This is a genomic window from Spirochaetia bacterium (genome assembly GCA_022482625.1).
Lineage (GTDB): Bacteria > Spirochaetota > Spirochaetia > Sphaerochaetales > Sphaerochaetaceae > Pleomorphochaeta.
Map to the genome: position 1 here is coordinate 1,038,090 of JAKVOU010000001.1, position 57,160 is coordinate 1,095,249.

At 44.5% G+C, this 57,160-nt stretch carries 61 protein-coding genes and 3 tRNA genes (2 of these 64 only partly in view); 27 read left to right on the plus strand and 37 right to left on the minus strand.

Annotation, left to right across the window (positions count from 1 at the left end):
• Window positions 1-59 carry the beginning of an RNA methyltransferase gene (locus tag LKE40_04620; GenBank protein MCH3916741.1) on the minus strand. Its footprint begins 673 nt before the window's first position, so only the first 59 of its 732 coding nucleotides appear in the window; the start codon lies at window positions 57-59; its stop codon lies off the left edge, out of view.
• 56 nt (window positions 60-115) lie between these two features.
• Here LKE40_04620 and LKE40_04625 point away from each other — a divergent pair, with 56 nt between their 5' ends.
• The 3 genes from LKE40_04625 to LKE40_04635 are packed head-to-tail and all read left to right on the plus strand — an operon-like array spanning window position 116 to window position 3,186.
• Window positions 116-1,372, plus strand: a complete 1,257-nt coding sequence (locus LKE40_04625; protein MCH3916742.1) for an AI-2E family transporter — start codon at window positions 116-118, stop codon at window positions 1,370-1,372.
• A complete protein-coding gene (locus LKE40_04630) occupies window positions 1,369-1,836 on the plus strand; it encodes a MarR family transcriptional regulator (protein ID MCH3916743.1) in 468 nt (155 codons plus the stop codon). The genes LKE40_04625 and LKE40_04630 overlap by 4 nt, the downstream gene beginning before the upstream one ends.
• Before the next feature lie 57 nt (window positions 1,837-1,893).
• Window positions 1,894-3,186: an RluA family pseudouridine synthase gene (locus LKE40_04635; protein ID MCH3916744.1), complete on the plus strand. Its 1,293-nt coding sequence runs from the start codon at window positions 1,894-1,896 to the stop codon at window positions 3,184-3,186.
• Here the strand turns inward: LKE40_04635 and LKE40_04640 are convergent.
• From LKE40_04640 to LKE40_04650, 3 genes are read right to left on the minus strand one after another with little or no spacing between them, the layout of a single operon-like run.
• Window positions 3,183-4,010, minus strand: a complete 828-nt coding sequence (locus LKE40_04640) for a histidinol-phosphatase (GenBank protein MCH3916745.1) — start codon at window positions 4,008-4,010, stop codon at window positions 3,183-3,185. The genes LKE40_04635 and LKE40_04640 overlap by 4 nt on opposite strands.
• Entirely contained in the window at window positions 4,007-5,707 is a 1,701-nt protein-coding gene (gene mltG, locus LKE40_04645) for an endolytic transglycosylase MltG (protein MCH3916746.1), read from the minus strand. Before mltG ends, LKE40_04640 begins: the two co-directional genes overlap by 4 nt.
• On the minus strand, window positions 5,697-6,821 hold the full coding sequence (locus LKE40_04650) for a hypothetical protein (protein ID MCH3916747.1): 1,125 nt from the start codon (window positions 6,819-6,821) through the stop codon (window positions 5,697-5,699). Before LKE40_04650 ends, mltG begins: the two co-directional genes overlap by 11 nt.
• Before the next feature lie 245 nt (window positions 6,822-7,066).
• On the opposite strand from LKE40_04650, the gene LKE40_04655 reads away from it, so the two are divergent.
• The 3 genes from LKE40_04655 to LKE40_04665 are packed head-to-tail and all read left to right on the plus strand — an operon-like array spanning window position 7,067 to window position 9,211.
• The gene (locus tag LKE40_04655) at window positions 7,067-7,681 is read left to right on the plus strand and encodes a DbpA RNA binding domain-containing protein (protein ID MCH3916748.1); all 615 of its coding nucleotides are present in this window, start codon (window positions 7,067-7,069) and stop codon (window positions 7,679-7,681) included.
• A gap of 3 nt (window positions 7,682-7,684) precedes the next feature.
• Entirely contained in the window at window positions 7,685-8,347 is a 663-nt protein-coding gene (locus LKE40_04660; protein ID MCH3916749.1) for an MBL fold metallo-hydrolase, read from the plus strand.
• Between the two features lie 39 nt (window positions 8,348-8,386).
• Complete coding sequence (locus LKE40_04665) at window positions 8,387-9,211, plus strand: Cof-type HAD-IIB family hydrolase (protein MCH3916750.1); 825 nt, start codon at window positions 8,387-8,389, stop codon at window positions 9,209-9,211.
• Between the two features lie 44 nt (window positions 9,212-9,255).
• Here LKE40_04665 and LKE40_04670 read toward each other — a convergent pair whose 3' ends face one another.
• The 5 genes from LKE40_04670 to mnmA form a co-directional block, all read right to left on the minus strand.
• Window positions 9,256-9,627 (minus strand): TraR/DksA family transcriptional regulator, encoded by a 372-nt coding sequence (locus LKE40_04670; protein MCH3916751.1) that lies wholly within the window; start codon window positions 9,625-9,627, stop codon window positions 9,256-9,258.
• Window positions 9,628-9,799: 172 nt separating this feature from the next.
• A complete protein-coding gene (locus LKE40_04675) occupies window positions 9,800-10,018 on the minus strand; it encodes a hypothetical protein (GenBank protein ID MCH3916752.1) in 219 nt (72 codons plus the stop codon).
• Complete coding sequence (gene thrH / locus LKE40_04680) at window positions 10,015-10,620, minus strand: bifunctional phosphoserine phosphatase/homoserine phosphotransferase ThrH (GenBank protein MCH3916753.1); 606 nt, start codon at window positions 10,618-10,620, stop codon at window positions 10,015-10,017. The genes LKE40_04675 and thrH overlap by 4 nt, the downstream gene beginning before the upstream one ends.
• Window positions 10,621-10,643: 23 nt before the next feature.
• Window positions 10,644-11,453, minus strand: a complete 810-nt coding sequence (locus LKE40_04685) for a glucosamine-6-phosphate deaminase (protein ID MCH3916754.1) — start codon at window positions 11,451-11,453, stop codon at window positions 10,644-10,646.
• 71 nt (window positions 11,454-11,524) lie between these two features.
• The gene (gene mnmA, locus LKE40_04690) at window positions 11,525-12,586 is read right to left on the minus strand and encodes a tRNA 2-thiouridine(34) synthase MnmA (GenBank protein ID MCH3916755.1); all 1,062 of its coding nucleotides are present in this window, start codon (window positions 12,584-12,586) and stop codon (window positions 11,525-11,527) included.
• A gap of 196 nt (window positions 12,587-12,782) precedes the next feature.
• Between mnmA and trpS the strand changes: the two genes are divergently transcribed.
• Complete coding sequence (gene trpS / locus LKE40_04695) at window positions 12,783-13,841, plus strand: tryptophan--tRNA ligase (GenBank protein ID MCH3916756.1); 1,059 nt, start codon at window positions 12,783-12,785, stop codon at window positions 13,839-13,841.
• 88 nt (window positions 13,842-13,929) lie between these two features.
• Here trpS and LKE40_04700 read toward each other — a convergent pair.
• The 4 genes from LKE40_04700 to LKE40_04715 all read right to left on the minus strand — a co-directional run bounded on the left by LKE40_04700 (window position 13,930) and on the right by LKE40_04715 (window position 18,220).
• Window positions 13,930-14,003: transfer RNA gene (locus LKE40_04700), tRNA-Asp, on the minus strand.
• Window positions 14,004-14,117: 114 nt separating this feature from the next.
• Window positions 14,118-15,404 (minus strand): L-serine ammonia-lyase, iron-sulfur-dependent, subunit alpha, encoded by a 1,287-nt coding sequence (locus tag LKE40_04705; GenBank protein MCH3916757.1) that lies wholly within the window; start codon window positions 15,402-15,404, stop codon window positions 14,118-14,120.
• 153 nt (window positions 15,405-15,557) lie between these two features.
• Window positions 15,558-16,769 carry a mannose-6-phosphate isomerase, class I gene (gene manA, locus LKE40_04710; protein MCH3916758.1) on the minus strand — a complete coding sequence of 404 codons (1,212 nt, stop codon included), beginning with the start codon at window positions 16,767-16,769 and terminating at the stop codon, window positions 15,558-15,560.
• Between the two features lie 146 nt (window positions 16,770-16,915).
• Entirely contained in the window at window positions 16,916-18,220 is a 1,305-nt protein-coding gene (locus LKE40_04715; GenBank protein ID MCH3916759.1) for a hypothetical protein, read from the minus strand.
• 822 nt (window positions 18,221-19,042) lie between these two features.
• On the opposite strand from LKE40_04715, the gene LKE40_04720 reads away from it, so the two are divergent.
• Complete coding sequence (locus LKE40_04720; GenBank protein ID MCH3916760.1) at window positions 19,043-19,336, plus strand: XRE family transcriptional regulator; 294 nt, start codon at window positions 19,043-19,045, stop codon at window positions 19,334-19,336.
• A 272-nt stretch (window positions 19,337-19,608) separates the two neighbouring features.
• Here LKE40_04720 and LKE40_04725 read toward each other — a convergent pair.
• Window positions 19,609-19,680 (minus strand) — tRNA-Gly (locus LKE40_04725).
• A gap of 171 nt (window positions 19,681-19,851) precedes the next feature.
• Here LKE40_04725 and LKE40_04730 point away from each other — a divergent pair.
• Window positions 19,852-19,937, plus strand: a tRNA-Leu gene (locus tag LKE40_04730).
• Between the two features lie 386 nt (window positions 19,938-20,323).
• Here LKE40_04730 and LKE40_04735 read toward each other — a convergent pair.
• The 5 genes from LKE40_04735 to LKE40_04755 form a co-directional block, all read right to left on the minus strand.
• On the minus strand, window positions 20,324-20,842 hold the full coding sequence (locus LKE40_04735) for a hypothetical protein (GenBank protein ID MCH3916761.1): 519 nt from the start codon (window positions 20,840-20,842) through the stop codon (window positions 20,324-20,326).
• Window positions 20,843-21,097: 255 nt separating this feature from the next.
• Entirely contained in the window at window positions 21,098-21,526 is a 429-nt protein-coding gene (locus tag LKE40_04740) for a PBECR4 domain-containing protein (GenBank protein MCH3916762.1), read from the minus strand.
• Window positions 21,527-21,889: 363 nt separating this feature from the next.
• A complete protein-coding gene (locus LKE40_04745) occupies window positions 21,890-22,138 on the minus strand; it encodes a hypothetical protein (protein ID MCH3916763.1) in 249 nt (82 codons plus the stop codon).
• Window positions 22,139-22,286: 148 nt separating this feature from the next.
• Complete coding sequence (locus LKE40_04750; protein MCH3916764.1) at window positions 22,287-22,727, minus strand: caspase family protein; 441 nt, start codon at window positions 22,725-22,727, stop codon at window positions 22,287-22,289.
• A complete protein-coding gene (locus tag LKE40_04755; GenBank protein MCH3916765.1) occupies window positions 22,724-23,095 on the minus strand; it encodes a hypothetical protein in 372 nt (123 codons plus the stop codon). Before LKE40_04755 ends, LKE40_04750 begins: the two co-directional genes overlap by 4 nt.
• Here LKE40_04755 and LKE40_04760 point away from each other — a divergent pair.
• From LKE40_04760 to LKE40_04775, 4 genes are read left to right on the plus strand one after another with little or no spacing between them, the layout of a single operon-like run.
• Entirely contained in the window at window positions 23,027-23,248 is a 222-nt protein-coding gene (locus LKE40_04760; GenBank protein ID MCH3916766.1) for a transposase, read from the plus strand. The genes LKE40_04755 and LKE40_04760 overlap by 69 nt on opposite strands.
• A gap of 17 nt (window positions 23,249-23,265) precedes the next feature.
• On the plus strand, window positions 23,266-24,447 hold the full coding sequence (locus LKE40_04765; GenBank protein ID MCH3916767.1) for an IS3 family transposase: 1,182 nt from the start codon (window positions 23,266-23,268) through the stop codon (window positions 24,445-24,447).
• Window positions 24,448-24,452: 5 nt separating this feature from the next.
• Window positions 24,453-24,854, plus strand: coding sequence for a transposase (locus LKE40_04770; protein MCH3916768.1), 402 nt, complete (start codon window positions 24,453-24,455; stop codon window positions 24,852-24,854).
• The gene (locus tag LKE40_04775; protein ID MCH3916769.1) at window positions 24,841-25,056 is read left to right on the plus strand and encodes a hypothetical protein; all 216 of its coding nucleotides are present in this window, start codon (window positions 24,841-24,843) and stop codon (window positions 25,054-25,056) included. The genes LKE40_04770 and LKE40_04775 overlap by 14 nt, the downstream gene beginning before the upstream one ends.
• 22 nt (window positions 25,057-25,078) lie before the next feature.
• Here LKE40_04775 and LKE40_04780 read toward each other — a convergent pair whose 3' ends face one another.
• Complete coding sequence (locus LKE40_04780; protein MCH3916770.1) at window positions 25,079-25,972, minus strand: glycine/betaine ABC transporter substrate-binding protein; 894 nt, start codon at window positions 25,970-25,972, stop codon at window positions 25,079-25,081.
• A 1,204-nt stretch (window positions 25,973-27,176) separates the two neighbouring features.
• Between LKE40_04780 and LKE40_04785 the strand changes: the two genes are divergently transcribed.
• From LKE40_04785 to LKE40_04795, 3 genes are all read left to right on the plus strand, one after another.
• Window positions 27,177-27,944 (plus strand): SDR family oxidoreductase, encoded by a 768-nt coding sequence (locus tag LKE40_04785; protein MCH3916771.1) that lies wholly within the window; start codon window positions 27,177-27,179, stop codon window positions 27,942-27,944.
• A 218-nt stretch (window positions 27,945-28,162) separates the two neighbouring features.
• A complete protein-coding gene (locus tag LKE40_04790) occupies window positions 28,163-29,311 on the plus strand; it encodes a hypothetical protein (GenBank protein ID MCH3916772.1) in 1,149 nt (382 codons plus the stop codon).
• Between the two features lie 19 nt (window positions 29,312-29,330).
• A complete protein-coding gene (locus LKE40_04795) occupies window positions 29,331-30,050 on the plus strand; it encodes an alkaline phosphatase family protein (GenBank protein ID MCH3916773.1) in 720 nt (239 codons plus the stop codon).
• Window positions 30,051-30,199: 149 nt separating this feature from the next.
• Here LKE40_04795 and LKE40_04800 read toward each other — a convergent pair whose 3' ends face one another.
• From LKE40_04800 to LKE40_04850, 11 genes are all read right to left on the minus strand, one after another.
• Window positions 30,200-30,772: a hypothetical protein gene (locus tag LKE40_04800; protein ID MCH3916774.1), complete on the minus strand. Its 573-nt coding sequence runs from the start codon at window positions 30,770-30,772 to the stop codon at window positions 30,200-30,202.
• A 160-nt stretch (window positions 30,773-30,932) separates the two neighbouring features.
• Window positions 30,933-31,178 carry a hypothetical protein gene (locus LKE40_04805; GenBank protein ID MCH3916775.1) on the minus strand — a complete coding sequence of 82 codons (246 nt, stop codon included), beginning with the start codon at window positions 31,176-31,178 and terminating at the stop codon, window positions 30,933-30,935.
• A gap of 21 nt (window positions 31,179-31,199) precedes the next feature.
• Window positions 31,200-31,559, minus strand: a complete 360-nt coding sequence (locus tag LKE40_04810) for a hypothetical protein (protein ID MCH3916776.1) — start codon at window positions 31,557-31,559, stop codon at window positions 31,200-31,202.
• On the minus strand, window positions 31,525-31,731 hold the full coding sequence (locus LKE40_04815) for a hypothetical protein (GenBank protein ID MCH3916777.1): 207 nt from the start codon (window positions 31,729-31,731) through the stop codon (window positions 31,525-31,527). Before LKE40_04815 ends, LKE40_04810 begins: the two co-directional genes overlap by 35 nt.
• Window positions 31,732-31,742: 11 nt before the next feature.
• Window positions 31,743-32,246: an HTH domain-containing protein gene (locus tag LKE40_04820; protein MCH3916778.1), complete on the minus strand. Its 504-nt coding sequence runs from the start codon at window positions 32,244-32,246 to the stop codon at window positions 31,743-31,745.
• A 126-nt stretch (window positions 32,247-32,372) separates the two neighbouring features.
• Entirely contained in the window at window positions 32,373-33,851 is a 1,479-nt protein-coding gene (locus LKE40_04825; GenBank protein ID MCH3916779.1) for a beta-N-acetylhexosaminidase, read from the minus strand.
• Window positions 33,852-34,043: 192 nt separating this feature from the next.
• Window positions 34,044-34,970 (minus strand): DUF1861 family protein, encoded by a 927-nt coding sequence (locus tag LKE40_04830; protein ID MCH3916780.1) that lies wholly within the window; start codon window positions 34,968-34,970, stop codon window positions 34,044-34,046.
• Window positions 34,971-34,975: 5 nt separating this feature from the next.
• Window positions 34,976-36,052, minus strand: a complete 1,077-nt coding sequence (locus tag LKE40_04835) for a glycoside hydrolase family 130 protein (protein MCH3916781.1) — start codon at window positions 36,050-36,052, stop codon at window positions 34,976-34,978.
• 27 nt (window positions 36,053-36,079) lie between these two features.
• Window positions 36,080-36,904 (minus strand): carbohydrate ABC transporter permease, encoded by an 825-nt coding sequence (locus LKE40_04840; GenBank protein ID MCH3916782.1) that lies wholly within the window; start codon window positions 36,902-36,904, stop codon window positions 36,080-36,082.
• Window positions 36,905-36,918: 14 nt separating this feature from the next.
• Window positions 36,919-37,806 carry a sugar ABC transporter permease gene (locus LKE40_04845; GenBank protein MCH3916783.1) on the minus strand — a complete coding sequence of 296 codons (888 nt, stop codon included), beginning with the start codon at window positions 37,804-37,806 and terminating at the stop codon, window positions 36,919-36,921.
• Window positions 37,807-37,829: 23 nt separating this feature from the next.
• Window positions 37,830-39,215 (minus strand): ABC transporter substrate-binding protein, encoded by a 1,386-nt coding sequence (locus LKE40_04850; protein ID MCH3916784.1) that lies wholly within the window; start codon window positions 39,213-39,215, stop codon window positions 37,830-37,832.
• Between the two features lie 235 nt (window positions 39,216-39,450).
• Here LKE40_04850 and LKE40_04855 point away from each other — a divergent pair, with 235 nt between their 5' ends.
• The 5 genes from LKE40_04855 to LKE40_04875 all read left to right on the plus strand — a co-directional run bounded on the left by LKE40_04855 (window position 39,451) and on the right by LKE40_04875 (window position 44,136).
• Window positions 39,451-40,443, plus strand: coding sequence for a LacI family DNA-binding transcriptional regulator (locus tag LKE40_04855; protein MCH3916785.1), 993 nt, complete (start codon window positions 39,451-39,453; stop codon window positions 40,441-40,443).
• A gap of 275 nt (window positions 40,444-40,718) precedes the next feature.
• Window positions 40,719-42,029, plus strand: a complete 1,311-nt coding sequence (locus LKE40_04860) for an ATP-binding protein (protein ID MCH3916786.1) — start codon at window positions 40,719-40,721, stop codon at window positions 42,027-42,029.
• Complete coding sequence (locus LKE40_04865) at window positions 42,016-42,507, plus strand: RloB family protein (GenBank protein ID MCH3916787.1); 492 nt, start codon at window positions 42,016-42,018, stop codon at window positions 42,505-42,507. Before LKE40_04860 ends, LKE40_04865 begins: the two co-directional genes overlap by 14 nt.
• Window positions 42,500-42,670, plus strand: a complete 171-nt coding sequence (locus tag LKE40_04870) for a hypothetical protein (GenBank protein MCH3916788.1) — start codon at window positions 42,500-42,502, stop codon at window positions 42,668-42,670. The genes LKE40_04865 and LKE40_04870 overlap by 8 nt, the downstream gene beginning before the upstream one ends.
• 323 nt (window positions 42,671-42,993) lie before the next feature.
• Window positions 42,994-44,136, plus strand: coding sequence for a Fic family protein (locus LKE40_04875; GenBank protein MCH3916789.1), 1,143 nt, complete (start codon window positions 42,994-42,996; stop codon window positions 44,134-44,136).
• A gap of 221 nt (window positions 44,137-44,357) precedes the next feature.
• Here the strand turns inward: LKE40_04875 and LKE40_04880 are convergent, their stop codons facing one another.
• The 4 genes from LKE40_04880 to LKE40_04895 all read right to left on the minus strand — a co-directional run bounded on the left by LKE40_04880 (window position 44,358) and on the right by LKE40_04895 (window position 49,612).
• Window positions 44,358-44,777 (minus strand): universal stress protein, encoded by a 420-nt coding sequence (locus LKE40_04880; GenBank protein MCH3916790.1) that lies wholly within the window; start codon window positions 44,775-44,777, stop codon window positions 44,358-44,360.
• A 10-nt stretch (window positions 44,778-44,787) separates the two neighbouring features.
• The gene (locus LKE40_04885; GenBank protein MCH3916791.1) at window positions 44,788-46,005 is read right to left on the minus strand and encodes an Nramp family divalent metal transporter; all 1,218 of its coding nucleotides are present in this window, start codon (window positions 46,003-46,005) and stop codon (window positions 44,788-44,790) included.
• Between the two features lie 313 nt (window positions 46,006-46,318).
• Window positions 46,319-48,022 carry an MBL fold metallo-hydrolase gene (locus tag LKE40_04890; protein ID MCH3916792.1) on the minus strand — a complete coding sequence of 568 codons (1,704 nt, stop codon included), beginning with the start codon at window positions 48,020-48,022 and terminating at the stop codon, window positions 46,319-46,321.
• A 354-nt stretch (window positions 48,023-48,376) separates the two neighbouring features.
• Complete coding sequence (locus tag LKE40_04895) at window positions 48,377-49,612, minus strand: MFS transporter (protein MCH3916793.1); 1,236 nt, start codon at window positions 49,610-49,612, stop codon at window positions 48,377-48,379.
• Window positions 49,613-50,781: 1,169 nt separating this feature from the next.
• On the opposite strand from LKE40_04895, the gene LKE40_04900 reads away from it, so the two are divergent.
• From LKE40_04900 to LKE40_04925, 6 genes are all read left to right on the plus strand, one after another.
• Window positions 50,782-51,612, plus strand: a complete 831-nt coding sequence (locus LKE40_04900; protein ID MCH3916794.1) for an acetyl-CoA hydrolase — start codon at window positions 50,782-50,784, stop codon at window positions 51,610-51,612.
• Between the two features lie 249 nt (window positions 51,613-51,861).
• Complete coding sequence (locus LKE40_04905) at window positions 51,862-52,635, plus strand: hypothetical protein (protein ID MCH3916795.1); 774 nt, start codon at window positions 51,862-51,864, stop codon at window positions 52,633-52,635.
• 96 nt (window positions 52,636-52,731) lie between these two features.
• Window positions 52,732-54,012 carry an MFS transporter gene (locus LKE40_04910; GenBank protein MCH3916796.1) on the plus strand — a complete coding sequence of 427 codons (1,281 nt, stop codon included), beginning with the start codon at window positions 52,732-52,734 and terminating at the stop codon, window positions 54,010-54,012.
• 50 nt (window positions 54,013-54,062) lie between these two features.
• A complete protein-coding gene (locus tag LKE40_04915) occupies window positions 54,063-54,572 on the plus strand; it encodes a VOC family protein (GenBank protein MCH3916797.1) in 510 nt (169 codons plus the stop codon).
• A gap of 343 nt (window positions 54,573-54,915) precedes the next feature.
• Entirely contained in the window at window positions 54,916-55,596 is a 681-nt protein-coding gene (locus tag LKE40_04920; protein MCH3916798.1) for a lactate utilization protein, read from the plus strand.
• A 14-nt stretch (window positions 55,597-55,610) separates the two neighbouring features.
• Window positions 55,611-56,801, plus strand: coding sequence for an iron-containing alcohol dehydrogenase (locus LKE40_04925; protein ID MCH3916799.1), 1,191 nt, complete (start codon window positions 55,611-55,613; stop codon window positions 56,799-56,801).
• A 61-nt stretch (window positions 56,802-56,862) separates the two neighbouring features.
• Here the strand turns inward: LKE40_04925 and LKE40_04930 are convergent, their stop codons facing one another.
• Together LKE40_04930 and LKE40_04935 are read right to left on the minus strand one after the other, a co-directional pair.
• On the minus strand, window positions 56,863-57,060 hold the full coding sequence (locus LKE40_04930; GenBank protein ID MCH3916800.1) for a hypothetical protein: 198 nt from the start codon (window positions 57,058-57,060) through the stop codon (window positions 56,863-56,865).
• Window positions 57,061-57,110: 50 nt separating this feature from the next.
• Window positions 57,111-57,160, minus strand: the end of a protein-coding gene (locus LKE40_04935) for a hypothetical protein (protein ID MCH3916801.1). It continues 235 nt past the right edge of the window; 50 of the gene's 285 nt are visible here — the last part of the coding sequence; the start codon falls outside the window, past its right edge — the gene reads right to left on this strand; it ends in the stop codon at window positions 57,111-57,113.

Sequence of the window (57,160 nt, forward strand, 5' to 3'; positions counted from 1 at the left end):
CCGTCCTGGGTATCGACCAACACGATCTGAATACGATCGAGATTCTTACTTCGTTCCATAGCAACGATGCTAACAGATATTGAAGGTTTTTCCTACCTCCGATATAGTATAAAACATGAAAGGGAAGCATATTTTCTTAGGCGATTCCACCAAGGATGATGTACAGGGATTGTTCAAGCCATTGGCAACAGTCATCATTATCTTTCTGGTTTTCGCAGCCTTGAAGGCAACCAGTGCAGTAGTCGTGCCTATTGTATTTGCGGTTTTTGTCGTACTCATCCTCAATCCGCTTTTAGCAAAACTCGATTCACTGCATTTTCCTCTATGGTGCACAACCTTGCTAGGTATGACACTTTTCATAGCTTTCCTGGCAGCAGCAGGATGGTTGATGTTCATAACCATACAAAAACTGATTGTAGGACTTCCTCCTTATGCCAGCAGAATTTCAATCTTTGACAATATGCTTACGGACAAGCTGAGACCGTTCATCAATATTCCGATAGGCCAGACTATTTTGTCAAAACTGGATGTTGATTGGGTAAATATCCTGCTTACCAGTCTCACCAATATTTCTTCCCAGTTTGCCAATATCATCGCGAATGTACTGTTGGTAGCTGTCTTTACCCTTTTCATCCTGTTGGAAAGGACAACGTTCATTCCCAAGTTGATTGACGCAGCATCAAAAGACCAAAGCAAACGGGTCAAGGTAATTTCTGAACGGATAACCAAGCAGATTTCCCGCTACCTTGTCATCAAGGTAATCATAAGTGCTGCAACAGGACTGTTGTTCTTTATAACCGCAGAAGCAGTAGGACTTGATTTTGCGCTTCTTTGGGGCATCATGGCCTTCGTGCTCAACTTTATTCCGACAATAGGTTCCTTGATTTCTACGATAGCCATCATCCTGATGGCAGTACTTCAGTTTGCACCGAATTGGATCCCAATCTTCTATGTAGCGGTCCTGTCCATTGCAATACAGACCGTACTGGGCAACATCATTGACCCGAGACTACAAGGTATCCAATTGGGACTTTCCCCGCTTATGCTGCTGGTCTCACTCTCCCTGTGGGGCTTTATCTGGGGAATCCCAGGTATGTTCCTTGCTGTTCCTATTACCAGTGGGATACAGGTCGTCTGCATCAACATTCCTTCATTGCGTCCCTTCGCTATCATCCTAGGAAGCGGGAAACCATATAAACGCCGCCAAAAAGAAGAAAGCTGGCTACGTAGATCAGCAAAACGCAGTTATGGAAAAGGACAGAAAACCAGTTCAGAGGACTTGGAGAAACAGGCAGATGAGAAAGCCAAGAATTCCCTCAACCAAGATGACTTCGTCCTCCCTGAAATTTTCCCTGGGAATGAGGACAAGTGAACAATTACAGCCGCGAGGATGACAGGGATATACTCATCGTCTCAATGAGAAAAATGTCTATGCTTGCAAGAAAAGTCGGACAGATGGAAAACAACGGAAGGAACGCAGGACAAGATGCATCTGCCCTATCTGAGCGGCAGACAGAAGTCCTCACATTGATAAGTGAACTTCCGGTACCACCTACGCTCGGGCGTCTATCTTCATTGTTGGGAACCAGTCATCAAAATCTAAGGATCATGCTGAACAACCTTGAGAGCAAAGGATTGATTGCTTTTTCCACAGACAACATGGATAAGCGAAAACTACGCATCAGCCTGACTGGAAAAGGAAACAAGACCATAAAGGAACTACGAATAGCATCACAGTCTATTTTCGATAATCTGCTGAGACAGCTCAGCAGTGACGAAATCGCCAACTTTGCTTTTCTGATGAGAAAAATAGGAAATATCCTTGATCATCAGTAAGCTTTCAGCATGAATGGAAGCCTTGGGTGCCCATACTTCCTGATATCGGGGTAACAGATGAGTTCCAGCAAAAACAGAAGAGATCTGACAATCTATGATCCTGATTACGATGATACACCAGCTTATGGAAGTCTGCTTCCATGGTCGGAAGCTGCACACAAGCTCAACGATTTCTTTGATGACATGGAAAGAACAGGCTTCATAGCCTCGGGTATATCTACAGAATCCCTTTTTTCACAGAAAGGAAGGATGTTCGGCATTCTCATTGCAAAGAGCCAAACCGGCGCAATTCATATTCTCAAGGCCTTCTCTGGATGTATGGACGGCCGATCGATTGTCGAAGGTTTTGCTCCACCTCTCTATGACGCTGTTGCCTTTGATGCAATCAATACAAACCATGCAAAGGCAATCAAAGAAATGAACAAAGAGGAAGGACAGGCCCTGTCTGCCGTCACACTGAAAAAGTTGCAGGATCTCTATATTTTTCCTTGTATTGATGGCGGACAACTGAATTTCAGCCAACTTGGTCTGGAACACCCTCCTACCGGAACCGGTGACTGCTGTGCCCCGAAGCTGCTGGCACAGGCTTTCAGAGAAGGACTGACTCCAGTCAGTCTTGTCGAAGGTTTTTTCGGAAAAGAAAGTGAAGGGAAGAAACATCGTCATTTATATCCACCCTGCAAGGAAAAATGTGCCTTGATATTGCCTGCAATGCTGGGATTGGATATCCTCTACTGCGATGATTTCCTTACTGTCCTGAACAAACCTGCAGGATTACAGACACTGCCAGGCAAACAAGTTGAAGATAATCTCAACAGCAGATTACTAAGGCTTTTTCCCTCTTCCCTGCCTGTCAGTGCCGTACATCGGCTTGATATGGACACATCCGGCATTGTGCTGATGGCAAGAAACAGACAATGCTTCAGTATTCTCTCACGACAATTCCAGCAGAAAAAGATCAACAAAGTCTATGAAGCAATGGTCAGAGGTGTCGTACGAAAAGAAAGCGGAAAGATTACACTACCCTTATGTGCGGACAAAGACCATCGACCTCTGCAGCTTGTCGACCTGGACCAAGGGAAACCGGCAATGACAGTCTTCAAAAGGCTGTCAGTCGAACGGCAACCGGACGGGCAGCTTTGGACCCGTCTGCAACTGATTCCGGCAACAGGACGGACACATCAGCTCCGCGTCCATTGTAAGGAAATGCTGTTCCCTATCGTAGCAGACAGACTTTATGGATATCGATCTGACACAGAACCCCGCATGTTACTCCATGCATCAAAGATCAGCTTTACCCATCCTGTCAATCATCGCAAAGTGACAATTGACTGCCCTGCGCCTTTCTAAGCAGAAGGAACAACCGATAGTTTCTTTGTTTTCTCATCCCATATTACAGAACCAAAAGCAATCCCCATACGTTTGCTCCACTGCCTGCCATTTTCAAGGAAAGAAGAAAAATTCAGGGGATCATGCAAGTCCCCATTGCAGATTATCTTGACCTTGGGAAACTGCTCCTTTGCAAGATTCCAGAACGGGTCAAGCGGATAAGGATACCGAAACCCTTTTGAATCAAGTACCTTTTCCTTCAGTAACCCATTGGCATTTACTTCCAAAGGAATATCATAACTTGCAGCACAGCTCAATATTTCCTTGCTGACGGCAATTGCCTCGGCATCCCATCGAGGATACTGTATGCCAAAAAGATCAGGATGGGCACCAAAAGCAAACAGTCCGCTCTCCAAGGCTCTGACATACTGCTGCCCATATATGGCAAGTTCCTTCTTGCCTATCGGCAGGCAATGAATCGGAAAATCAGCCTGCTGCGGTGTATCAAGATAATGGACTCCGAATAGCAAAAAATCAGTCTGTTCTTTCAATTCTTGGAAATAAGAACGATAGGCAGGATAAAAATCACATTCAAAGCCTGCCAGGACCTTGATATCTTCCACTTGCTGAGCTGCCTTTATGTCCTGCAGATAATCCGGCAAGGAACCGAAAGCCATCCTGCTACTTGCCCAACGGTTTTCCTTCACCGGACAATGTTCACTGAATCCTAGCAGGGAAATACCGTTTTTTCTTGCTTCCCTGACATAATCAATGGGTTCTCCTACGCCATGTCCACAATAGTAGGAATGCGTATGGAGATTGTATGATCCGAATCTATAAGTCATTGCATATCTCTTTCTTTGATATTTTCAAGATGTTCAGCATAAGTCTTTGCCAAGGCAATACTACCATCCTTGCGATGCAGGTAGTAAAGGTAATCACCTTCGCCAGGCGCAAAAGCAGCAGCCAAGGCATTGGGTCCTGGGCAGCAGATACCGCTTGGAACAAGCCCTTTCTTTCGCCTTGTATTGTACGGCGTCTTTTTGTCCAGCACTTCACGACTCAGCTCTCCCGTCCACTGTCCCGTTTCATATCGTGTCGTTGCATCAATGCCCAGCGGCATGTCCTTGGCAAGCCTATTATAGATAACCGATGCAATAGCAACCATTTGGGATGTATCCTGGGTTTCCGCCTGGATAAGAGTAGCAATGATCAGGATATCTTCCAAGCTGTACTGCTGCACCATATTCCCACCAAGTTCTGGTGATACGGCCTCAAGCAGATGCGTAAACATCTGCCTTGCCAAATTTTCAGCAGCCTTGTCACGGTTGACTTTGTAAGTACCTGATTCAAACCAGCCCTCAGTAAAGGATAGCCCATAACGGGAACAAATGGCATTGCAGGCAGCAATGAAATCACCCTTGTTTCCATATCCCCGTCGGACAAGGTTTGCATCGATTGTTGCTATGGTCATACCAGGGAAAACGGTCAATCCCACTTCACTGGGGCTACTTATCAATGAAGCAATCTTTTCAATGCTGGTTCCTTTCAAAATGGTATAATCGCCGCTTACCAATTTTCCGGACAAATCGTTGGAAAGAATATAGGCAAGCAATGCAGCTCCGTCACAGACTCCTTGCTTATCCAGCATATCACAGATAGCTGCAGCTCCTGTCCCCGGAAGTATGGTAACTTGTACGGATTTGCTGTCAGTTTCCAGACTTGCAGGTGAAGCAGCCTTGACAGGCACGACGGAGGCAAGTTCAGCCTGTGGATGCACATACCCTCCCAATGGATTACGGTTATGCAGCAGCCCTATGATCCAGATGACCAAGATACCGATGATTACAAACAGAATACTGAAGATCAGCTTCATATCCAGCGAAGAAACATGCCTGGCATGTTTCTCCCGTTTCTTACCATCCAGGGCGTTATGCTTTGCCCTAGATACGGAAGAAGCTGGCAAAACAGGTATTGCATCCTTATGCAGCGTAGCTGTCTGGTGGGATATACCTTTGTCGCTGTCGGTAGCAAGGCGAGCTTTCTGTTGCTTCAGCTCAGCCTTTTCCGGCCGGCTTTTCTTTTCCACAGACGGATGAGCTGCCATAGCTTTTTTATCATTCTTGCCTTGCTTCTGTGCCTGCTGGCGTTCAATGGCCTCAAACAATGTCAACGTTGCATTTGGATTGCCATGGGAAGCTGCTGTATGCTGCTTCTTTCTCGCCTGAGAACGGTTACCGGCAGCTTGTACTTTTTCTCCATTTTTTTTCTGAGGTAAGGAAGTTTCTTTGCCCTTGGTTGAGAATATGCGTTCAGCCTTTGCCACTGATGGACTGATTTTTTTCTGTGAACCTGTATGCTGACCTTGGCTCTTCGTAACCTTCTTGGCTGCAGAAACTTTCCGATTTTTTTCCACCGAGTTAGAAGATGCCTTTTCTTTCGTTCCTTTTCCGCTTGTTGTCTTTTTTTGCGCAGGATGCTGCCTGGTCCTTTCTTCCCCGAGATACGGATCAGAGCTATCCTTTGTTTTCTTAATTGGCATAGGGTCCACCCAATCTGTCATTATCCTGTTCCAACGTATCGGCCATATTGTATATGCCTTTCGATTTCAGCTGGATTATCTGGCGTCTCTTGTCATCGATGGAACTGTTGATCTTTTCAATCTGAGTCTTGCATGAATTGATCTGTTTCTGCAAAGCTTCGACTTTTTGCCGTTCATAGGTAATCTTGGCAGAAATTTCTCCTATCCTTATTTCATTCTTCAATTTTTCTATATCCCGATCAATTTCTTCACATTGACGGCGATGAAGAGTTATCTGGTCAATTACCGTAATCGCCTCATTTCCCACCTGGGCACCGGTTATGGTATCAGGCAAGGATGCATAAAGTTCTTCTCCGAGTTTTCTTGCAGTATCCTTCAGTGCTGCTTCGGCATCAGCAACCAGACGGACATACTGGTCTATTTCACTGGTCAGATGTTCACGTCCTTCACCTTTCAGCAACTCCTTCATATCATCCAATTCTTTGAGACGGTTTTCCACATCAAGTTTCTGACCATGTAGTTTTTCATAAGCTGCTGACATGTCCTCATAGTTCTGAGAAGGAACCTTTGAAAGCAACTCTTCCTTTTCCAAAAGAAAGCCTGCAGCCATAAAGGCCTTGAATAGCGTTTTTCTCTGGTTCTGCAGATGCCTTTGATGGAATTTGCTGAAAAGTTTCGAACTTTTTCCAGTATCGGATACATCATGTGAAACGGGCATCTTGCCAAAAACAGGCTGGACGACTGCAGCGACTTTACTGTCCAAGGAGCCTGAAACATAGGCTTCAAAGCAACAGGCTCCATATCGCGAAAGCAATTCGTTCAATTTGCCATCTGCAAGCTGTTTTTCCTTTCTGCATGTTGCCCTTCGTTGGTCTTGGTCCGCCAAGGCTTCAAGTTTCGACTGCAACATGTCACGATGATCCGCAAGCGTCTGCAGTTTCTGCTTCTGCTCCAAGTACTCACCCATACGTTTTCGACACCAATCGAAATTGTCAGAATCGCACTGCAAGGCAACACTACGGCCAAGTTCCTCATATAGAAGATCCATATCTTTCAACGTATCATCTCTCTGATGTATCTTTGCGCTTATAGCAACCTGTGCAGTCATAGCCATAATTCCATACTAGCAGAAATACGTTTCCTTGACAAAGGCTTTGACTCTCTTATATTCTCAAAGTATATGTATCCTCATCGATACAATCAGGCGGAGCCTGATATAACATGCCAGTCCCTTTGTCATTCAGTCAGGTAGTGTTTTTCAACACTGAAAAAGAGCAGGATGCTGATGACAAAGGCGCATAGAGACGGTCAGGAACAAACAGAACTACCGTTTCATTTCATGTAAGGAGAGAATTGCACATGGACAACAGCAAAAGCGTACCTACTGATACCGATGTATTTGCATCCAGGATCCAGTTACTCGCAGGAAAGACAAAAGCTGACCCGCACCCGGAAGAACTTGAATCCCTCAAGAAACTTATCAAGAAAAATGTTCCTTTTACTCTTCGGGGCTACTTTCTTGCCTACGTAGTAAGGGAATTGTTGTCACAGGAAAACAGCAAGACCGGCAACCGTAGCAGGCAACACCAGCAACGAAACAATGGCAACAATGGCGCCAAGCCCCGTCTTTCAGCCGCAGCGGGCAATACCACACCAACAAGCCAGGCACAGAACGGAACAGACGCAACAGCAAAGGTTGCAAGGCCTGAACGCAAGGAAAAAGCATTGCCGGAAGGAGCAAAGACACTTTATCTGAACATCGGCAAGATCAGAAAGTTGTATGCCAGGGAAATTTCCCAGATGCTTCAGGAAAATCTGTCCATTACCAGGGACGATATCTATGCCATAAGAGTACATGACAAGTATTCCTTCATCACAATGGACGAAGCAAACTGTGAAAAGGCAATAGCATTGTTCAATGGCAAGGAAATCAAAGGAAGGACCGCACAGGTAACCTACTCGAACAAGGGTTGAGATATGTTCATCGAACAGTTGGTCGTGGGACCATATCAGACAAATTGCTACATACTTGGGGAAGAAAAGACAAAAAGTGCCTGGATCATCGATCCTGGAGCTGAAGCCGAAGCTATCATATCAAAGATAGAGGAAAGGGAAGTACTGCCGGTGGCAGTACTCCTTACCCATGCACATTGGGACCATATCACTGCTCTTCCGGCATTGGTCAAAGAGTATGGCGAACTGGAAATTTTTGTCGGGGAAAATGACAGGAATTACCTTGGCAAAGGCAGCTATGCCTTCATCAAGAAAGCCTGCAATGACAATTCTTTCCTGAATATGTTTGACAAACAGCTTTCCATGCTACCGGACCCCACGACACTCCTCTCAGGTCGTCAGTTTCTTCAGGATTGCCGTCTGCTTGCCATTCCATCACCTGGGCATACCCCCGGAGGATTTTGTTACTACAGCGAAGAGGGTCAGTTTATTTTTACAGGTGACACTCTTTTTGCCGGCAGTATCGGTCGGACGGACCTATACGGGGGTGATTATCAGGCAATGCTGAGAAGCTGTATGACACTGATGGATCTTGAAGATGACGTACAGGTACTGCCAGGCCATGGGCCGCAGACTACCATCGGCAGAGAAAGAAGATACAACCCATATTGTCAGGGCAATGTCTGATGGCAATGTCCCATACCCTGCCACAGAAGGAGCTTTCCTTTGTCTGAGACTTCAATGGATATACAGCTGATTTGTTCAGACATAGACGGAACCTTGCTTGACAGCAAAGGAATGTTGAGCGAAGAAAATATCCTATGGATACGTAAAGCTTGGTATGAAAGACATGTTGCCTTTGCCTTGGTCTCCGGACGTTTCAAGGGTGGCATACAACCGTTGGCAAAGGCTCTCGGTATTCCTTGTTTTCTTTCTTGTTTCAACGGAACATATATTTCCTACGGAACAAAAGTCCTCAATGACACCCCGTTGTCATCAGAAACAATCCTTGGTCTCCTGCCGTTGGTCAAAGACAAAGGCAATACACCTCTTGTTTTCACCCTGAATGACTGGTATATGGAAAGCAATGGCTATTGGGCGGAAGTACAACGAAAGAAATGTGGTTTCAACGGATATTTCCAAGACCTTCCTGTTTTGCTGAGACAGAAATCACCGGCTATAAGGCCATATAAAGCAATCATCAAGAATTTAGACCCAAGACGAATCGACGCTACATGGCAAAAGCTACAGTCAATGCATCTGGAAGACATAGATTGCTTTCCCTCTTCGCCTCAGATACTTGAATTGGTACCGAAAGGCACAGACAAAGGTAACACCGTCAGCATATTGGCCCGTTATCTGGGAATAGGATGCAAAAACATCATGGCCTTCGGCGATTATGTCAATGACCTAGGCATGCTGCGTAAAGCCGCCTATGGCATTGCAATGGCAAATGCCCCCGAAGAAATTAAAAAAACAGCCTTTGCCGTTACGGCATCAAACGATGAGGCTGGGATAGCAAAAGCCATCAAAAAGTATATTTTCCAATAATTGGAAAAGGAGGAATCACAGATTCCTCCTCCTTTTGTGTACCTTTATGCCCTGGATTTCTTCAATCCCGGACGTTCCTCTCCGCTTTTGCATTCTACACAAAGAACTGCATATGGAATTGCACGAAGCCGATCCTCAGGTATCTTCTTGCCACATTTAAGACAACGGCCATACACATTGTTGTGGATCCGAGCCAATGCATTGTCAATGGCTTGTAGCCTATTCGCTTCCTTTGTTGCATTCATCTGCATCTTCTTGAAGGCAATCTCATCGGTTGCGGAATCAATGCTGTCCTTAATTGTCTTTTCCGAGAGCAAGGATCTGAAATCCTCATCTTCCTTTGCCAATCGTTCCAACAACTCCCTTTTCTGCTGAAGCAATGCCTGCTCCATTTCCTTGATGAATTCCTGGCTCATTCGCTTCTCCTAGCATCGCTCTGTCACAGCGAATTTTCTTTTTCTGAAAAGATGCTGAAAAGGTACGGGCAAGTCAAGAGGATACCCCCTCGAATTTCTTCAATTAACAGGAAAAAAACAAATATTGATACTTACTGGGCAAAAATGTTTGCCTGTTCAGTCAAGAACAGACTCACTCATCATCAGAATCGGAGAACTCCTTGTCAAATTTATAGATAAGATAACAGAGCATGATAATGACGGCGGCAACAATTATTCCGACTACCAGCTTGATGACAAAACTGCCATGCCACACGAGGCCAAGGGCAATGAAACCGACAAGCAAACTGATTACGACAATGGCCATCGCCATCTCAATCTTGAAAGGAGAAAACCCGTCGTCGTCACTCATGGTTGCAAGAACTCCTTGATAATGGCAAGAAATTGGGAATATGTAGTAGCAATCTTAAGCTGTGGTTCTTCTTCCAATATTTTCTGCGGTGCCCTGAACAGGCATCCCCCATCGGCATGGCGGATCATGGTAAGGTCATTGTAGGAATCGCCAGCAGCAAAAGTCCTGAAATTCAAGCTTTTCAAAGCCTCGATAGCCTTGTATTTGCCATCATGCTGCCGCATGGTATAACCTGTGATCATACCGTTATCTCCGACTTCAAGCTCATTGCAGAATAAAGTCGGATAACCCAGCTGTTTCATCAACGGTGCAGCAAACTGTGTAAAAGTATCAGAAAGGATAATGACCTGGGTCAGGGATCTCAGATCATCAAGGAACTGTCTTGCACCTTCCAAAGGTGCGATCTTTGCAATAGTACCTTGGATATCAGCAAGGCCCAGGCCTCTTTTACCAAGGATATCCAGACGATAGCGCATCAGCTTGTCATAATCAGGTTCATCCCTCGTGGTAAGCTTCAACTCTTCTATACCTGTTTCCTGTGAAAAAGCAATCCAGATTTCAGGAACCAGTACTCCTTCCAAATCCAAGCAAACGATATCCATCATATCCTCCCTGACAGCATAAACTACCTGATCGACTCAGCATCCAGATTGGCAGCCTCGATATCCTTGAAATATCGGTAGGTACCGACCTTCAGTTCATCACAGGCACTCTCGTCACAGACTACCAAAGCATGGGGATGCATCTGCAGGGCACTTGCCGTACAGTACTGCGTCACAGGACCTTCAACACATCCCTGCAAAGCTTTCGCCTTGGCATGCCCGTTGACCAACAGGACTACCGTCCTGGCATTGCAGACTGTCTGTACGCCGACAGTCAGGGCCTGTGAAGGCACCTTGCTTACATCATTGCCGAAGAAACGGCTGTTCATTACTTTCGTGTCATAGGTAAGGTCCTTTACCCGTGTATGGGAAGATAAGCTTGAAAAAGGTTCATTGAAGGCAATATGCCCATCGGCTCCGATACCACCAAGGAACAAGTCGATACCACCATAAGATGCAATTTCATCTTCATAGTTCCGGCATTCCTGTTCCAAGTCCTCAGCCATGCCATTGAGAATATGGATGTTTTCTTCCCGGATATCTATCTGTGAAAAAAAGTTATTCTTCATAAAAGAGTGATAGCTTTCCGGATGTGCAGCAGGCAACCCTACATATTCATCCATATTGAACGTAACTACATCACTGAATGATACACTCCCAGCCTTATGCAACTTGATCAGTTCCTGGTATGTTCCCAGAGGTGTGGAACCTGTCGGCAATCCCAATACATATGGTTTTTTACCGTCTTCCATTGCATGCCTGATCTGACTGGCAATGTATTTCGCTGCCCACATGGACATCAGATGATAATCTTCTTCTATCAATACTCTCACTTGATATATACCTCCGTATCACTTGAAACAAGGACAACAGTACAATACAACTTGTACAATAGCAAGTGTTCCTAGCCGACCGAGCTGATTATCCCGCCGGCTACAACCGTATCACCCTGGTAAATAACCAAAGACTGCCCAGGAGTCGCGGCCTTGACAGGAGCAGTAAACGTAGCACGTATCTGATCATCTGAAATCTTCTCAGCCGAAACATTGACAGGTTTTCCTGTCGACCTGATCTTTGCCTGCAGACCTTCCGTAGAAAAATCCAGCTGACTTCCCCAGACTACATGGTCCGCCATGACTGCAGTGCTGTAAGTTGATGCCTCATTGCCTACGATTACCTGATTATGTGCAGGGTCAAGTGCAATGACATACAGAGGCTCCTTGGAAGAGATTCCTAGTCCTCTCCGTTGTCCCAGCGTATAGTGAAAGATACCATGATGGGTTCCAAGCTTATGCCCATCTTCGTCAACAATGTCACCCTGCTGGTCACCGACTCCCAGCAGATCAGCATAATCACCATCATAGAAATCCTGGCTTTCTTGCTGTGCTTCAGGATGAAAACCTTGGGCAACATCGATTTTCCTTACGTCATCCTTATGCATACCTCCCAGGGGAAATAAAATCTTGGAAAGTTGACGCTGTCCAAGCCGATAGAGAAAATAGCTCTGATCCTTCAGATCATCTATTCCCCTTTTCAGGCAATAGCGTCCATTCTCATATTCGATACGGGCATAATGCCCGGTTGCAAAGGCGTCAAATGTAATTCCCTGTGACTCAAGTTCATCCCACATAGCACCGAATTTGATGGTAGGATTACACCAGACACAAGGATTCGGAGTCCTGCCATCCAGATATTCGTCCTTGAAATTCCTAAGTACGACATCTTCAAAATTCCTTGAAAGATTCAGTACATGGTGTTCAATTCCGATCATACTGCACAGCTGTTGTATCCTATCAATATCCTGCGACTTATCAGCAGAAAAACAAAAGTTCCCTTTGGAAGCCTTACCTGTAAGATTGGACCGCTGTGACCATAGCAACATCGTTACCCCGATGACATCATATCCTTTTTGCTTCAGCAGATAGGCAACTACGGTCGAGTCAATCCCGCCGCTCATTCCGACCACTACCTTCAATGTAATGCTCCTTGTAAAAACTCAACTCTTATTAAAGGAAACAGATAGGAATCCTATCCGTCCATAATCAGTATAGGTGCACTATAGCAATTACAGGCCAAACGGACAACAGGCAATCAGCACTTGAGAAGTTACCTCCTTTTTGATAAAGTTGTCGGGAAACTTGGAAAGAAAAGGAAGTCAGACCATGGATACCTATCTTGCAGCAGTGGAAAGAAGCAAAAAGATTGAAGAAGACATTCAGCACAACCCGGAAAAGCACAGGGTGCTTACCGGTGACCGTCCCACAGGAAGGCTGCACATCGGACACTATTTCGGCTCATTGCAGAACCGGGTCAGGCTGTCAAGGCTAGGGGTTCCCACTTGTATCCTCATTGCAGACTATCAGGTATTGACAGATCACGACGCCTATCAGGAAATAGCCCAGAATACCAAACAACTGACCATCGATTATCTTGCTGCAGGAATTGAACCGGGAAAGAATGTAATCATCTTCCCCCACAGCTATGTACCGGAAGCAAACCAACTGATGATCCCTTTCCTGACCTTGGTCACCAATGCAGAACTGAGCCGCAACCCTACCGTAAAAGAAGAAATTCAGGTTGCAGGCCTCAAGAAAGTCAATGCAGGTATGTATACCTATCCGGTACATCAGGCTTGTGATATCCTCTTCTGCAAAGGAGATATTGTCCCTGTCGGTAAAGATCAGCTGCCGCACATAGAAATGACCAGATTGATTGCAAGCAGATTCAATAACAAATTCGGCAATGGTAAACAAATCTTCCCCGAACCGGAAGCGCTGCTGAGCAAAACACCGAACATCTTAGGTTTGGACGGAAGCCAAAAGATGAGCAAGAGCCGTGGCAATGCTATCTTCCTCAGTGCCAGCGAAGATGAAACAGCAAAGCTGATTAAAAAAGCCAAGACAGATTCGCAGCGGTTGATCACCTATGATCCTGAAAACAGACCGGAAATAGCAAACTTGCTCCAGCTGATTTCCCTATGTACAGGAGAAAATCCTTCAGCAATTGCAGAACACATCGGTGAAGGTGGAGCTGGCCTGCTCAAGAAGCAGCTTACCGAAGCACTCAACGAAGAACTGCGACCTTTGAGAGCAAGAAGAGCCCAGTTGGAAAAAGATCCGCAGTATATCCGCAATGTCCTGCTTGACGGTGCCCAGAAAGCCAGGGAAATGGCTATCAGCACGCTTTCAGAAGTTCGGAAAGCAATGAATATGGTCATCTAACCATATGCCGTAGATAGCCATTATTGTCATATACAGATTACAGAGAGTAAAAAAAGGTCCCTTCGTTTTCGAAGGAACCTTTTTTAAACGAGAGCGACGGGTATCGAACCCGCGATCTTCGGCGTGACAGGCCGACGCGATAACCAGCTTCGCTACGCCCTCATGACAGAAGGAACTTACATAATTTTTCTCTTCTTGTCAATGGATATCAATTCCATTTGTCTTCAAATGCAAAAAATGATGGATTATAGCTGAACATTTCAGATAAAAACCCTCTTATTTCCTACCATCTTTCTGCTTTTCCAGCATAATCGAAAGGATAGTCCTGTCCGTCTGTTCCATTCCCTCATGGCTGATTCGTGAGAGGTAATCAAAGCTCTGTATACTGTCCATACCGACAATTCCGCTTTCCTCATCGGGAGCATGTCCACTGAAAGCGAGTTTACAGGCAAGTATTGCACTTTGTACACAAGAGTATATCTTAAGGGCACAGGTCATCTTCGCTCCGTCACAGATAATTCCAGTCAAATCTCCTACCATGACATTGACAGCACGGTCCATGCAGGCACGGTCCCCTCCCAAAAGGTATACCAGACCACAGGCAGTCCCTATCGAGGCAGTAAAGGCACCGCAGAGCGCTGACAGACGATCTTTCCTTGCTGTCAGGGACAGGCCGACCAGCTCACTGATACATAAGGCTTTTGCCAACTCATCATCATCCTTTCCAAGATATCGGGCTACTACAGCGATAGGTACCGTAATGGTTATACCCTGGTTTCCGCTTCCGCTGTTGATTACCACAGGAAGAGGACAACCAGCCATCCTGGCATCACTCGCAGCTGCAGCCAAGCTAGCTGCCAAACAAAATGCATCATCAAGCGAACGGGGTGGTTCCTTCTGGCCTGCATACGTCACTTTCCCCACCGACAGGCCATACTCGCCTTTCAATGCATGACGGGCAAGGCTGAGATTAGTCTTTGCAGCCTGAAGCAATAACGAAGAAGTGCGCTCCGGCATGGTACATGCAAAACCAATGATATCTGCCAACACGACACTCGCCATGAATGCAGTGTCACCGGTAGGACTGCAGGTATTGCCAAGAGGCTCATCCAACAATACTTTTCCATCCTGTTCCAAATAAGAAAAATGTGAATGTGACCCACTTATCACGGCAACCGCATCATGTCGGCAATCCTTGAGGCTGACCTTGACGAAAAGAGATGGCAATTCCTCTGAAATGTGCAGATTGACCGTATAAGAAGCTGCAAGTGCCCGCTGCATTTCGTTGACATCAGACAGGATTTCCAAACCTTTGGAATCATCTCCCAGGGCAACTCCCAAGGCAACGGCAGCCTGGACTCCTTTCATCTTGCAGTTGGGAATACCGACACCCATGGCATTCTTGACCATATCACGGCTGGTCAGCACATCAATCATAGAAGCGGTACCATCAAAAAGACTTTTTGCCTTGGCTCCAGCCAAGGCACAGGCAGCTGGTTCGGTACATCCCATGGCAATGACCAATTCCTGATTCAACAGTTCTACGAATTTTTCTTTTTCCATGGTACCAATACTACCACAACACATTGGCAGATGCCAATATTCTCATTGCCATAATTTTACATATCATAATTTATTATAGTAAAAAATCACGTAAAGATAATAATACATATCAATTACTTATATTTTCACAAATATATACATACTACACATTTATCAATATGACTTAATTGTTGCACAAAAGACCCTGCCCGTCAGCTCAATGGCATATTGTGTTCCGGAAGCAATCAGCAAACAGTCCCCCTGATGCAGTTCATGCACAGATTCATTGGCTCGCAGGCTTCCTGAACCTTGTTCAACGAACAGGATTTCAAAGGCAGGACAAAAAACTTCATACTTCCCCGCAGGCATGACGACAAGTGAAAATTCTTCTGCAGGACTCTCCACTACAGTACGACCAAAGGAATCGTAATGTTCTCCAGCTTTGGATGGTATCTCACTCTTCACAGAAAGGACTTTCAGCAATTCAGGCACATCCATCTTCTTATGCGTCAACCCTCCCCTGAGCACATTGTCTGAAGCACTCATGAGTTCCATTCCATTACCATACACATATGCATGCAATGTCCGCGGTGCAAGATATAGGGCTTCTCCAGGACAAAGATGTACAATATTGAGCAACACAGGGCAAAAGAGCCCTGGGTCCTCAGGATACTCTTTATGACAGGAAATGATGATATCACGGCTCTCAAGGAATACTGCATCTTTGGATGCAGCAGGCAACAGCGAGGGATTGCTGGAAAGCCTTGAGATCATTTCCCCGATCAAATTTCTCAGCTGTACTTTTTCCATCGTATACAACTGCTCAAATACCTTGGCAAGCAAGGCATCTCCCTCGTAATGAGCCATGAGCGGTAAGAAAAAGGTTTCATAGCCTTGTGGGATAAGATTCTGGAGCAAAGGCAGACTTTCCTGCACCGGTCTGAATCCGCACATAGCAGTAATCGGAGTCAATGCATAGATTATTTCAGCTTTCCGATTAGGATCCTTATAGTTCCATTGACTTCTAGGGACAGTCTTACGATATGCAGTTTCCTTTGCCCATCCTTCCCTTGCAAGTTCTGTTGAGGGATGGCATTGGATGGACAGTGGCTTTGCTATGGCAAGCACCTTGAAAAGCAAAGGAAGTTCCTTACCAAACCTGCTGATGCTTTTCTCACCAAGGCATTGGTAATGGTCAGAAATATAGGATTTCAGGTCACCTCCCTGGTCGATTACCAATGCAGGTGCTGCTTCATGGGCACCCATCCACAGTTCCGCCTTCGGCTTACCATCAGGAATCTTTCCCAACAAATCAGGTATAAAATCTGTATCTCCCCAGTCATATTCCATAATCCGAGGTTGTAGCCGTATGATTTTTTCTATCATAATCCATTCCCCTTGCTTACTGCATTGTTGCAGACCATGGGAAATAGCTCAAGGGGTAATGCCGGACAAAAAAGAAAAGAAGAGCTACTGCACCAAAATGCACTAGCCCTTCAGCTCAATAAAAAGAATATGAAGAATTTATAATACTATCTGTTCAGCAAAGAAAATCTGACGGAAACACCCTCAACGGGATGATCACCTACCCTATCGCCATACTCGACCGTATAGTAGGCTGCATCAATATGGAACAGAAGAAGATCCAATCCAACCCCGAAACTTCTAGTATTTTCACTCCACCCAGCCCTGAGATCAATGAATCCAAGCAAGTTTGCCTTGGCACCCAGATGCAGGCTGCTCATCAATGCATCCTGCTTTTCTTCCTCGGTCTCTGCCTCAAAGTAATCAAGACAATCATCCAAATCAGCAGTGATGACCGGCCTGAACGGCAAGGAATCCAACTTCCAGGCAGCACCAAGCGAAAGGGAAGAATCAGAAGTAACCGTATAGCTTGCAGAAGGATCCTTCCCCGTATATCCGGCATCATCAGGGATCAAATCTTCGGTATACTTACTGAGGATAGGGTCCTCATCAAGCAAAGTCTTCAATGAATCATAGGCAGTAAAGGTATAGGTACCGTTGATGTTCTTCATGACGGCACTGACAGTCAGGCCCATCGGCAGGTTGACATTGGCACCGACACTGACAGGAATTGCATAGCCACTGGCAAACGGTGTCTGATAGAGCAATGTGTTCGAATAGGTATCATCATCAATCATGTTATACAAATTATCGTAAGTGACACCGGAGCTATACACCCGATAGACGAAACTGCCGGAAGCACCTACATCAATGAACCCATTGAGCATGGAAAATCCGAGACCTGCAGTTGCAACGGCATTTGTTTCACTGAGAACATCAGGGTTCGTACCGTCATATCCAGTCTCTCCGTTCCCTGTAGAATAGTAGGCTATATTCTGTTGAACTTCCAAAGCAGTTGCCAGATGACGGAATTTCAGACCTACCATTGCCTGGGTCGTAACAATATCAGCATTCCTTCCATCAATCGCAGAAAGCAAGATAGTAGAAATATCGGGGAGAGGAGAAGAACCTTCAGCAGCTTCGACAATATCCGGTTCGTTATTCTGATTGCCATCTACAAGCAACTTGCTCGGATTATTGACAGCAACCGTTACAGATGGAAATACCAGACGGAATCCTGTCTTTGAAATCATTGCAGGGTTATCCAGCCAACTGTCAAAGAACTCACTGTCTGCCAACGTTGCACCACCCATTGCAAGGGAATGGGTGCTGATTCGTTCATACGGATCTGTTACCCAAGTATACTCCGTAGAATTCAGTGAAGATTGTGACAGGTCACTCGTTGCAAAGGTAGGCATAGCACTCACCAAAGCACAAGCTATTGCTGCTAAAAACATTTTCTTCGTTTTCATTCGGCAACCTCCATTTAGGCAAGCAGGTCAACACTGGCAAGCCTGTTAACTACGACATGTTCACCATAAAATGTAAAAATTTCCATTCCTCTCATATAGTCTACAGTTTTTTACGATATTATATAAAGCATATGCTAGACAAAATATTCTATTTGTAAAGTCTATATATATCCTGTTAAAATTAATTAAAAGTTTACTATTAGATAAATGTATTATACACTATAATAAAAAATTTGAAAAGATAAATATTGAAAGAAAATATTATTTACTGATCTATAATTACAACCAAATTAGATGGAATCAATACATTATTTACCTATTTCATTACCTAGTTAACATATATTAATTAATTACCATAAAACATACAGAATGTGGATTAATGAAACATCAATTTTTCAATCTTTCAATATCAAAATCGGATGGTTCATACACACATCAATACAAGTTTACATTCAGGGCACAAGCGAATTTTTCCCCTGAAACTACTCCTTTTCTCCCCGTTCAAAACAAAAAAGGATATCGGATCTGCCAGCTTTTGCATCAGCTGGGACAACAGTATTTCTTTGTCTTTATCCCAGTTTTGAGCATTCACTCTTAGAACTCAAAAAAACATTTATACTTTGGTCCGCTTTTACAGCCAAAGACATAAGTCTACGTTAAGATTTAATCTGTTTTTACGGACTATAACAATACGCAAAGTCTCTAAAAACGTATTTATTAACATATAATCATTTTTTTAGTTCTTTTTCCCGTACCTAATGTTATCGTAAGATCATGGAGACTAATGCATATCGATTCTGGAAAAGAGTAGACACGGAAAAAGTGATTTCTTTGAAATCCCTTTCGGAAGCTGCAGGTATTTCATACAAGAACATGAAGGACCAACGTTCCTTGGACCGCCTTCCAAAACTGGAAGATGCATATGCTATTGCCACAGTCCTTGGAGTAAGTGTCGAGTACCTCCTGACAGGAAAAAATAAATTTGTCATTCCTGCTGCAATCCAGGATATCATCACAAGGCTGTCCAGAGCTTCAGAAGACGAACTCAATATGATCCGCCGTCTGTTAGGTTTGCCTATCCGTGGTACAGTATCAAAAATCGAAGAGAAAGCATAACTCTACTTTATTTCCTAAGTACACGACAGAGGTAAAAAGAAAAATCCAGACAGGGATTCCCTCAAAAGAAAATATAACAGCATCAGATAGCCTTGCTTTCATTACAGAAAACAAAGTAAGAATGTAATCAACTCTTTTTGTTGCTATTGAATCAGAATCCTTTTGTAGCCTCTTTCAAGGAAGGCAACACCAGATCAAGTATTCCGTACATGCAACTGCATATATATAGATACTGCCTGTTGCAGATAATCCTACAACAGGCAGCAACAACCAGCGACAGACGGGAATCGAACCCGCATCTCCAGCTTGGGAAGCTGGGGTAATAACCACTATACGACTGTCGCAGACAATATGCTCCTCACCAGCGCATACAGATAGGAAGATAAACGAAACAAGAAAAGAAATCAAGACAAAAAAGGAAAATCTCAACTTACATAGCAGTTTTGTAAAATCAAAAATCTCCAGAATTCCTCTATCTTGACAGACGGAATTCATCACGATATATTAGCACGCATGCCCAGATGGCGGAATTGGTAGACGCGCTAGGTTCAGGTCCTAGTGTCTGTTAAAGGATGTGCAAGTTCAAATCTTGTTCTGGGCAGATAGAGCTAACTATTTCTGGCATATATCTTTGCTGAAGTAGGTAGCTCCTTTTTTTCTCCGAAAATCAAGGACAAAAAGGTGGAGTATGACCTCTATTGATACCTAAATGATTTTTTACGGGGAGAAAATGGAACGTAATCGCCTTCCTTTCACGCTTGTCAAACACAATTCAAAATATGGGTACATTCGCTATTAGGATACTTTGGAAATTCGCAAAACAGTATCCAATGGTTGCATTTCAAAATCCACTGTAATGAATAGAGCTACTGCCTGGTACGGTAAAGGCTTGTTGAACAATAATATCCAGGGAACCGTAACCATTCTTGACTATTCCCTGAATTGGTGGATTTGGAGACAATACCAGTATATCCAAGGGAAACAGTTTCAAGGCTGTGTCCTCAACCAGCAATATTGCGATACGAACAGGAAACTGCTCGACCGGTACATCATTCCCGCTTTCGGGCAGATGCAGCTATGCCGGATTAAGGTAATCGATGTCGAACGATGGCTGCGTGCTCTCCTGGAACGGCAGGGTCTTGCCCCAAAATCGGCGAATAATATCCTTTCGATCCTTTCTGTCATGTTGGAAGAGGCAGAACGTCTGGAAATCATCAGACGGAATCCCTGCAAATCCGTCAGGCCGCTTGTCGAGAAAACCCCGGCAAAGCCTTCTTCGGCATAGAGCCTTGACACATTGGTCACTGTCGCAAGGCAGACACCTGCACTGTCTGCGACCTGCTCATGTGAATATCGTTCCCCGTGATTCTCATCAAGCAGGAGGAGCTGCCTCCCCCTGGCAATGATGGTGTTGGACACTTTCCTGCCCTTGAGCATCTTTCCGATCGTGGTGACCTGATCATCGGTCAGCCTGACTTGGTATTTCCGTGTCCGTTTCCTTGCCATATCCACCTCTGTCCATATCTTATTTGAGGTGTCTGGCAAGTGTCAATAAAGCATAAATATCATTGAGGCATCACACTAGCTTATGGGATGCTGGTTACTTGTCTGATGACATATTTTTCGGCAAAGGCAATAACTTACAGCTTAGGTGAGAAATTCGGATGGCAATAGAGAATTTCTTTGTTTCCGTCGATTGTATTATTTCTTTGTTTAAGTAGGATTGTCATTGGCCTGCCATGCTGGCCATGAACAATCCCTCTATATGGAAAAATTGAACGGCATATATAATGACCTGACGAACGATCCTTGGAGATCTCCTTCCTGGATTTTGGCATGAGAAACAGATAGCATAATTCTCCGTCTGCTTCCCCTCGAATAAGCCAATCTGCTGTTAGTCTCGATCGAGGGTCGTGACGACCTAAGTAATCTATCGAAGTTTTGGCTTTTCGCCAGATCTTTCATCGTAAGTTTGCCTTCTTCTATTGCTTTTCTCAAATCCCCGGGATTGTTTCGTGCAAACGGAAGATCGGAAAGATGATCTGGGATTCCTGTGAGATGAATAAACTGTTCCATTTCAAATTGGATGTTGATGGAGTATTTTTTCCCTTTCTTTGCAACGATAAAATAGTAGGTACATGAGGAGGCCATCTTTGAATACGCCCGATAACAGCAATTCAACGCATCCAATTCAGAGACCCCCAACAATTCAAAAAAAACCTGAAGACGGAGCTTCAGGTTTTTTAAAGAAGTACGTTTCTTTCAGTCAGCACCACCTCATGGCAATACTGCTTACAACCAAGGTGCGGTACGTACAAACCCTTCACAGCTCAGCAGGCACTGTATCTTGGCCCAATCCCTGCATCATCGCAATCACTACTGATCATGCCAGCAATGAGTAGGACTCTTGCCCTACACATAGAGTATAAGCAGGATGCATAAAACAGTCAATTGAAATAGCATTCTGTAGCATTTGATAGCATACAGTATCCTACATTGTGTTTGTTTTACAGCTCTGTTTTCAGAGCGTTTAGCAGAAATTGTGTCCAATACTTACCATGAAGACATGCTGCTGTCCGAATATCCTGACGAAACCATGGTGTGTTGTTTTGCCTTTGCTGAATGATTCTGCACCCATACGGCAAGATTATCGAGGGTCAGTACGGCTCTTTGCCGGCCCGCCGGCGAAATTCCGCCTTTCCGATAGCCCTTTGCATCAAACGAAATTCCTTCCAATGAGACGGTTGTCGTCCTGGAGCTGTCATGTACCCATCCCATGCCTTCCAGCAGAACGCGGGTCATGACTCCGTGGTATTCCCCGTTTGTATGATTGTCATAGGAGTATTCGTTGGCTCTGGATGCCGTCAGTACATGAATATCCTGATAGTTTTCCGCAGCGCCTGGAGCGAAAAATCGTTGCCAGGCGTTATCGGAAACTCCGGAGTCATATTCATACAGCGGAAACGGGAAACGTTGTGTACGCTACCTCATCGGTGGCGGCGAGTGCCAGAGAAACGTCTCCGTTGTTGCTTGTCCCATGGCCGCTGAAGTACAGCACGAATATGGCGCTTGAAGATGTTTGCGCTGCGAATTCCTGCAATCGGGTTCGAAGAGTGACGGCATCCGGATACAGATTCGTTTGTTCCCTGTCCGGACCTTCCTGCATCATGACCGTTTCGGACATGTCTGTTCCCGAGCTCCATGCAAGGTTCTGCATGCATGCTGCCATTTCCTTCACGTCCGGAATGGTTCCCCGAAGTGTCTGTACCGGGGAATTGGCATAGTCACAGCCGGCGGCCAGGAAATACATCTTCGGTTTGGATATCGGCTCCACGGAGCAACTGAAGAGACAGAAAAGCATGCCCAGAAGGAACGGCCACCGATGCTTCATTTTCTGGTCCTCCCCAGAGCCCGCATGGTAAAGCCGAGTCCGACGGCAAGGCCCGTGGCTTCCGGCCTGATCATACAGGTGAGATGAGGGACGATACGATACTGCAACACTCCCGTAGAATCGTTACCGAAACGAAATGCTGCCGCTGCCGTAATCATCAGCATGGCAAATGAAATGGAAAGATCCGTATATGTTGCCGTTATGGCTGCGGTATCCAGAAATGCCGATATGCAGGGCAATATCTCCCGTTCGATTCGAAGACCGATGCCGTACGCCAGGTATGGGACGGCAAGCACTCCATCAACGGTACGGCCCGCCAGCTTGGCATCAGCAAGCCCACGCTGTATACATGGCGGCAGGAACTGCATGAAGAAGGTACCAGGCTGGCCTCAGTGCCCATGGATTCAGCCGAGACGAAGCGGCTGAGGAAGATAAGGAAACTGGAGAGGGAGAACGAACTGCTGAGGACGGAGCTTGCCGTGCTAAAAAAACTCAGCGCCTCAGTCCCCGAGAAAAAGTGACCCTGCGCCCCAGGCTGGTGCAGATCGTCACGGAACTGAGGCCTCTGTACAGGCTCGCAGACCTCCTCCGTCTTACGGGCCTGAGTCCGAGCACCTACTACTATGACCTTGCCTGCCAGGACAGGCCTGACAGGGACAGGGTACTCAAGGATGAGATAAAGGCAATCTACCATGAGAACAACGGCCTGTACGGCTACAGGAGGATCCATCTCCAGCTGTGCAACAACGGATGGAAGGTAAACAGGAAGGCCGTGCAGCGGCTCATGCAGGTACTGCACCTCCATGGGAAAAGCCACAAGGCCAGGAAGTACAGGTCTTACCGGGGTGCAGTGGGCACGGTTGCAGACAACCTGCTGCACCGTGAGTTCAGGGCTACGGGGCCGGACGAGAAGTGGGTCTCCGACATAAGCGAGTTCAAGAGCCGTGAAGGAAAGGTCTACCTGTCCCCGATCATAGACCTCTTCAACCAGGAGATGGTCAGCTGGGACATCTCCTTCAGGCCTGACTTCGAACAGGTGACCAGGATGCTTGAACGGTCATTCGACAGGCTGGGCAACGGCAAGCACCCGATCTTCCATACGGACCAAGGCTGGCAATACCAGATGGATGCCTTCACTACCATGCTGTCAGAACACGGGCTGGTACAGAGCATGTCACGGAAGGGCAACTGCCTGGACAACGCCATGGCAGAGAACTTCTTCAGCATCGTCAAGAACGAAATGTTCTATGGAAGGAAACCATACAGGACAAGGGAAGAACTGAAGGTTGCACTGGAAGAATACATCGGGTATTATAACAACGTACGGATCAAGGCCGGCCTAGGAGACCTGAGTCCTGTCCCGTATCGTCGGAGGTACTGGAGTAAAGAGGAACTTCATCCAGCCTTCCGGGGTCAGGACACACACTATGCCGAAGAAGGCTTTGCCGGGGTCATGAGCTACAAGCGCCACGAGAATTCCGACAATGCAAGGCGGAAGATGGACGGCAGGACAGAAGCGGAGATCATCAGGGTCGCGTGCGGTCCGGTCCCCGAAGGGCATGCAAGGTGGACGCTCCGACTGCTGGAAGCCAAGGCAAGGGCTGAGCTGGATGTGCCCGTAAGCAGGAGCACCATCGCAAGGACGCTAAAAAAAACTGGATTCGACCTCACCGCAATGCATACTGGTGCATCCCGAAGAAGGCGGACGTACAGTCCGTAGCCTGTATGGAAGACGTCCTTGACGTCCATGAACGGCCATATGACCCGAAAAGGCCGGTGCTGCCCATGAAGCCCGGGAGCGACCGGAAGACGGATTCGGAATATATCAGGAAGGGCACGTGCAGCATCTTTGCATTCGTCGAACCTCTGGGCGGGAACCATCACTGCGATGTGAAGGCCCGGCGGACAGCCGTCGACTGGGCGCATCAGATCAGGTTCCTTGTCGATGTAATCTCCCCGGAAGCAGAAACCGTCATCCTTGTCATGGACAACCTCAACACCCATGCCCCCGCCTCCCTGTACAAGGCATTCCCTCCCAAGGAGGCAAGGAGGATCCTCAGGAAACTGGAACTGCACTACACCCCCAGGCCAGGCATGGCAGCTGGGGCTCAACATGGCCGAGATTAAACTGAATGTGATGATCAGCCAGTGTTCCCGTCGTCTGGAAAGCCTTACGCAGATAGCCGCAGAACTTGCCTGCTGGGAAAGGGAGAGGAAGCAACTGAAAGCAACGATCAAGTGGCAGTTCACGACAAAGGATGCACGGGTGAAGCTCAAGTCCCTGTATCCCATAAGAAGGACAGACTCAGGCTATGCATCTACTAAATGATAAATATCATTGAAACGGTACACTAGATTAACCCTTTCTCCTGCAGCATCTGCTTTGCTACAGCATCAACATCCTGTCCTTCATCAACCATCAGATTATATTTCTGCATATCTGCATCGCTGAATTCACCATTAAGGGCATTCAAGGCATCAGTTACATCAGGATGTTTCTTGGCAAATTCTGTTTTCATGATAGGCGCACAGTAATATGGTGGAAATATCTCACGATCATCAACAAGATTGACCAAATTATACTTTCTTATACGTCCGTCGGTAGCATAGGCAGCATCAACATCAATCTTTCCGTTTACAAGAGCAATATACGTAAGCCCCTGATCCATTGTCTTGTAGTCTTTGAACTTGAATCCGTATGCTTTCTCGACTGCAGGCAGACCATCGTTTTCCCTGACAGGAAACTCAGAATCTCCACCTATAAGAAAATCCTTTGCATATGGAGCAAGATCAGAAATCTTCTTCAAATGATATTTTTTCGCCGTTTCCTGTGTTACCGAAAGAGCATAGGTGTTGTTGAATCCCATAGGATTAAGACATGTAATCCCATATTGCTCCTCAAATGCCTTCTTTACATAGTCAAAGGTTTCCTGTTCACCGAGATGTTTTGTCTGGTGAAGCATGACACTGTACATGGTACCTGTATATTCAGCAAAAACATCGGCCTCTCCGTTTTGGATTGCATTGAAACAGAGCAATGACCCACCAAGTTCCTTTACCTTTGTTTTATAGCCTTTGCTTTCCAGGTATTGCCCGAGCATTTCTCCAAGGAGTCGTTGCTCGGTAAAGCTTTCATGCACGATTGTGACAGTATCTTCAGTTTGTCCATTCGCAAAGACCGGCATTCCAGCAAAAACCAGAAAAATCATACTGGTCTCCAACAAAAGTTTCAGTTTTTTCTTCATAATTCAATTCCTTCAGGCATTTTGCCTCCGTTTTATATTTGTGCATGAAACATACACAACTGTCCTCTAGGCGTAGAAAACATTTCGGGCACAAAGCATTTTCGAAGTCAAATTTTTTCCAACAGTCCGGGGTGAGAGCCTGCAAATACCTCCCACAAAGAATAGGGAAGTATTACTTCGGTAAAAAACCTTCAGGGCATGCAGACCTATTACAACGATAAGAATTACTATCCTCATCGCACCAATCCCCATAACCATGTCAATACATGACACAATCGTAACGGATAACAAAATTCGTACATTTCTAGGTAGAATTTATCCTTGGGGAATCCCATTCTTCTCGTTGCATCAATATTTGCAGGATCAACACTGTAACATCAGGAAAAATATCCTTGATGATTGGTAGTAACATCCCCTGCAACAGTCCACTGGGAAATAGCCCAATATTTCTAGATAGTACCAGTACCTTGGCCAAGTTGGATTCTGTCCCTATTGCGGATACTTTTCCTATTGCCAGGTTTTCCCCCATACATTGGTTCAACAAACCAGCCAGGCATTCGTGTAGTCACGGCTTTGTCACAGCCACTTTTCCCACAAACATGACAATTCTCCAGTATCAATATATATATATTGGAATCTTCACTGTCATCAGTGCAGACCATATACATATGCATACATTACAATCGATGTTTCCCATTTTGTTTTACACATACAGATACTTGGAACAGTGATTATGACCGTTTTCTACTGACAACCTTATTATAAAATAAAGTTGTCAGTTTGGTCAACATACATGAGTTTGTTGCACCATAGAGATTTTATACAACTTAAAACCGCAGGATTCCCAGCTAAAACCTATGTACAGATTTCACAAGAAGTCAGCATTCATAAAAACAGATTCTCTCTTATATCCGAAGCTGGCTATACCAACGGGAAAAAAGTTTTCCTACCCTATCCTCAGTTGTTCCGCTGTGAAGAAAGCGCCAATCGTATTCCCAATCATACTAACAGTGACCCTGTTACTTTTTGTATGAACGATATGAAATTCTGTTCCTTTCAAATGAATTACTTCTCCTTTCAGCTTCAAACATTCCTTATCTAATACAATCATGTCAATTTCCCAATGTTATATTGACATATTTTTATCGATTTATTATTATCTATATATGTAAGGGATGTATAACAACTATTCCGAAAGGAGAACATAATGGATTTATTTACACTAACAGGGAAAAAAGCGTTGGTAACCGGAGCTTCTTCCGGCCTCGGCGTACAATTTGCTTTGGCATTGGCCAAACAAGGAGCCGATGTTGCTATCGTAGCACGTAGAGTCAATAAACTTGAAGAGACAAAGAAAAAGATTGAAGCACTCGGAGTCAAATGCCTGGCTCTTAAATGCGATGTAACGAAAACCGATGAAATTGCAAAGACCGTACAGGAAGTTGCGAAACAATTCGGTAGAATTGACATCCTGGTAAACAATGCAGGTATTGCCCTCTTCGGACCAGCAGAACAACAAACAGATGAACTATGGACCACGATGATAAACACTAACCTCAACGGAGTTTATTTCTTTGCCAGGGAAGTCGGTAAAGTCATGCTCAAGCAGCATTATGGCAAGATTATCAATGTCGGTTCCATCCATAGTAATGTAGCAATGCGCGGTTTGCCACTGTCTGCATATTGCACGACAAAAGGCGGAGTTGAAATGATGACAAAAGCCTTGGCAACCGAATGGGCTCAGCAAGGCATTACCGTCAATGCCATCGGTCCGGCTTACTTCCCAAGTGAAATGACAGGCGGAATCATTGATGAACCGGAATTCAAGCAAGTCATCGAAATGTCCTGCCCTATGGGGCGTGCAGGAAAGCCTGGTGAACTTGATGGTGCAATCGTTTATTTTGCCTCTGATGCTTCATCCTATACCACGGGACAGTTGCTCTCGGTAGATGGAGGATGGACAGCAATCTGACATTCTGATAGGAAAACACAAGAAGGTGTATCCCTGCCGATATTCTCGGCTCAGGATACACCTTTTTATCATTCTGTACTTACCTACTTGAATTTATTGGAAAGACATTTCCACATGCATAAAATCAGCAAGCATCTTGTTTCAATGCTGGCCTGCCTATACAATGGTTCTCATATATCGTTACTTCCAAACAGAAAGAAAAATACCAGAGGCAACCTATGCAGAGTGAATCACGATTGACTTTTTTTGAAGCAACCAGCATTATCATCGGACATGGCGTAGGAAGCGGTATCCTAGCTGTACCCTATCTGGCTTCACGTACCGCATGGACAGATATCATATGGGTCATCATAGTAGTCTATGCCATCAACTTACTGATGCATTTCATGATTGCAGAACTCTCACTGAGCAATGGTGGCCAGCAATTTATCAAATGCTTTGAATCCGAACTGTTCACAGGAAAACTGAAAATGCTTTTCACATGGATTGCCTTTGCACTGCTGGGTCTGTCTGTTCTTATGAATGTCAGTGGATTCATTGCAGGATCTGCAGCAGTCTTTACCTCTTGGCTGGACATACCTGAACGGGCAGCCATGCTGCTATACTATGTTCTTGCCGGAAGTGTCGTTTTCTTCGGAATGAAAGCTGTCGGTATCTGTGAAAAGATTTCAGTAGCAGCAATGACTGCAGTCATCGGCATACTCTTTGTTGCAACATTGCTTTCACCAATGAACCCGCTTCCCACTCATTCCATAGCACAGGCAGACATACTGGCTCTCTATGGTATGATCGCTTTCTCCCTTTCAGCAGTCATGTCAGTCCCTCAAGTAGTAAAAGGTCTGGACGGAGACCCAAGGAAAATCCGTCTTTCCATCCTTGCAGGAACCGCCATCAATACTTCCCTTCTGGTTCTCGTTACATTCATGACATTACTGGGAGCAGGCTCTTCAATTACACAACGAGGTGCCTTGGTTGACCTTTCTGCACATCTCGGCGGTTGGGTTGCCGTCATAGGTTATGTCTTTTCATTGCTCGCACTTTCCACTTCACTCTGGGCCAATACACTAAATCTAAGGGATATCGTACATGAACAGACATCGTTGGGACTGAAAACAAGTTGGCTCACCGCTTCATTGCCAAGCTTTGTTCTTGCTCTTCTCGGCATCCAGAGTTTCGTTGGATTCATCCGACTTGCCGGCATCATTCAAGTACTCACCGGCATTGCTATCATCATTGCTTACAGTCGATCACGAAAACATGCAAAAGGAAGTCCTATATGTGGAAAATTCGGTACACTCCCTTTTCAAATCATGGTTGTTGCGGGTTCCCTGTTGGCAAGTATCGGTTCAGTCATAAAAATCCAATGATAGCTTAAGGAGAAATTTCATGAAAAGTTTCAATACTGATTGTATTTCACAGACGGCTGCAACCATCATTTCACTTTTTGGCAACATTCCAAGCAAAGATATGGCACAACCACTCACGCCAGTCATGTCTGCAGCAAAAATAGCATTCGATAATCATCCCTGTGATCGAATCTTCTTCTATAATCCTGATGCAATCGCCCAATGGATCTACGAAAAATATCGGGATATGTTTGCACCGATACATGATCTCAATCCCCTTTCCCTACCAATGCTATCCATCTATCCTCCGGTTACCCCGGTTTGCTTTGCTTCAATGTACAGCGGACTTTCTCCTGACAAACACGGAATCACAAAATATGAAAAACCCGTGCTCTCAGTACAGACCATATTTGACATACTGCCAAGGCTCGGGAAAAAAGTAGCAATTATCTCAACGGCAAATGACAGCATATCCATGATTTTTCTCAAACGCCCTGTCGATTACTATATCTACAAGACAAAAGAAGCCTGCAATGAAAAAGCCATGGAACTTATTGAAAATGATCAATATGATTTCATTACGTTGTACAATGGGGACTATGACCACTATATGCATCGTTGTTCACCTACTGGAAACAGGGCACTCAAAGCACTTGCAGAAGATATCGAAACATTCCATAGCATATATGAAAGCATCGAACAAGCATTGGACATCTCACGATACGACCCTTGCATTCGCTCCGGACCATGGATGCCATGAAATACATAAATTCCTCGGTAGCCATGGAATAAACAGACCTTGTGACATGAATACCGTTCACTTCTATACCTTTCTACAGCAAAAGGCATCAGAATAGGGGAAAAGGATGGTCAAGCCATCCTTTTCCTGTTTCATATGTTTTTCGCTACTTACTGATAGCGTTTCAGAGCATTCTGGAAAGCGCTCAGATGATTCTTTGAAGCATCCCGAAGCTGAATGAAAAGATCTTTTACATCAGCATATTCAGATCCTGACAGGAGTTCGCTGTCCAAGAACTTTTCATACATGGCTATATTGTCTATTTCTGCCTGTACACCTGTTTCAAGTGCTTCTTTGATATCTGCCGGCATGACTACATGTTCCGCTCCCTTATCTTCCGGGACTGCAATGCCATGTGCATCATAGACATCCGTAAGCATCGAAATGTGTTGTACTTCTGACTGGACGATGTTGGAAAACGGACGTTGCGTGCCGAACTGGGCAAGGATTGCCTCATATTCAGCATGTGCAAGATATTCATCCTCGATTGCATAACGAAGCATATCTTCAACCGATGGATTCTGGGCAGCCTGTGCAGCTGCGGCACCCCATGCGGTAGCAGAATCATTGGTAGCAACAACAGCAGCAGTTCCATCGGCCGGCATCTCCATATTTGCTTGGGCAAAAACCATGCCAGCAGAAACCATAACGACCATCAACAATGCAAGAAATCCTTTTTTCATGTCTATTCTCCTTCAATTCAATCTATCATACGGGCAGGAAGACCTTGTTATTCCTGTACAGTATTTTCGTCAAGAAACGTTTCCGTTTCCTTTTTACAATTGAATCATATCTGTCGGATGTGGGGAAAATATGGGAAAAATAGAAATTTTTAGAAAAAAATCACGGCAAGATAATCTTCGATGCTACGAGTATTGCAACCAGTAGAAAGATTTTTTCTGCAATCTGTCTGAACCGGTCACGCGTCTTGTGCAGCAGATGATCAAGACGGTAAGCCGCCCATTTGCCTGTGGTACAGGCCCCTGGAATTCCACCGGGAGGAGCAAGCCATTGCCCCGCGACCACCAGATTATCCACTCCCTTCACATAGGCACTGGGTGATTTCCTTGTACCTCCCTTGCCGATCACACAAGTCTGGTTATATCTACGTTATGCATTGCAATACCGATGATACGTACCTGGTGTCCAAGTATCGAACAGGATCAGTTTACCTTTGTAGGCAGCTTCAATCTTCTGTTTAACCTGTTCAGCAAGCTTGCTTTTTTCTGTTTTATAAGATTTGCTGTCCAAATTTTTCCAATAGTCCCAACCTTCTGCCTGCATCCCCCATAATACTTGGATGACTTGCTTGTCCTCGGGAGCAAAATCGGGTTCATAGGCATAGATCTTCAGGTTGATTCTGTTGTTCATCCTTTTGTCTTTCGTCAAATCAGAAACATCATAGGTTATCTCATAAGGCAGCAAGTTGACAGGGCTATCCACCGCCCCAAGCAGCCTGAAACATGCCATAGACAGGATAAGTCACAGGATATTCCAGATATTCCCTGATAGTTGGATCAAGGTAGGAATTGTCAAGGAGATGTGTAAAAGCATAAGGAATATCACAGCAGACAATACAGGAATCGACAGGAATCTGTCTGCCATCGGATAAAGACAACCGGATCACTTTACCATTTTCCATGATAATCAGCCCTACGGTGAAGAAACGTGAAAGTTACCGCCAAGCTCTTCATAGCGTCTTTTCATCCGAAAGGCCATTGCACGGGATCCTCCGTGGAAAATGCCTCCGTCACCTGAACTGAAGTTTTCGTAGCTTACAATGAATGATACAGCCCTTGATTCCTTGGTGCAGAAATCTGAAATGGTTGCGCTGATAAGCGGATGATGGAACTGATCCATCAAGTCCTGGGTATCCATTCCCTGCCCTGCCGCCTGCAGGCTTTGCAGGGCAAAAAGGACTTGGTCCTGTTCCTTGTCAGACAACAGGGCTTTGTCAAACGTATAGCCTGACATAAGGGAAATGCCACCGCCTTTTCCAGCAACCGTACAGATCGGAATTCCAGCCATGGACAGGGCATCGACATCCCTATACACAGTACGGACTAAGACTTCCAGTTGCCTAGCCAATTCTGGAGCCGTCACCTGATGTTTCCCAAGCAGGATATAGAGTATCTGGAAGAGCCTGTCATTTTTCATAGGACTTACCTCATTTTCTTCCAGTATATCCAAGCTACTGTATCATCATCAAGTTTCGGCTCTCCTTATACAATGTATTTGTCTATCGGACTAGGAATTTTGCCTCAATAGTACAAATTCCGGCATCTACATTGGGCTTCTGCAACAGGCAACGTCAAGCCTTTCCAACTTACGGTATTCCAACGGCAGGCGTCCTACTATGCTATGATAACCCTGACGTTGCCAAAGCTGTTCTGCGATGACAGCAAGGCGAGGATACATCTGGTATTCCGCATGACGCCCGAAACACACCATTTCAGTCCAGAGATTCGCCTGACCTCCAAGTATCAATTTTTGCGCATCAGGGCCCATATTTTCTGTCCATGGCCTGAAATCAGTTTCCTGACATATAGTTGACACACCAAGATTACCAGGTTCTTCAGGATCATCTGCCTGCTTGTAATCCAAATAGTAGCCTTCGGTATTGGGACAGGCAATCACTTGATGTCCACAACCAATTGCCTTTGCAATGGCTGAAGTTCCTCTCCATGAAAGAATGACAAGGCCTTCCGGCAATGGGAAACCATCATGGAAATCCAAAAGCTCATCCCATCCGAGAGGAACCTTACCGGCATCTTTGACCATTTTGACTATCTTCATCGTATACCAGCCCTGCAGGACAGAAGGTACAATTCCAAGTTCCTTTGCCTTGGCCTGGCATCGTGGACAGTTTTCCCATGCTACTGAAGGGCATTCATCACCGCCGATATGTATGTATGGATCAGGGAACAGCTCACACAGGGAATAAATGACCGCTTGCATAAAGGCAAATGATGCTTCATTTCCCACACAAAGCACCTCAGGAAACACGCCCCATTGATCACGTACTTGATAGGGACCTCCACTACAACCAAGTTCAGGATAAGCAGCAAGCAAGGCACTTACATGACCCGGGCTGTCCACTTCAGGAACAACGGTCATCTGCCGTTCATGGGCAAAGGCAACTACATCATGGATATCCTCCCTTGTATAGAAACCACCATAGGAAACCTTGTAGTCAGGATATCGGATATCACAACGTTTTGATGCAACAGTTTCCAGGAGTTCATACCCTCGGACAGGGAAACGCCATCCCTGGTCATCGGTAAGATGCCAATGGAACACATTGAGATGATGCATTGCCGCAACATCAATAAGTTTTTTTATTTCTTTTACAGAAAAAAAATGCCTACTGCAGTCAAGCATGAATCCCCGCCAACGATATGTAGGTTTATCAGAAATGCTGCAGCAAGGAATTCTACCCTCAGTTGCCAGATTCAGTTGCCTGAGGGTCTCAATTGCATGGTGCAGGCCAGGTACGGAAGAGGCCAAAGCGACAATTTGTGACTCACTTATCTCAAGGGTATAGGCCTCTTCGGCCATCTGTCCTTTTGCTTTGCCAAAAAACAAGTCCTCACCATGTTGATTGACGGAAAGCAATTGTCCGATGAGAGGAACAAGCTCAGTAAAAAACGGATCAACCGTAAAATGATAGTTTTTACGCAAATCAAACATGCCGCATCCGTTTTGAATATGCTCAGGATGCGGCATCAGGAAATCAGCAGCATTGATTACAGGCTGGATCATAGGGAAATTCTCCTTATCTATGATTGCATATCACAGCCTATAACACATAAAAAGTCACTACCTCAAACGGATACCTGACATAAAAATCTGATTTTTTATTGGCTAGCATCATGGATTCCCCAGATCAGGGCAACAGCAAAGCAAAAACAATCGGCACCCCCATAGCTGCAGCCGAAAAACCATTTCCACAGATCAGGCAAACAGATTTTTCATCCTGACCACCTGTACCCTGGCATCACTGACTCCCAGATAAAGCGTAGAACCATCATCTTCCTGTACACATCCTCCGGGAAAAATGACATCTTCCAAATCAGGACGCTTGGAAGGCCCGGGAAGCAGTCGGTTACGTTCCAATATAATCTGTGGCTCCCGGACAAGCTTACCGGTCATCGGATCGAGGACAAAGGTCATCGGATAATAATGTCTCCTGTTCCCCGAAGAATAACAGGCAATATGTCCAAGGACTCCAAGTGATCCATCGGACAAGACCTGGACATGGTTCACCCCGCCCCATTCATCGGATTCAAACAACCCGAGCAAAGGAGCCTGTAAAATGGATTCCTGCGAAAGCTCGTTCCATGAAGACAGCAACATGAAACCTATTTGTCCCCGCCCTGCAATCCTGCCGCCCTGGGGTCGGGTAAATACGGCAATCCGTCCGTCTCCTATAGTACAGAACCTCAGATCCTTCATGACCGCAGGACCTGAGAAGAAAGGGACATAGGTACCCTTTCCTGCAATTTCATAGCAAGCAGTTTTCCAACCCAAAGCCCTGCCGTCTGCAGCAAAATCAACATCCACCCCTCCTAACAGGAGTTTGGAACCATTGATGGTCCAAAACGGATCCTGCAAAGGCAAAGAAGGATATTCAAAGGCAGGTTTCCATGTTACCCCATTGTCGACCTGCTCAAACAATACGATCTTCGATCTTTCACTGTTCCTTGGTTCAACCCGTGCGGGAAGGATCTTCCGATTGTCAAGCAACAGAGGAAAAGACGGATTGTAGACATCCGCATCACCGACAGAAAGAAATTCCAGGTATCTGTCATCACATAAGGCCATCCTGGAACTTGAACGATAAGCTTTCAGCAAAGAAGCCACAGTATACGTATGAGCCATAATCCCTATACCAGCAAACCATCCAATGTAATATCGACTCTGCAGATACTGTTGTCTGCAGCACCATAGAATACTATGACCTTATCACCAGATAGGATTGCTGTGCAAGGGAAAACGGTCTCAGAAAAGAAACCTGACTTTTCATATGGCATCTCAGGCAACATCACTGGCTTTACCGACCGTGACAGGATGACAGAAGGATCCTTACCATCAAGCAACAAGGCACCCATTGCATACCTTTCCTGCATATCCACTCCATGGTAAAGAAGCAACCATCCTTCCGGTATATGTATCGGAGGAGTTCCGGCACCTATTTTCCCCCATTCCCAGGAATTGCCTTCCCTGCTGCTGCATAGATGCCTATGGTTACCCCAATGGACCAGATCCACAGAATCAGCCAACCAAATATCAGAGCTCCCGATATCGCCTGAAGGAGAGGGCCTGTGCAACAAGTAGTACCTGCCGTCTATGCGTTCAGGAAACAGGACTGTATCCTTATTTGTCGGAGGAAGGATCATTCCCAGTGACGCATAGGTCTTGAAATCATCGGTAACGGCAAGGGAAACCCCCACTCCATCTCTGCTTACAGATGAATACGTAAGATAATACTTACCTTCAAGTTCCGTAACCCGAGGATCTTCCATCCCCCAGGCTTCCGTCACAGGATCGGGCAATATACAAGGCGTGTCTGCGACCTGAAAATGATATCCGTCATCAGATATTGCCAACCTGAAGCTGGAAAAGCTTGTCAGTGCCACCACTTTTCCCGAACGACGGTCCCGTACGAGTCGGGAATCCGACAGATCCAGATGAGAATCATCACGGTCAAATGACAAAGAAGAAAACCCATTCCTATCCCAAAAAGGAACAATGAGCTTGTCTTCCTCTTGGGATATCATTCTCTCTGCAGTACGGCAGACCAAGTATACCCTGCCGTTCCGAAGTACTCCTCCACAATTGAATATGCCGACAACCTGCATTCCTTCTGCAGTAGGCTTGACGTCATCTATGGAAATGACAGGGTTTCCTTCATATCTATGCAAAACAGTGCTGTCCATATGTGCTCCCGGAAGGAAATCCATAAAAGGATCTTCCTTCTCTGAAATCTTTTATTTGAATTGCATGGCTATGCCTTGCTTGAAATATTTTGAAAAAGCCAGGAAAAGTATAAGTACAGGAAACGTAAGTATCACCGAGGCTGCATACAAAGGTCCCGGCAGATTACCCATCGGTTTGAACTGCGTCGTAATCAGTACGTTCAATGTCTGCATCTGCAGTTTGGGCGCCATCAGCATATCCCACATCAATTCCGACCAACGGCCTAGGAAAATTGAAAGGAACACGATGATTGAAATAGTCTTGCAAATCGGAAAGGCAATGGTAAAGGCTATACGGACCTCGCTTGCCCCATCAATTCTTGCAGATTCAAATATCGAAGAAGAAAGAGTCTTGAAATAATTATAATACATCAGGATAGCCCAGGCCGATATGGTGAAAGGGATGATCATACCAAGGTAATTGTTGACTAGAGGTCTCAGCAACATATACTGCGGTACAAGCAGGATAATGGTAGGGAAAAACATCTGGAACAAAAGGATGTCATAGATAGCTTTGCCACCGCTGAAACGAATCTTTGTCATAGCATAGGCAATCAAAAGGCCTGTCACCAACGCTATACCCGTAGAAACAGTACTGACAAACACTGAATTGAACATCGACCTGATCCACATCAGACGATTGTCTGCACCACCATTGGTCATGAGATAGCTATAACTGTCAGCAACCAGATGATGGGGAACCATAGATGTATCAACCTCAGCCCAAGGAGTAAATGACTGCAGCAGGATATAATAATAAGGAAACAATGACACAACTGCCAGAAGCAGCGCAACAGCAATTGCTATAGTGCGGGATTTCCGTTTCCGTAGATACATGACCGTCTTCCTCCCTATTCGGCTTCAGTGACATAGCGGTTGGAAATGGCAATGACCAATCGCAAAGTAATAAAAATACAAAGTCCCAGCAGAATGGCAATCATGGCACCATAACCGGATTTGAAGCTGACAAACGAAGTATTGTACAGTAAAAGCTGCCATGACAAAGTCGATTTTGAAGGTCCACCGCCAGTGAGCAGATACGGCTCGGTAAAAATACTATAGACCAATCCGGTTGCCAAAATGATGACACTTTGCATGGAAGATGCAATGATCGGCATGACAATCTTCCAGAACCGCCGCACACTTCCTGCCCCATCTATTTCAGCCGCTTCAAGGATTTCCGACTGTATCGCTTCATAGGAAGCAAACAGGAACAGGGAGTAGTAACCGCTGACTTTCCATACGATGATGAAGACAATCACCCAGAAAGCAACTTTAGGGTCAGTGAACCATCCTACATTCAGGTTCCATGCCGAACGGAGCCAAGTATTGAAGACAGAACTATAGCTGAAGAAATATCGAACGAATACTGAGGTTGCCACTCCGCTGGTCAAGTAAGGAACAAAAAATATGACCGAAAATATTCCTTTGAGACTTGCCGGCAAGTTGTGCAGTACCGAAGCAATTCCCATGGAAAGCAAGCAGACCAAAGGAACGATGGCAACCAGATATTTCAATCCATTGAAGAAAACCTTGCTGACATTGGGATCTTTCAATGCCGTCTTCAAATTACCGAGGCCAACCCAATTCCAGGAAAGCGCCATCAAGTTCCAATCTGTACCAGCCAGCCAAAAAGCCCAGATCAGCGGCAATGCGAAAAGTAATGCCGCATAGAGCACATAGGGAGATACAAATATCCACCCGGTAGCATTTTCCTTTGCATGATAGTGTCTGTTCATGTCAGGTTGACCTCCTTACTTATTTACTGCAATGAACCGGCAGTCTTCATGCCATCCATGGCAGCCTGTACGGCATTGCTGGCATCAGGTGCTGTGAAAGGTGCCTGTTTTGAAGTCTGTAGGATATAATCACACAAGCCATCTTCGCCGAGTGCTGTAAGGATATCAGACATTGCACCATTGGCCATGGCAGGAATGGAATGTGGAATCAGCTTCGCCTGGTCCTGAAGTACGGGTTTATCGGCAATATAGGCCGCCAACGTGGCATTTGTCGTCGTATCACCACGCATCGGAAGCATACCTGTCGTCTTCAGCCAATCAAGATCCGTCTGTGCACTACGGTCTTTCGCATATACCCAGGACACAAAGGCAATTGCACCTTTGTGCATTTCTTCAGTGACATTTCCGCCTTTATAGAAAACCAGTCCTTTTGCATCAGCAAACGTATAAGGAATATCGCCTTTTTTCAAGACAATCGGTGCACCATAGACGTAGTCACCATCAAGTCCATACTTCAAGCCAGCGGCTTCATATTTTGACACATCCCAAGGTGCACTGATCTGGAAGACATAAGGTACCTTTTTTTTCTCAAATGCCGTCGTATCCTCAGACATCTGTATGGTATCACCGAACATGCCAAGGAATTCAAATACTTGTTTGGCTACCGCAGGATCCATGACAAGCTTGTTGTCCTCAACCAAACTCTTTCCTCCGGAAAATGCATCATATTCCATTTCGAAATCATACCAGCGGTTCCACCAAAGCTCTGGCCTTCCAAGTTCAGACCTAAGGAATACATGGGAAATACCCATCTCTTTCATCTTTGTATCTTTGAGCTTCTCAAAGTTGGTCAGCAAAGTCTTTATGTCAGCAGTAGTTTCAGGCACACGATCAGCAAAACCCAATGCCCGGAGTGCATTTGCATTCCAGTGATAACTCATGGCATTTGCGTAAATCGGAATGACATACTGCTTACCGTCAATCTTCCAGCTAGGGATAATGCTTTCCATCTTCCGGTTGGCAATGATATCCTCGAAGAACTGTTCGTCCTGGATATCGTATACACGACCAGAAGTTGCTAAAGTCGCAGCAAATCCCCTGTTGATGTTCGTCGACAATGCAGGAGCCGTATTGGTGGCCAGCGCATTCTGTATACCGGCTTCTGAAGAAGGAGTCTCAGGCATCATCTGTGCACTGATCTGAACTGTCTTCCCATCTACCTTCACACCAGCAGCATTGAACTGCTGAATTATTGCATCCCAGAAATTATACTGTCCCTGGTTAGGCGCAGTCCAGAAACTTACGGTCAAAGTATCAGAGGTCGGATTCTTTTCTTCCGAGCTACCATTTGCAAACGCAAAGGAACCCAGCAAAATCAAAACCAATATCGATACACCTATCTTCTTCATAGATTACCTCCTTTAATAAATAAAAAAGTACTTTACATAGATGGTATATATCAGATTTGTTAAGTTGTCAAACAATATTTTAACGTTATTAAATACGTTACAAATAATACAATCTTATTTTTTCCTAAGTTACCTCATAAAATTAAAAAGATTTCAGTTAAGAATAGAATAAAATTTCAAAAAGTAACGTTACAGAATTACGTTACTGTGCTATAGTGGTGGCAAAGGAGCCGGTATGGGTAAAAAGACTACACTTCAGCAAATTGCACAAAAGGTCGGGACCAGCAAGATTACGGTTTCCCGTGCTTTGAAAGGCCAGGAAGGTGTAGGAGATACACTCCGAAAGCAAATCCGACAGGTTGCATCTGATCTTGGGTATGAACAAAAAAGACTACACACAGGGGGACACCAGATTCGTGTTGCTTTTCTTACACCGAAACGTTTCTATTTGTTTACGGACTCTTTTTATCATGTCATCTACTACCATTTGAATACCATCTGCAATGAAAGGGAAATGAAACTAGATCTTTTCATTATGGAAAAAGAAGATGAGGAAAAAGGTTCCCTGCCTGATGGGCTGGACCACTATGACGGAATCATTGTCGGTGGAGAGATTTCTCGTACAATCATGAATGCCATAAATGGAATTTCAATTCCGCATGTCGTAGTTGACTATGATCCTATGGACGACCATTCAGACTGCGTCAGCATCGACAACTTCCGTATCGGGACCATACTTGCTGAATATCTGGTCCGACGTGGTTACAGAAAAATCGGATTCGTAGGCTCTTATCTTCAGTCATCAAACATAGCAGACAGGATCCTCGGTTATAGAAAAGTACAGTACTACCATCACCTGCCCAATGATGAATCATGGCTCATCGACAACTACGACAAAGACACTGACAACTATCTGATAGACATCCCGCTGCCAAAGGAATTGCCAGAGGTCTTCATCTGCCATTGTGACAGGGCAGCATATTATTTCATGGAACGGTTGAAGAGTTTGGGAATTTCTATTCCTGGTCAGGTTGCCATCGTCAGCATCGACAATACGGAACTGGCTGCGTCGACAAAGCCTCCGCTCACCAGCATGAATATTGACAAGCGACTGTTTGCCTCGGAAGCATTACGACTTTTGGAAGAGCGAATTGAAGGTAGAAATGAACTGAAAAGAATATATCTGGATACACAGCTCATCGAAAGGGACTCTGCTCCCCGACGATAAGTTCTTCCGATAAAAGACTACAAGAAGTATCTCTACTTACAGTTCCGACAAAGACAGTTGAAATTGATACAGAATAACCAACAGTGTCCAAATGCATAAAATAAAGACCGACCGATTTGAACCGATAATTTTATGTTGTCTCGAACATTTCATTGACTGAGATAAATTATCTACACAATTTTGCAATAAAATTGCAAATACATGAATAAATATTTAAAATTATCACTTGAAATAATACTTATATGCGTTATACTCGCATATAGGAGGAAACAATTATGTTACTTTCTTTTTCCGTAGAAAATTTCAAATCATTTGTATCCCAAATGACATTTTCAATGCACCCAGCCTCGAAACAAGTTGATCTTTCCTACAGCATCTTAAAAGAAACCATAAAGAACAAGGAAATCAAAGCAATCTGTACTTCTGTCATCTATGGGCCTAATGCAGCAGGAAAATCAAATGTCATCGGAGCTATGGATGTATTGAAGAAAATTGTCCTCCGAGGAAATATAAGGAACATCGAAGAAGGCAATAATCCTGATCCAGCTTCTGCACATCTTGAACTGATTCCTAATTGTTGTCTCAAAAAACAAAAACCGGTCCGGTTTTCAATTTCCTTTACCCAGGACAACCATATATTTGATTATAGTCTGACGATTGATTTCGGAGATTTTGGCAATCAGGATTATGACAGAAACATCAAGGAAGAGACGCTTTCCATTGATCAGCACCATTGTTTTACACGAAGCAAAAATACTGTTACTGTCCAATCATTTTCACTACATAAGGGGAAAGGCATTGCAAAGGAAATGCCTTTGCTGGAAACACTTGCGACAAAGGGTCTCGTAGCACAGGAACTTTTTCTGACCAATGGATTCAAGTCTATCTTTGAACCCCAACTTGTAGCCTCAATGGTCACTTGGTTCTCTGACAAACTTTTGGTCGTATACCGTTCCAACAGTATCAAGACAAGCCCGAACATAAAAGATGCAAAAGGAAATACCTGCTATATATTAAAACAGACAAATGATGTTGCTAAAAAGTTTGGTGCCGGTTTTGGAGATATCGGCTATTTTACAAAGGATGGAGAGCAACAACCGAAATTGGTTTCACTCTTTCCAAAAAGGAAGCTACTGATCAATGCAGAGCAGTTTGAATCCTATGGAACGGTCAGGTTCATGAACCTTTTCCCCATTTTATGGAAAACCATTCAAGATGGGATTACCCTCTTGATTGATGAATTTGATGCCTCATTGCATCCTATGGCTGTAATGAGTCTCATCAATGTTTTTCATAATGATGAAATCAATACCCACGGAGCACAGCTCATCTTCAATACCCAGAATCCAATTTTTCTGAATAGCAACTTGTTCAGAAGGGATGAAATCAAATTCGTCGAACGCAATCATACTTCAAAAGAAAGTATGCTCTATGCCCTTTCTGATTTCAAGACCAATGGCAAAAACGGAGTAAGGAAAGGAGAAGATTATCTTAGGAATTATTTCATCAGCAAGTATGGCGCACTAGAAGACATAGACCTTTCACCACTATTCGCAAACCAGGAAAACGATAATGGAGACAACTAGAAAATATTACTTTACAGTTGAAGGAGAAACAGAGAAACGATACCTGACGTGGCTGCAAAAAACAATCAATGCCACAAATGAAGCATCTGCAAATGTTTCATTTTCTATCGGAGTAAAAACAAAACCTACAAGCTTTGTCAAAAAACTATCACTTGCAGGCGGGAAACCTACATCTATTGCTCATATCGCTGATATCGGAGGACCAAGCAGTACAGACATACAAAAAATAGACAAGCTGCTTATAGATCTTAAAAAATCTCAAAAAACAAAAAAAGTTTCCTATATCTTCGGCTATTCCAATTATTGTTTTGAATTATGGATTATCCTCCACAAAATGAATTGCAATAACCATATGCCAAACAAAAATTCATACCTTGCCTTAATCAACAAAGGTTATGGTATGCAGTTCAGATCATTGTCTGACTACAAAGAAGAAAAAAAAATTCCAAAAGATACTTGCCACACTTACATTGGATGATGTCAGGTCAGCCATAACAAGGGCAAAAACAATCCAATCAATCAACAGCCAAAATCAGGGTAAGATCCATACCTGTGAAGGTTATAGTTTCTATATCGACAATCCTTCATTGAAGGTCCAGACTGTTGTTGAGACTATCTTCAAAGACTGTGATATCCTCTGATTCAGATTATAGTCATCAACGAACAAGAACAGTAAAGAGAAATTGCATTGAAGTATTACCATTTCACCTGAGGCATATTACATCCTTTCACGAAACTATCCTGACACTACATTACCTTTCGAGTTCTTTACCATAGGCAATAATACATCCACAGCATAATTGAAATATCTGGAGCTACTACACAGAAGGTATCGGTTATTTCTTATAAATATAGCATTCCATTGCAATCAGAAATAAATGTGCGGAGAATAAGAGCTCTATTCTCCGCAAAAGATGCGGACTATATCTGGTTATACTCCGCATTTTCTGATAGTATCTTGAGTATGGAAGCATATATCTGGCAGAATAAAAGCTGGCCAAATTTTACATGGAATACCGATGAAATACATACGGTATCTGAAGCTACTGAACGCAAACAGGCAGAACTTGAAGGAGCAATGGCAGCACTCGGTTTTTCTGTACGCCAGGAAAGCAATATTTCTGCAATAAGTAGCGAGATAGAAAAATCAGCTCAGATTGAAGGCGAGCACATCCCGCAGGAAGATATACGTTCGTCCGTTGCCCGTCATCTTGGAGCAGAAAATATTCTGACAGCGGAAGCAGTACACCGTCTTAATATAGGTAAGATTCCAGAAAGAACCGACTATATAGTCAAAATAGTACTTGATGCCATAAAAAACTCTACGGCGCCGTTGACGAAAGAACGGCTCTGCTTATGGCAATCACGCCTTTTCCCTTCCGGGATATCAGGCGGTTATAAAATTACGACAGGCAGATACCGTCTTGATGAATACGGACCGATGCGTATCATCTCCGGAAATATGGGAAAAGAAACCGTTCATTATATAGCTCCCCCTGCAGTTACACTGAACAAAGAGATGCATCGTTTTCTCAATTGGTTCAATAAACCTGCATCAGTAGCCGGTGGATATGCTGTAAAAAGCGCTGTCGCCCATCTATATTTTGTAAGTATCCATCCGTTTGACGACGGTAACGGACGTCTTGCCCGAATTCTCGCTGATATGATTCTTTCACAACGGGGAGACGATTGTCTTTTCAGCATGTCGGCACAACTTCAGAAAAACCGAGCCGCTTACTATGCTGAACTTGAAAAAACACAGCATGGTGACCTTGATATAACCGACTGGATTACATGGTACCTTACTTGCATGACCGCTGCTGCCGATGAAGCAATGAAAGAAATACAGAAAACGGGAGATCGGATAGTATTCTGGAAAGCCGTAAATGAAAAAATATCGCTCAATGAACGTCAGCGCACGATGCTCGACAAACTGCTTGCAAACTGGCAAGGAAAACTGACAACTTCAAAATGGGCATCAATCTGCGGCTGCTCCCAGGATACTGCATCTCGGGACATCAACAAACTCATTGAAGCCGGCATCATGAGAAAGGAAGCTGCCGGGGGGCGAAGCACATCATATGCGATCATAGAAAAAGAAAAATAAGAATTTTGTCTTACCCTGATTCAGCCCGGTGTTTGCTTTCTGCAGGACAGGTTAAAATCAAAACTTACCAGCTCCATTAAAAAACTATCTTTTCTTTTCAGGCAGGAAAACTACCCAAGGCACTTATATTGTTGATATCAAAAGAACAATCAAAACAAACTTAGGGGAAAATGCAACTATGTATCCAAAATGGTCATAACATGCAAAAAGGTATCCCGATATCAATCATTGCTCTTTGAATTCTTAACCATAAGCAAAGGTACAGCTACAGCATGCTTGAGATACCTGGAGACACTGCCATAGAGAGCATCGGTAAAGCCCTTGTGACCATGGGTTCCCATAGCAATCAGATCATAATCTCCCTTGTTTATCTCCTTTTCCAACTCTGTCTCAGGTTCTCCGCTAAGCAAAAGCTTGTCAGCTTCGATACCTGCTCCATCAAATTTTTCGAGGACTTTTCCCAAACAATCAACGGCTTGCTTCTTCAGGGCCCGGTCCTGGTCAAGGGTATGGGAGTGAACGACATGGACAAGCGTTACTTTCGTCGGAGACCCATCAGCAAGTCTGATGACAAGATCAAATATCGCATCATCGGCTGATGAACAATCAACAAGGACAAGAATATGTGAAAATGGCGACATCACGCACCTCCTATACAGACTTAAGCAAAAATAGATTCAAAGCAATGATAAGAGCTGATATGGCAATCAATGCCAGGAATTCACCGTTTCTACTGCGAAAAACACCCATAAGCTTCTTGCTACGGCAAAGTATCAGAAGTGGAATAAGTGTAAACGGCAATTGTATGCTCAACACTACCTGACTGAAAATCAATATCTTATAGGTATCGACACCAAGCAGGATAATAAGAAAAGATGGAATTGCAGTTATGAAGGTAGCCAGACGATAGAGCAACGTCCGGGGATCTTCTGGTTTTCCAAGGAAACCGGTAATGACATTGACCTCAGCCATGGATGAGGTCACGGAAGAACCGACACCAGAAAATACCAATGCTATGGCAAAAAGGAAACCAGCAACAGGCCCAGCCAAAGGTACCAAGGTCTTTGATGCATCTGCAATGCTGGTTACTACTTTTCCGTTTGCATGGAAGACCCTTGCTGCGACAATAATCATAGCACCATTGACCAAAAGACCAAGCAGCAAAGAAGTTACCGTATCAATCCTTTCATATCTAAGCAACGATTTCTTCTGCTTGTCATCTATGCCCCATTGCCTTGAATGGATGACATTGGAATGAAGAAATATATTGTGAGGCATGACGACAGCTCCGATCATACCCATAGCTATGTAGATACTGGAACTGCTGAGACGCGGATTGAAGAATGACGGCAAGGCTTCATGCCAGTCAGGATGGACAATGACAAGTTCGGCTACATAGCATAAAGCTATGATACCAAGAAATGCAATGATGGTCCGTTCCAGTTTATGATAACGCTGTCCGACAATAAGGAATACTTCAAGAAAAACTGTAATCAATGCCCCAAGCCATAAGGGAAAATGAAACAACAGTTGGAAACCTATGGCTCCACCCAACAATTCGGCTACGTCAGTAGCAACACAGGCAGCCACGACAGTAACACCAATGATTGCCACAATCGGCCCAGGAAACCTTTCCCTGATGTTCACCGCCAGAGACTTACCTGTTGCAATTCCCATTTTTGCAGCAGCCTGCTGGATAACCATGAGCATGACTGTGCTCAACGTAATTACCCAGAGCAATGCGTAACCGAACCTTGATCCCCCTTCAATATTGGTTGCCCAGTTACCGGGATCAATGAAGCCTACGGTAACCAGGAATCCGGGACCAAGGAATGACAACAACCTTTTAAGCCTTTCCTTGTATTTCATGCCATCAGTATAATCATAGTCATTTTTCTGTTCAACAAACTGTTGATAATAATGGAAACAATTCAAATCCGATAACAAAGGAATATCTCATCTTTTTGTCCAAATAGCCAAAACAAATATCTGAACTGTATCTTCCCATACTCAAGCACATGTCCAAAATAGAGAAAAATTACCTTTTGCTGTTGCATTATCAGGATTGTGAACTCTTGGATATAAAGCTTTATAGCTCTCAATCGGTTACCCTTGCCAATCTACAGAAAATGGGACTCCTGCACTTAAAAGGGAGGCGGCATTCCTGCCGCCTTCCCTTGCATCAATTCTGCTGTTCCTTGTCTGAACCAAGGTCGGCATCTCCGCCCCACTTCTTCTGCAGGAAATCCAAATCGCTTGCAAGACGTTCGACCGCATTCGTCAGACGGGCAGCATCTTTTTCTTCCAACTTCTTGTTCCTGCTTGCCTTGATCATCCGGACAATGACATTTTCCAATTGTCCTCGCCCAGTACTCAGTTCCTTCAGTGCTTCTTCCAATTGTCTCATCACAGAAGAAGGCAGAGGAGCTTCGCTCTGCTTCGGCAGCTTGGCAAGATCTGCCAGCGAGAAAGTTTCCATCATATCAGGCGCATAAGCCTTGAGTCCAAGTTCCTTGCAGACATATGCAGCAAACCATTGGGCAACATCTTCTTCACCATGGTTGACAAAGACTTGCTGAGGTTCTTTATGGAAAGCCTTGAGCCAAGTTATCAGTCCAGCTTGGTCGGCATGACCGGAAATACCTTCAAGCTCACAGATTTCACATTTGACATCAATCTGCTCTCCGAAAATTGTCACATGGCGTGCACCATTGAGAATGGAATTGCCCAAGGTACCACCTGCCTGATAGCCCGAAAAGATGACCATGCATTCTTTTCTCCACAGGTTATGTTTCAGATGATGTTTGATTCGTCCGGCTTCACACATCCCACTGCTGGAAATAATGACAGAAGGTTTTGTCCTCCGGTTCAGAGCCTTTGACTGCTCCACGTCCGTAATAGTAGTCAAGGAAGGAAAGATGATAGGATTGATCCCTTTGTTGACCATGTCCATGGCTTCCTTATCATAATAGCCCTGCACACATGAAGCAAAGATTTCCGTTGCCTTTACGGACAGAGGAGAATCTACGAATACCGGCAGATTACTATACTCCGGCAACAGCTTGTTATCTATAATATATCTGATCAGGTAAAGGATTTCCTGTGTCCTGCCAACCGAAAAAGCAGGTATAATCACATTGCCGCCTCTATCGAATGTCCGTTTGATCATCTTCGCAAGTTCAGCAGCACGGACCGATGTCGGTACATTGTGTCCTACTGCACCTTCAGGCAGTTTATGCAACCGATTACCATAGGTAGATTCAATAACCACTACATCAGCATCATCAAGATAGTTCGGATCTTTGATTATCGGTTGATCGAAATTGCCGATATCCCCGCTGAATACCAGCTTGCGTCGGACACCGTCTTCCTCAAGCCATAGCTCTATTGAAGAAGAGCCCAGAAGATGTCCGGCATCGACAAACCGGCATTGGACACCTTTGCCTAAATCGACCACTTTTTCATAATCAACGGAATTGAAATACTGCATGCTGTTCTGTGCATCTTCAGCAGTGTAGAGAGGTTCCACGGGCCCTTTGCCTGCTCGGATCTGCTTGCGGCTTTTCCATTCGGCTTCCATTTCCTGGATATGTCCGCTATCGGCAAGCATGATCTCACAAAGTCTTTCCGTAGCCTTGGTACACCAGATCTCGCCCTTGAAACCTTCCTTGACAAGCTGAGGAATCCTTCCTGTATGATCTATATGGGCGTGAGTCAGCAGTACGATGTCAATGAGAGCCGGATCAAATAGAAAATCATCTCCCATATCCCTCTCATCGTTTCCCTGTGGCATGCCGCAGTCAATAAGCAAGGCCAACCCATGGCAACGCACCAAGGTACAGCTTCCAGTAACATGTCTGGCTGCCCCATAAAATGTGATCTCCATAACATCTCCTTTCCTCAAGTATACCCCTAAAAAGTCATGCTGTGAACCAAATTTCATCCTTTACTTTTCCAGAAAGCAAAGAGAATACAATATGGCAGCAACAATATATGGAATAAGATGTACCCATATTACCTACATAGCCATATAGGCAACAATGTTTACTCCGGGGCAGAAAAAACATACCCATCACTATTTCCTGCAGACGATACCTCTTTCCTCTCCTCAGCAGGAAGCACATCTCAAAAGAAAGTTACCTTATAGTTGCAACCATACAGGATTGCCGTCAAGATTTTTCAGTTCAACCCTCAAAATGTATTTTTTCAGCATTGGTTACACATATCGGCAACAGAAATGTCATTCCAACTCCTTGCTCAAGCCTCTCAGCACAAGATTCAAAATAAAAGCAATAAGCCCAAAGACCATTATCATGACAAATGTACTGCCATAAGAACCACCGGACAAATCCTGAAGCTTACTGGAAATCAGAGGGCCGAACAGAGCCGCAGGAATAAGGCAGAAATTAGCTACGCTGAAATTTACAGGATAATTCTCTGAACCAAAGAAACCATTTATTACGGCCGAAGTCAACGCAGGAGACCCACCATAGCCGATTCCTATCAGCATCAACCCAAGGAAAATAAGCAAGATGCCAGTAGTCATCGCACCACAGAACAATACGGATCCACCAAGAAGCATAATAAGGCTGTTGCACATCATCGACTTATGACGGCCTATTTTGTCAAATAAAGTTCCCATGGTTACGCGTCCTGCACCATTGAATATGGAAACTGCCAGCCCAAATACAGCAGAAGCCCCGAAAGCTACTGCAATGGTGGCAGCACTGTTGATTATCATAAGTCCTGCTGCACTTATGATGGTGAACCAAAGGAATGCAACCCAAAAGGCAGGTGTTTGCAACATTTGGCCTACCGTATATTCCCTCCGTTTCTCCTTACAGCCATTTTCCGATCCACTAGCAGCATCAGAAACTTCAGCAGATACTGCAGCAGGCATCCGAATGAAAAAAGATCCGATTGCAAGGACAATTGCAATCAGGATAGCCAGCCTAAAGAAGGTAGCAGTAAGCCCGATTATCCCGATCACAGCATTTACCACACTTCCAAGCAACAGACCACCAAGGCCAAATCCCATCAATAGTATTCCTGAAGCAAGACCCATATTGTCAGGAAACCATTTTGTCACGGTGCTGATGATCGAATTATACGCCATGCCGACGCCTGTTCCACAGCATATTCCATAGAAAACATACAGTTTTTGCAAACTTGTCCCCGGAACAGTCGCATCTATCGTCGAAACCATCCAGAAACCGACAAGCAGCAACCCTGCCGCTATCAATACGATATATCTTCCCTGCAGAATATTCCTCAGCTTGCCGCTGAAGGATCCCCCCAAGCAGAAAAAAATCATCGATATCGTAAATGTCATTGAAATCTGTGTAGCAGTCCACCCCGGGAACATAGCTTTCAGCGGTATCCTGAAAATAGACCACGCATACAACAATCCCAAGCACAGAAGCATAACCGTACCTACCGTCAGGTATACCCACCGTTTTGCAGAAGTTCTTTCCATATTTTCCTTACATCCTCTACGTTTTTTCAGCACCTCTGTGCTGTATATGTTCTTCCTTCGCACAACATACCGAACATTCCAGAAAGATCAGGGAAACAGTAGTAGATATACAAACAGGTAAAGCTAATTTTCCCCCTGCAAGCAGAAGTTTCTGCAACTTTTTCGGAAAAATTTCGTACTTGCAACAGATTATTTTACCATTTGCCGAGTCCCCGATGAACAGCAACAGTAAATCCAGAAAGCACCAGCTGCCGCTACTTTCCAGATTACAGGCAGTCCCCATCCGACATGGAAGACAGTGTATGTACAATCAATTCTGATGTCTAGAATACCAATCAGATCATATTGTATCCAATGACAATATAGTTTTAAGACACAGGACTGCAAAATTACACTGTTCCAAAATCAAAGCATAAGAAAACAACCTCTACAGGATATTAAGGAATTACCACTTTCTGCCATCGCCACAAAAGGTCCCTGGCAATCAGAAAAACAAAATATTCTCTGAACAACATACCTATTTTTTACTGAGAGTTACTGCTTGTAGCAGATGAAGACCCGATGTCAGCCAATAGTTAAGAAACGATTACACGCTGGCTATATCCACAAAATAATTACCTATAACATATAAAATAAATGATAACAAATCAAACATATGAACAACTTTTTCAAATAGGAGAAAGCTCCTTAGTCCGCCGTATGCAGACAATTTGGAAACAGAAGATCCTTCTTACCGCTACATTCTCCACAAACGTCCGAAGCATAGACAATACGATCCACGTTTCCTCTTTCTGCCATCAGAAAACAAATTCCATAGCCATGATGGAACTACACAGCAGGATGCAAAAACAAACGGCATCATGACAGTACTTTCTCCTATACACATAACATTACCATTATGAATATATGCTGTAATTGATATTACACAGCAAGCAAAACGCGACCTACACTTATTAGCAGAAAGGATAGAGAGATGGCAAGAAGTCCGATCGATTTCTTCATCCAAAAGAGTACAGCCACAGTCCGGAACATATGTAATTCTTCCATTTTACCTATCCGATTCCAACGGAAAGTTTTTTGACAAGATTGCAAAAGTAATAGTACTTAAAAGCAAAGGGTTCCTGTTTGAAATCCTTGTTCTTGATGTTTCAATGATAAGGAGGCTTTGTATGGCTTTTGATTTCAATATAATGAGGTCATTGATTTACGTGGATGTCGTCAAGGAAGAGTATCGGGTAAAATTGCAACACTGGCTTTATGCACACCATATCCCGGAAAGCATTTCACACTTTTCTCCATATGTGACGAAATATGCATTCTACAATGCACTTCCCAGTCCTGACAAAGAAGAAAGATTCGGGACTGTAAGAATGCAGATGACAGAACATTATTGGCTTGTCGATGAGAATCTTCCTGAAATGGCCTGTCGGACTCTGAAGGAATACTTCCCTATCGATGTCCTGAAATGGCAAGGAACTGTTCCCGAAGATACTCCCGAAGAAAATCTCACAGGTGATGAAGCCAGAAGATCAGGCAAGGGTACGGCACATCCGTTTGTCTTTGCTTTCGTCCCCGTCTGTTGGGAAAATGATTTGAAAGGTAAAGGACGTACTATTGAAGATGGGCCAAATTACAGATGGCAGTTCATGCTTTCTTATCCGGAAGGGACGACAAAGCAAGAAGGGGACAAATGGTTCTTCGATGAAGTCATTCCTTATTTCCAAAAAAGCAACAAAGCAAATAGGATATTGTCAAGTTCAGTCAGGCAGGAAATCGACAACTGTCCTTATTCACGTGTTACTGAGATTTGGTTTGATGGTCCGGAAGAATGGAAAGCCGTAGCAGTAGATGGTTCCAAATGCATCAGGAAACCTGAATGGGCCCAGACGACAAGTTTCCCTTATCTTCATCCGTTCCTGAACTTCACCGGTATATTCCTGGCAGATTATGTAAGTTCCGACAATCTGACGCAATATCATGGGTATCTGACCCTACGCTAGAAAAGCCAGGAGATATTTCTTTTGATTTCTTGGAAGAAGTATCTCCTGATATCAGAAAATTTTCTCGCAGACAGTCAACAAGAATAATCATACACCAGTTTTTTCTCCCTCGGCCACAACTTCCAAGCAATTTGCTACAGAGGGGAAAAATCAGACAACACAGGCTTCTGTAAGGTATACCGACTTACCTATGCAGGTCATATTCAGGAGTTTTCATCACCTAGATAGATACAGGGAGGAATTATCACTATGGCTATGTCAAAGTTACTGATCATACATAATCTCAAGGATTTCAATGCATTGCCGGCACTTGAACGCTGGTTCAGGCGTTATCACGTACCAGAAGTACTTACTCAATACCCTTGGACAAACAGATATCTTCTCTACCGAGTCATTCCAGAACCGGACGGAGCAGAAAGATTTGGATTTTTCAACTATCGCGTACATGAAAACTGGGTTACTGGAAGTGAAAGCCGTCGTGGAGAAAGAGGACTGCTTTCCATGACACAGCAACCTTATCCTGATGCAATGGATGCCATTGTTGTAAACATGCCGGCAGAACCTACAGATGACTTCCTGGGTTCTGACTTACATTTCGATGACCATACGATTCTTCGTTGGGTATGCGTATTCCGTTATCCTGACGGGGCCGACATTGACAAGGCAGATGATTGGTACCTGAACGTACATGTACCTGAAATGAAGAAAACCCCTGGCCTTAACCGATACTTCAGTACAAAGGCTTATATTTCTGAAAAATCACCGTTGCCGCAGGGTGACTCATTCAAAAAACACATGGACCTGTTCTATCGACAGTGGCATAGGGTAACTGAACTTTGGTTCGATGACAGCAATAGCTGGAAGAATGGTATCATCGGCAATCTTCCGAAGCTGACAAGACCTTCCTGGGCAACAGACGGTAACTATCCGTTCATTATCCCCGGCAGTGAATTCATTTCAACGTTCATCCTTGAAAAACCAGACAATGATTTCATCAAAGAAAGAAGCAGCCTTTATTTCTAACAATCGGGCTGAACAATTCAACAGAATATGGCTCAGCCAAGAAATATGTTGATAATCAGCATAACAAACTGACATAAGTAAGGAGAAGTATGAATTATGGCAGAAGAAAAAACAATGTATCCTAGGTACAGATGGTTTGTCTGCTTTGTAATGTTTATTGTCATAGCTGTAAATGCCGGGCTTGTTCTTATCGGCCCGGCCCCATTGGTAGGAGAAATATCAAAGGCAACACAAATTCCAATCGGAACGGTAACATCCGTAATGATGTCTTCATTTACCTTTTTTGTTTTCCTAGGTTGTATTTCATCAGCTTTTCTGATTGATAAGATCGGAGTTGCAAAAGTCTTTATCATCGCTTCTGCCCTGACGACGGTAGGGGCAGTCCTTATGCCGACAATGGGGAACTCATTGGGAGGAATCCTTTTCCTGAGGCTTCTGCAAGGCCTTGGAGCCGGACTTTGCATGGCCACCCCTGCACAATTGTCCAGTGAATGGTTTTCACCTGACCAAAGAGGCATTGTCATGGGAATATTCGGAGCCAGCATAGGCATAGGTACTGCCATCGGATCAAGTATCTTCCCTGCAATCTTCAATTCAGTAGGAAGCTGGACAGCAACGATAGCATGGAGCGGTGTTGCTACGATATGTGCATTGATCCTTTCCTTGGTCTTTTTCTTCGGACCCCAGGTATCAAGGCAAAAGAAACAAGACAAGACAACAGATGCACAAGCAGCCACAATTGCTGATGGTAATGAAACCTTCAAGAAAATTCTCAGGGAATCCTCTTTCTGGATTTTCCTGGTCATAACATTCATCTTCTCATGGATCCAGCAAGGTTACAGCAGCTTTATCCCCGGCTACCTTGCAGTAAAGCAACCCATGGGACTAGGCTTGGGTTCACAGACAGGAGGACAGCTTTTCTCCTATTATTCATTGGCCTTTACTGTCGGGGGCTTGGTCGGTGGATTTGCAAGCAGTCTGCTTTTCAAGAACAAATTGAAAATCGGCATAGCTTTTGCCTATATCCTGTCAGGACTCTTCAACATTTCCGTACTGCTCCCGGATATCGGCTCCCACTCTGTTCGTCTGAGCATATTCCTGATAATTGCAGGCTTCTTCCTTGCATGGGCCAATGTAATGACATTTGCTTATCTGACTGAGTGTTTCCCTGCCAATGTCATGGGCAAGACCGGTGGATTGGTGCAGGGAGGTGGTATACTCGGTGCACCAATAGGCATTTCAATCGGAGCTCTGCTTCTCAACAGCAACGGTAGCTACACTGCTACCCTCCTGATTTTCGGAGTACTTGGTCTGCTGGGTTTTATCTGTTCTTTCTTACTGAAAAAATCAAGGACAGTCTCACAGACAAAAGCCTGACTGGCAACATAAAAACGGTGTACGAAAGCACACCATCGGGAAAAAACAAGATGAATACTATTTCTTTATATATGCACCACGTAGGGATGTTTGTCTCCGACTTGGATACAAGCATCTCATGGTGGAAACGCATGTTTGGTTTTTCACTGGTAAAAAAAGGCAACAATAGACTTCCAGGACAGGGTATCGTATCCATTGCATGGATTGAGAACCCGAATCACTCATGTTATCTCGAACTGTTCCAATATGACGGGCTGAAACCGTTTACCATGGAAAACTATTTCGGCACGCTGGGAACAAAACATATCGGTTTATATGTAAGGCACGAGGATTTCCTCAATCTGAAAGCACATCTGAAAGCCGAAGGTGCCAATATTGTAGTTGATACACGCTGGCCCAATGACCAGTTTGGAGATTTGATCGAACCACTGCCGGCCACAGCAGATCCGAAAGAATCATCAGGTGTCATCTTCATTACGGATCCTGATGGAATATGGATAGAAATCATGGAAGAATATTATCCGGGCATAGGCCCAACCAGATCAAAGATACTTTTGTAAAAATTACCGCTATAGACAATTCATTTATAGCAGAGATAGGTCGTACTTTTGCGTTGTCCATAGCTATGCTATCTGATTCATTATCACGGCACTGACAACAATAGTTTTTCCTGCCAGCATAAGAGTACACTGGTCATATCGTACATACACAAATTACTTCAGCATATACATTTCATCTAAAAATCCTTTTTCTCTGACAAGAAGGAACTTAGCCTGTCTACAGAAAGAACATCCTGTGTCCAAGGACAAGAATCTATCCTGATAATTCGCTTGCAAGCTCTTGGCTTGCAGGTTATCATGAAAAAGTAGATCCACAGTGACTACCCATGCAGGAGGAACGACAATGGACGAGCACAACAAGGCGTGCTTCAAGGCAAACGCCATGGAAACGATTGAAAACCTGAAAAAAAATCAAATTACTGCTTACTATGTTGAAGACAAGCAACAGGCAGTACAAAAAGTCACATCATTGCTGAAAGCAGGAGAAACCGTCAGTGTCGGAGGGTCGATGACATTATTTGAAACAGGAATCATCGATCTGCTGCGCAATGGAACCTATAAATTCCTTGACCGTTATGAAAAAGGACTGACAAAAGACCAAGTGAACGAAATCTATAGGAAAAGTTTCTATGCTGACACATACCTTGCCAGTGCAAATGCCGTGACAAGGCATGGTGAAATACTTGAAGTCGATGGCAACGGCAATAGAGTCGCAGCAATTACATGGGGTCCGAAACAGGTTATCCTTGTCGTCGGCATAAACAAAATTACACAGGACCTGAGCAGTGCGGTAGAACGGGTCAAGAATATTGCGACCCCTTCAAATACCAGACGGCTCAAAGTTGATACTTTCTGCATGAAGCATGGACATTGTATCAGCCCATACTGTGACGCACATAATCTGATGGCTTTGTCTGCAGGCAGTTGTCCTGACAGCATCTGTTCAATCAGTACGGTCTTTTCCCACCAGTTGCATGCAGGCAGGATCAAAGTCATCATTGTCGGTGAACAGTTAGGTTATTGAGACAGGAGGAAAAAATGAAAGACTTCATCTACTATGCTCCCACAAAAGTCATATTCGGCAAAGACGTGGAATTACAGGCAGGGGCACAGCTGAAAGCATTCGGGGCAAAAATAGTCCTGGTACACTATGGTTCCGAACGGATTGTAAAGAACGGACTCATGGACCGAGTGCTGGAAAGTATCCGCAAAGAAGGAATCAAGACTGTGGTATTCGGTGGTGTCACCGCAAATCCAAAGCTATCACTGGTAACAGAGGCAACTGAATTTGCTCGAAAACATAATGTTGACTTCATTCTGGCCATCGGTGGAGGATCTGTCATAGATTCCGCAAAAGCAATCGGGTATAGCCTTGCAGACAATGAAAAAGGAAATGTCTGGGATTTCTATGCAAAGACACGGACACCGAAGGGATGTATTCCCATCGGTACGGTGCTGACCATTGCGGCAGCAGGTAGCGAAATGAGTGACAGCAGCGTCATTACCAATGACCATCTGCATCTGAAAAGAGGCTATAGCAGCCAATATGCCAGATGCAGGTTCGCTTTGGAAAATCCGGCACTGACAGTTACCGTACCTCCTTACCAAAGTGCCAGCGGCGCCTTTGACATAGTCATGCATACCCTTGAGAGATACTTCTTCAATGGACCGAGAACCAGTCTTACCGATGAGTTGGCAGAAGGCCTGATCCGATCAGTCTTCAAGGCCATCAGACAAGTCCTTGACAACCCGAAAGACCTGGATGCCCGGGGCAACCTGATGTGGGCCTCATCCCTTGCTCATAACGATTTGATGCAATGTGGCAACGGTACAAGAGGTGACTGGGCCTGCCATCAGTTCTCCCATGAACTAAGCGGTATGTTTGACAGTGCCCATGGAGCATCCATTGCAGCAGTCTGGACACACTGGGCATCCTATGTGTACAAGGAAAACCCCAAAGCTTTTGCACAGCTCGGTAATCGCACCTTTTCCATTGCTCCTTCAGGAGACATAGAGGAAGATGCACGCAATACGATCAAAGAAATGAAACATGTCATCGAAAGTATCGGCTTGCCGACAGACCTGCATCATCTGCTAGGCAAGACCCCGACTGATGAGGAAATCGAATTGCTAAGTGAACGGTGTTCGTTTAATGGGACGAGGACCATTGGAAATATCAAGAAACTGGATAAGGAAGACATCAGATCCATCTATCGTTCTGCCAGATGAACACAGACGAACAAAGGCCCTGTTGAGGGGCCTTCGTTTTGTCCAAAATCGTGCAGGCATATCAGAAGTTACTTTCCAATTTCTCCGGGTCAACATAAATTTCGACTTTACCACATTGGGGGCAGACGGCTGCCTTGACATAATTCAAAGACAAGCCACAGATACCTTCCTTTTGGATAAAGAGGCTATTCTTATCCTGTCCTTTCAGTTCATATCCCTCGACAAGTTCAGTACCACATCTTGTACATAACCTTTTCATATATGTTTCCTCCATTTCCTTACTTATAGCAAAGTAAAAAGTACTCTCCCTCAGTCATTTCCAGTGCCGACAAGGTCGGCTTTTTCTTCATTATGCTGTA

What these genes read in the sequence shown, in the direction of transcription:
- LKE40_04880 (MCH3916790.1), bottom strand. Translation starts at nt 44,777, where the DNA reads ATGTCGCCATTTTCACATATTCTTGTCCTTGTTGATTGTTCATCAGCC.
- LKE40_04875 (MCH3916789.1), top strand. Translation starts at nt 42,994, where the DNA reads ATGGAAGCATATATCTGGCAGAATAAAAGCTGGCCAAATTTTACATGG.
- LKE40_04840 (MCH3916782.1), bottom strand. Translation starts at nt 36,904, where the DNA reads ATGTATCTACGGAAACGGAAATCCCGCACTATAGCAATTGCTGTTGCG.
- LKE40_04790 (MCH3916772.1), top strand. Translation starts at nt 28,163, where the DNA reads ATGCAGAGTGAATCACGATTGACTTTTTTTGAAGCAACCAGCATTATC.
- LKE40_04660 (MCH3916749.1), top strand. Translation starts at nt 7,685, where the DNA reads ATGTTCATCGAACAGTTGGTCGTGGGACCATATCAGACAAATTGCTAC.
- LKE40_04905 (MCH3916795.1), top strand. Translation starts at nt 51,862, where the DNA reads ATGGCTATGTCAAAGTTACTGATCATACATAATCTCAAGGATTTCAAT.
- LKE40_04835 (MCH3916781.1), bottom strand. Translation starts at nt 36,052, where the DNA reads ATGGATTTCCTTCCGGGAGCACATATGGACAGCACTGTTTTGCATAGA.
- LKE40_04830 (MCH3916780.1), bottom strand. Translation starts at nt 34,970, where the DNA reads ATGGCTCATACGTATACTGTGGCTTCTTTGCTGAAAGCTTATCGTTCA.
- LKE40_04895 (MCH3916793.1), bottom strand. Translation starts at nt 49,612, where the DNA reads ATGGAAAGAACTTCTGCAAAACGGTGGGTATACCTGACGGTAGGTACG.
- LKE40_04775 (MCH3916769.1), top strand. Translation starts at nt 24,841, where the DNA reads ATGGCCGAGATTAAACTGAATGTGATGATCAGCCAGTGTTCCCGTCGT.
- manA (MCH3916758.1), bottom strand. Translation starts at nt 16,769, where the DNA reads ATGATAGAAAAAATCATACGGCTACAACCTCGGATTATGGAATATGAC.
- LKE40_04920 (MCH3916798.1), top strand. Translation starts at nt 54,916, where the DNA reads ATGGACGAGCACAACAAGGCGTGCTTCAAGGCAAACGCCATGGAAACG.
- LKE40_04745 (MCH3916763.1), bottom strand. Translation starts at nt 22,138, where the DNA reads ATGACCCGCGTTCTGCTGGAAGGCATGGGATGGGTACATGACAGCTCC.
- LKE40_04735 (MCH3916761.1), bottom strand. Translation starts at nt 20,842, where the DNA reads ATGGCAAGGAAACGGACACGGAAATACCAAGTCAGGCTGACCGATGAT.
- LKE40_04910 (MCH3916796.1), top strand. Translation starts at nt 52,732, where the DNA reads ATGGCAGAAGAAAAAACAATGTATCCTAGGTACAGATGGTTTGTCTGC.
- LKE40_04705 (MCH3916757.1), bottom strand. Translation starts at nt 15,404, where the DNA reads ATGGAAAAAGAAAAATTCGTAGAACTGTTGAATCAGGAATTGGTCATT.
- LKE40_04750 (MCH3916764.1), bottom strand. Translation starts at nt 22,727, where the DNA reads ATGAAGCATCGGTGGCCGTTCCTTCTGGGCATGCTTTTCTGTCTCTTC.
- mltG (MCH3916746.1), bottom strand. Translation starts at nt 5,707, where the DNA reads ATGCCAATTAAGAAAACAAAGGATAGCTCTGATCCGTATCTCGGGGAA.
- LKE40_04640 (MCH3916745.1), bottom strand. Translation starts at nt 4,010, where the DNA reads ATGACTTATAGATTCGGATCATACAATCTCCATACGCATTCCTACTAT.
- LKE40_04800 (MCH3916774.1), bottom strand. Translation starts at nt 30,772, where the DNA reads ATGAAAAAAGGATTTCTTGCATTGTTGATGGTCGTTATGGTTTCTGCT.
- LKE40_04635 (MCH3916744.1), top strand. Translation starts at nt 1,894, where the DNA reads ATGAGTTCCAGCAAAAACAGAAGAGATCTGACAATCTATGATCCTGAT.
- thrH (MCH3916753.1), bottom strand. Translation starts at nt 10,620, where the DNA reads ATGGATATCGTTTGCTTGGATTTGGAAGGAGTACTGGTTCCTGAAATC.
- LKE40_04885 (MCH3916791.1), bottom strand. Translation starts at nt 46,005, where the DNA reads ATGAAATACAAGGAAAGGCTTAAAAGGTTGTTGTCATTCCTTGGTCCC.
- LKE40_04845 (MCH3916783.1), bottom strand. Translation starts at nt 37,806, where the DNA reads ATGAACAGACACTATCATGCAAAGGAAAATGCTACCGGGTGGATATTT.
- LKE40_04865 (MCH3916787.1), top strand. Translation starts at nt 42,016, where the DNA reads ATGGAGACAACTAGAAAATATTACTTTACAGTTGAAGGAGAAACAGAG.
- LKE40_04625 (MCH3916742.1), top strand. Translation starts at nt 116, where the DNA reads ATGAAAGGGAAGCATATTTTCTTAGGCGATTCCACCAAGGATGATGTA.
- LKE40_04795 (MCH3916773.1), top strand. Translation starts at nt 29,331, where the DNA reads ATGAAAAGTTTCAATACTGATTGTATTTCACAGACGGCTGCAACCATC.
- LKE40_04810 (MCH3916776.1), bottom strand. Translation starts at nt 31,559, where the DNA reads ATGGCATGTTTCAGGCTGCTTGGGGCGGTGGATAGCCCTGTCAACTTG.
- LKE40_04925 (MCH3916799.1), top strand. Translation starts at nt 55,611, where the DNA reads ATGAAAGACTTCATCTACTATGCTCCCACAAAAGTCATATTCGGCAAA.
- LKE40_04855 (MCH3916785.1), top strand. Translation starts at nt 39,451, where the DNA reads ATGGGTAAAAAGACTACACTTCAGCAAATTGCACAAAAGGTCGGGACC.
- LKE40_04860 (MCH3916786.1), top strand. Translation starts at nt 40,719, where the DNA reads ATGTTACTTTCTTTTTCCGTAGAAAATTTCAAATCATTTGTATCCCAA.
- LKE40_04715 (MCH3916759.1), bottom strand. Translation starts at nt 18,220, where the DNA reads ATGAAAACGAAGAAAATGTTTTTAGCAGCAATAGCTTGTGCTTTGGTG.
- LKE40_04890 (MCH3916792.1), bottom strand. Translation starts at nt 48,022, where the DNA reads ATGGAGATCACATTTTATGGGGCAGCCAGACATGTTACTGGAAGCTGT.
- LKE40_04815 (MCH3916777.1), bottom strand. Translation starts at nt 31,731, where the DNA reads ATGGAAAATGGTAAAGTGATCCGGTTGTCTTTATCCGATGGCAGACAG.
- LKE40_04650 (MCH3916747.1), bottom strand. Translation starts at nt 6,821, where the DNA reads ATGGCTATGACTGCACAGGTTGCTATAAGCGCAAAGATACATCAGAGA.
- LKE40_04825 (MCH3916779.1), bottom strand. Translation starts at nt 33,851, where the DNA reads ATGATCCAGCCTGTAATCAATGCTGCTGATTTCCTGATGCCGCATCCT.
- LKE40_04900 (MCH3916794.1), top strand. Translation starts at nt 50,782, where the DNA reads ATGGCTTTTGATTTCAATATAATGAGGTCATTGATTTACGTGGATGTC.
- LKE40_04675 (MCH3916752.1), bottom strand. Translation starts at nt 10,018, where the DNA reads ATGAGTGACGACGACGGGTTTTCTCCTTTCAAGATTGAGATGGCGATG.
- LKE40_04915 (MCH3916797.1), top strand. Translation starts at nt 54,063, where the DNA reads ATGAATACTATTTCTTTATATATGCACCACGTAGGGATGTTTGTCTCC.
- LKE40_04850 (MCH3916784.1), bottom strand. Translation starts at nt 39,215, where the DNA reads ATGAAGAAGATAGGTGTATCGATATTGGTTTTGATTTTGCTGGGTTCC.
- LKE40_04770 (MCH3916768.1), top strand. Translation starts at nt 24,453, where the DNA reads ATGGAAGACGTCCTTGACGTCCATGAACGGCCATATGACCCGAAAAGG.
- LKE40_04820 (MCH3916778.1), bottom strand. Translation starts at nt 32,246, where the DNA reads ATGAAAAATGACAGGCTCTTCCAGATACTCTATATCCTGCTTGGGAAA.
- LKE40_04655 (MCH3916748.1), top strand. Translation starts at nt 7,067, where the DNA reads ATGGACAACAGCAAAAGCGTACCTACTGATACCGATGTATTTGCATCC.
- LKE40_04780 (MCH3916770.1), bottom strand. Translation starts at nt 25,972, where the DNA reads ATGAAGAAAAAACTGAAACTTTTGTTGGAGACCAGTATGATTTTTCTG.
- LKE40_04670 (MCH3916751.1), bottom strand. Translation starts at nt 9,627, where the DNA reads ATGAGCCAGGAATTCATCAAGGAAATGGAGCAGGCATTGCTTCAGCAG.
- LKE40_04930 (MCH3916800.1), bottom strand. Translation starts at nt 57,060, where the DNA reads ATGAAAAGGTTATGTACAAGATGTGGTACTGAACTTGTCGAGGGATAT.
- LKE40_04755 (MCH3916765.1), bottom strand. Translation starts at nt 23,095, where the DNA reads ATGCAGTTCCTGCCGCCATGTATACAGCGTGGGCTTGCTGATGCCAAG.
- trpS (MCH3916756.1), top strand. Translation starts at nt 12,783, where the DNA reads ATGGATACCTATCTTGCAGCAGTGGAAAGAAGCAAAAAGATTGAAGAA.